Source organism: Acidobacteriota bacterium, from assembly GCA_016208495.1.
Lineage (GTDB): Bacteria > Acidobacteriota > Blastocatellia > Chloracidobacteriales > Chloracidobacteriaceae > JACQXX01.
Genome location: JACQXX010000047.1, coordinates 1 through 57671, shown reverse-complemented (window position 1 = coordinate 57671; position 57671 = coordinate 1). Strand labels below are relative to the sequence as shown.

At 51.0% G+C, this 57671-nt stretch carries 36 protein-coding genes and 1 pseudogene; 22 read left to right on the top strand and 15 right to left on the bottom strand.

The window, feature by feature from the left end; genetic code table 11:
* Positions 1-109 precede the first annotated feature (109 nt).
* Positions 110-967, top strand: a complete 858-nt coding sequence (locus HY774_08090; protein ID MBI4748436.1) for a cobalamin-binding protein — start codon at positions 110-112, stop codon at positions 965-967.
* A gap of 388 nt (positions 968-1355) precedes the next feature.
* On the opposite strand, the gene HY774_08085 is transcribed toward HY774_08090, so the two are convergent.
* Positions 1356-1556, bottom strand: a complete 201-nt coding sequence (locus tag HY774_08085; protein MBI4748435.1) for a hypothetical protein — start codon at positions 1554-1556, stop codon at positions 1356-1358.
* A gap of 685 nt (positions 1557-2241) precedes the next feature.
* Here HY774_08085 and HY774_08080 point away from each other — a divergent pair.
* Positions 2242-2964 carry an OmpA family protein gene (locus HY774_08080; GenBank protein ID MBI4748434.1) on the top strand — a complete coding sequence of 241 codons (723 nt, stop codon included), beginning with the start codon at positions 2242-2244 and terminating at the stop codon, positions 2962-2964.
* Positions 2965-3054: 90 nt separating this feature from the next.
* On the opposite strand, the gene HY774_08075 is transcribed toward HY774_08080, so the two are convergent.
* Entirely contained in the window at positions 3055-3300 is a 246-nt protein-coding gene (locus HY774_08075; GenBank protein ID MBI4748433.1) for a hypothetical protein, read from the bottom strand.
* A gap of 206 nt (positions 3301-3506) precedes the next feature.
* Between HY774_08075 and HY774_08070 the strand changes: the two genes are divergently transcribed.
* From HY774_08070 to HY774_08055, 4 genes are all read left to right on the top strand, one after another.
* Entirely contained in the window at positions 3507-5276 is a 1770-nt protein-coding gene (locus tag HY774_08070) for an SUMF1/EgtB/PvdO family nonheme iron enzyme (protein ID MBI4748432.1), read from the top strand.
* Entirely contained in the window at positions 5273-7165 is a 1893-nt protein-coding gene (locus tag HY774_08065) for a hypothetical protein (protein MBI4748431.1), read from the top strand. Before HY774_08070 ends, HY774_08065 begins: the two co-directional genes overlap by 4 nt.
* 344 nt (positions 7166-7509) lie before the next feature.
* On the top strand, positions 7510-8088 hold the full coding sequence (locus tag HY774_08060) for a DUF1990 domain-containing protein (protein ID MBI4748430.1): 579 nt from the start codon (positions 7510-7512) through the stop codon (positions 8086-8088).
* An 88-nt stretch (positions 8089-8176) separates the two neighbouring features.
* Complete coding sequence (locus tag HY774_08055) at positions 8177-9550, top strand: M28 family peptidase (protein ID MBI4748429.1); 1374 nt, start codon at positions 8177-8179, stop codon at positions 9548-9550.
* Between the two features lie 52 nt (positions 9551-9602).
* Here HY774_08055 and HY774_08050 read toward each other — a convergent pair whose 3' ends face one another.
* On the bottom strand, positions 9603-11180 hold the full coding sequence (locus HY774_08050; GenBank protein ID MBI4748428.1) for a HAMP domain-containing histidine kinase: 1578 nt from the start codon (positions 11178-11180) through the stop codon (positions 9603-9605).
* Positions 11181-11473: 293 nt separating this feature from the next.
* Here HY774_08050 and HY774_08045 point away from each other — a divergent pair, with 293 nt between their 5' ends.
* Positions 11474-13504 (top strand): sigma 54-interacting transcriptional regulator, encoded by a 2031-nt coding sequence (locus HY774_08045; protein MBI4748427.1) that lies wholly within the window; start codon positions 11474-11476, stop codon positions 13502-13504.
* A gap of 282 nt (positions 13505-13786) precedes the next feature.
* On the opposite strand, the gene HY774_08040 is transcribed toward HY774_08045, so the two are convergent.
* The 6 genes and pseudogenes from HY774_08040 to HY774_08015 form a co-directional block, all read right to left on the bottom strand.
* Positions 13787-14506, bottom strand: coding sequence for a hypothetical protein (locus tag HY774_08040; GenBank protein ID MBI4748426.1), 720 nt, complete (start codon positions 14504-14506; stop codon positions 13787-13789).
* Entirely contained in the window at positions 14503-15579 is a 1077-nt protein-coding gene (locus HY774_08035; GenBank protein MBI4748425.1) for a hypothetical protein, read from the bottom strand. The genes HY774_08040 and HY774_08035 overlap by 4 nt, the downstream gene beginning before the upstream one ends.
* A complete protein-coding gene (locus HY774_08030) occupies positions 15576-16586 on the bottom strand; it encodes a phosphoribosyltransferase domain-containing protein (GenBank protein MBI4748424.1) in 1011 nt (336 codons plus the stop codon). The genes HY774_08035 and HY774_08030 overlap by 4 nt, the downstream gene beginning before the upstream one ends.
* 499 nt (positions 16587-17085) lie before the next feature.
* A pseudogene (locus HY774_08025) lies at positions 17086-17361 on the bottom strand (hypothetical protein).
* 181 nt (positions 17362-17542) lie between these two features.
* The gene (locus HY774_08020) at positions 17543-20035 is read right to left on the bottom strand and encodes a response regulator (GenBank protein ID MBI4748423.1); all 2493 of its coding nucleotides are present in this window, start codon (positions 20033-20035) and stop codon (positions 17543-17545) included.
* Positions 20032-21309 (bottom strand): RRXRR domain-containing protein, encoded by a 1278-nt coding sequence (locus tag HY774_08015; GenBank protein ID MBI4748422.1) that lies wholly within the window; start codon positions 21307-21309, stop codon positions 20032-20034. The genes HY774_08020 and HY774_08015 overlap by 4 nt, the downstream gene beginning before the upstream one ends.
* Before the next feature lie 643 nt (positions 21310-21952).
* On the opposite strand from HY774_08015, the gene HY774_08010 reads away from it, so the two are divergent.
* The 6 genes from HY774_08010 to HY774_07985 all read left to right on the top strand — a co-directional run bounded on the left by HY774_08010 (position 21953) and on the right by HY774_07985 (position 32630).
* Entirely contained in the window at positions 21953-23281 is a 1329-nt protein-coding gene (locus HY774_08010; protein MBI4748421.1) for a hypothetical protein, read from the top strand.
* Between the two features lie 137 nt (positions 23282-23418).
* Entirely contained in the window at positions 23419-23868 is a 450-nt protein-coding gene (locus tag HY774_08005; GenBank protein MBI4748420.1) for a YbjQ family protein, read from the top strand.
* 691 nt (positions 23869-24559) lie between these two features.
* The gene (locus HY774_08000) at positions 24560-25420 is read left to right on the top strand and encodes a hypothetical protein (protein ID MBI4748419.1); all 861 of its coding nucleotides are present in this window, start codon (positions 24560-24562) and stop codon (positions 25418-25420) included.
* A 209-nt stretch (positions 25421-25629) separates the two neighbouring features.
* Entirely contained in the window at positions 25630-27186 is a 1557-nt protein-coding gene (locus HY774_07995) for an Ig-like domain-containing protein (protein ID MBI4748418.1), read from the top strand.
* A gap of 174 nt (positions 27187-27360) precedes the next feature.
* Positions 27361-31677 (top strand): hypothetical protein, encoded by a 4317-nt coding sequence (locus HY774_07990; protein ID MBI4748417.1) that lies wholly within the window; start codon positions 27361-27363, stop codon positions 31675-31677.
* A 47-nt stretch (positions 31678-31724) separates the two neighbouring features.
* Positions 31725-32630 carry an FAD-dependent oxidoreductase gene (locus HY774_07985; protein MBI4748416.1) on the top strand — a complete coding sequence of 302 codons (906 nt, stop codon included), beginning with the start codon at positions 31725-31727 and terminating at the stop codon, positions 32628-32630.
* Between the two features lie 137 nt (positions 32631-32767).
* On the opposite strand, the gene HY774_07980 is transcribed toward HY774_07985, so the two are convergent.
* Positions 32768-33262, bottom strand: a complete 495-nt coding sequence (locus HY774_07980; protein ID MBI4748415.1) for a hypothetical protein — start codon at positions 33260-33262, stop codon at positions 32768-32770.
* Positions 33263-33951: 689 nt separating this feature from the next.
* Between HY774_07980 and HY774_07975 the strand changes: the two genes are divergently transcribed.
* The 8 genes from HY774_07975 to HY774_07940 all read left to right on the top strand — a co-directional run bounded on the left by HY774_07975 (position 33952) and on the right by HY774_07940 (position 48639).
* Positions 33952-34530, top strand: coding sequence for a hypothetical protein (locus tag HY774_07975; GenBank protein MBI4748414.1), 579 nt, complete (start codon positions 33952-33954; stop codon positions 34528-34530).
* A 196-nt stretch (positions 34531-34726) separates the two neighbouring features.
* Positions 34727-36475 (top strand): hypothetical protein, encoded by a 1749-nt coding sequence (locus HY774_07970; GenBank protein MBI4748413.1) that lies wholly within the window; start codon positions 34727-34729, stop codon positions 36473-36475.
* The gene (locus HY774_07965) at positions 36472-36924 is read left to right on the top strand and encodes a nucleic acid-binding protein (protein MBI4748412.1); all 453 of its coding nucleotides are present in this window, start codon (positions 36472-36474) and stop codon (positions 36922-36924) included. The genes HY774_07970 and HY774_07965 overlap by 4 nt, the downstream gene beginning before the upstream one ends.
* Positions 36925-36977: 53 nt before the next feature.
* Positions 36978-37985, top strand: coding sequence for a hypothetical protein (locus HY774_07960; protein MBI4748411.1), 1008 nt, complete (start codon positions 36978-36980; stop codon positions 37983-37985).
* Positions 37986-38518: 533 nt separating this feature from the next.
* Positions 38519-41272 (top strand): hypothetical protein, encoded by a 2754-nt coding sequence (locus tag HY774_07955; protein ID MBI4748410.1) that lies wholly within the window; start codon positions 38519-38521, stop codon positions 41270-41272.
* Between the two features lie 70 nt (positions 41273-41342).
* Complete coding sequence (locus HY774_07950; protein MBI4748409.1) at positions 41343-41591, top strand: hypothetical protein; 249 nt, start codon at positions 41343-41345, stop codon at positions 41589-41591.
* Positions 41592-41673: 82 nt separating this feature from the next.
* Entirely contained in the window at positions 41674-42615 is a 942-nt protein-coding gene (locus tag HY774_07945) for a hypothetical protein (GenBank protein ID MBI4748408.1), read from the top strand.
* Between the two features lie 39 nt (positions 42616-42654).
* Entirely contained in the window at positions 42655-48639 is a 5985-nt protein-coding gene (locus HY774_07940; protein ID MBI4748407.1) for a hypothetical protein, read from the top strand.
* 191 nt (positions 48640-48830) lie between these two features.
* Here the strand turns inward: HY774_07940 and HY774_07935 are convergent, their stop codons facing one another.
* The 4 genes from HY774_07935 to HY774_07920 form a co-directional block, all read right to left on the bottom strand.
* Entirely contained in the window at positions 48831-49229 is a 399-nt protein-coding gene (locus HY774_07935; protein ID MBI4748406.1) for a hypothetical protein, read from the bottom strand.
* A gap of 71 nt (positions 49230-49300) precedes the next feature.
* Positions 49301-49672: a hypothetical protein gene (locus HY774_07930; protein ID MBI4748405.1), complete on the bottom strand. Its 372-nt coding sequence runs from the start codon at positions 49670-49672 to the stop codon at positions 49301-49303.
* A gap of 38 nt (positions 49673-49710) precedes the next feature.
* A complete protein-coding gene (locus HY774_07925; GenBank protein ID MBI4748404.1) occupies positions 49711-50076 on the bottom strand; it encodes a hypothetical protein in 366 nt (121 codons plus the stop codon).
* An 881-nt stretch (positions 50077-50957) separates the two neighbouring features.
* On the bottom strand, positions 50958-51131 hold the full coding sequence (locus tag HY774_07920; GenBank protein ID MBI4748403.1) for a hypothetical protein: 174 nt from the start codon (positions 51129-51131) through the stop codon (positions 50958-50960).
* 234 nt (positions 51132-51365) lie between these two features.
* Between HY774_07920 and HY774_07915 the strand changes: the two genes are divergently transcribed.
* Positions 51366-57317, top strand: a complete 5952-nt coding sequence (locus HY774_07915; protein ID MBI4748402.1) for a hypothetical protein — start codon at positions 51366-51368, stop codon at positions 57315-57317.
* Positions 57318-57550: 233 nt separating this feature from the next.
* Here the strand turns inward: HY774_07915 and HY774_07910 are convergent.
* A partial coding sequence (locus HY774_07910; protein ID MBI4748401.1) for an IS982 family transposase occupies positions 57551-57671 on the bottom strand: 121 nt, incomplete at its 5' end.

Genomic DNA, 57671 nt, shown 5'->3' with positions numbered 1-57671 from the left:
CAACGCAGGCATGGACGAATTTTGGTCAGCGAACTATAGTGTGCGGGCTATCTGATACCTGAGATTTGAAAACCCGGAACCCGAAACCCGGAACCCGAAACCCTATACTATGATTGAATCTTTCCCGCGCCGAATTATCTGTCTGACCGAAGAAACCACGGAAACCCTGTATTTACTTGGCCAACAAGATCGAATCGTGGGCATTTCCGGCTACACCGTCCGCCCGCCCGAAGCCCGAAAAAAACCCAAAGTGTCAGCCTATATCCACGCGAAATTCGACAAAATCCTGGCGTTGAACCCAGATCTGGTGTTTGCCTTTTCAGATTTGCAGGCCGATATTGTCCGGGAATTGATCCAGCGGGGCGTGACCGTATTTACTTTTAATCAGCGGAGTGTCCCAGAGATTTTGGAAATGATTCTGACGGTTGGCAGAATCGTCGGATGCACTGAAAAAGCCTCGGCCCTCATTCAAACCTATCAGGCGGAACTGGAAGCCATCCGCCAATCTGCGACCAGATTTCCCTACCGGCCACGAGTGTTGTTTGAAGAATGGTACGAACCGTTGATTTCCGGCATTCGATGGGTCGAGGAATTGATCGAGATTGCTGGAGGCGACCCGATTTTTCCACACCTGCGGGAATGCAAAGCCGGCAAAGACCGAATATTGTCGCCGGAAACGGTTATCCCGCTTGATCCCCAGGTGATTATCGGGTCCTGGTGTGGTCGGTCGCTCAAGAAAAACTGGATTCGAAATCGCACCGGATGGGACTCAATCAGTGCCGTGCGTGAAAAACACATCTATGAAATAAAATCGGCCTACATCCTGCAACCGGGCCCGGCGGCGTTGACCGAAGGGCTCCGGCAACTGCACCTGATTCTGGCCCATTCTGTTGGAATCACGGTCCCCCGTGAACTCCTCCCGCAAGAGCCAGTTGATAAAGATCTTATAGCAGTCAGTAGTCAGTAGTCAGTAGTTCACTAACTCTACTTGATTGAATTACTTGACCGTTTCCTCATACGAGAGGTTCATAGCAAATTGGTAGAATACTATTTTGGAATAAATTGCTTGTGTTAGCGAATGGTTAATACCATTTTGGGCTGAGGGTATCGGGCTAAGGGCTGAGGGAAATACAGTTTTATCAATAATTTAGCCTTTTGCTAATACGATGGGATCATTGCAAAATGGTATAAGTAATTCAAAGAACTAGGATTAGTAAACTACTGACTACTGACTACTGACTACTGACTACAAACTGGTATAACAAAAAAATGGTGGGCAAGTGACAGGAGTCTTGCCCACCGGAATTGCTCGCACAGGAAGAGGAAGTACACGTACGCATTCAAAGAGGAATTACCTACCGTTTGTCCTTCGAAGTGGCATTTTTAATCTGTTTCTTGTGATGGTGCGTGTGGTGCTTTTTCACAACTCCAGCTTTTCCGCCAGTGACCGCTTTCGAAGTGGCTGTTTTCGATTGATTTGGGGTTGCAGCCAGTGTTGCCCCACCCATTCCCAGAACTGACGCCAAAACAAGTCCAAGGACCACTTTACTTTTCATAGTCAAAAAAACTCCTTACACAACCAAATTCAAAACTGAGAAACCTTCAATGAATTCAAAGGTTTGTGACTGATTAACAACCAGGCTGAATCAAGTGTGCTCGCTATGATTCAGCCTTCGATTCCAATAGGTGCAAGCCTGGGACCACAAACTGCCTGATTTGATTCAAAGAAAAAAACCAGAGGCCGCCCCAAACCTAAAATAATTATAACCGGTTGTAATACAACAAATTACAAAATGATTTTTTTTGCGAATAAAGGAATTCCGGCTCGATTTCCATGACAATCGGCAAGCAGGTTGATCAATAGCTCAGGTATGGCCGTGTCAGTTCTGCCCGAGAAACCAAATTGCCACAGTCAATCGGTCCTGGCGGACGGTTTTTCATCTCAGGTCGGCGGCCTGGAAATGAGGTTTCCAAAAAATTAAATTTTTTCCAGAAAAATCTTCAGGTATCTGTAATCGGCCTTTTTCCAGCTTCATAGAACAAGCATCTCTCCTATCGTACAGCGCATTGTGAATTGGTCTTTGATGGAGTTGAGTGCGCCAGTCCTGTCAGGCGTCGGTTGACCCGTGGTCATTTCGGCACTGGTCAGCCGACAACTGGCACGTGGTACTCGATTCGGCTCAATGGCAAACCCGATGCGATCTGTACTGACCAATCCACAACTGAAAGGAGCCTTAGGCTATGACGCACCGAATAGTAGCTATTGTCGGAATAGCCGTTTTAGCAGCGGTTTTTGGACAGGGATGTGCCACCAAGAAATTTGTCCGTAAGACAATTGACGAACGAGTGACCCCGCTCGAAGGCCGAACGGCTGAACTTGAAGAGTCTGTCCGTCGCACAACCACTGAAATTGCCGAACTCGATAAACGACTTTCAGACCGAATCACAACTGTTGACGTCAAAGTTGAAAAAACCACCCAACTGGCCAATCAGGCTGACCAAAAAGCCAGTCAGGCGATTACCAAATCAACGCAAGTTGCTGCAGATTTGAACCAGGTCAGAACGAACCTGGATGATTTTCAACTCCTTAGAACCGCATCCGTCTATTTTAAAACCAATCAATATAATCTATCACCTGAATCAAAAGCCGAACTGGATGCTATTGCGTCCTTAGCCAAACAAAAGAAAGGCGTTCGGATTGAAATCGCTGGATTTGCCGACAAACGCGGATCCATCAACCATAACAACCAGCTCACCAACCGTCGAGCCGACGAAGTCAAACGCTATCTGTTTAATGTTCACAACATTGAACTGTGGCGCATCCAGCAGGTCGGGGCGGGAGAAATTAACGAAGGCGACTATACCCGCGAAGCCCTGCAGCAAAACCGCCGGGTTGATGTACGGGTAATTGAAAACATGGTGGTCTCAAAAGCCCTCAACGGCTCGGAGACGGCAAGCAAGTAGTGATACCAGTTTGTTAGTCAGCAGTCAGTAGTCAGTAGTTCGCTAAGTTTATTTGATTGAATTACTTGACTGCTTACTAATACCAGAATTTCATTGCAAATTGGTATGAATCTGCTTGTATCCAAACTCGATTGATTTTGATTGTTCTTCTGTTTCTCCTCTATTGATTGGATCTTCAATCCATTCAAATGTGTACATCTTGCGGGATGCAAGGGGCAGTGAAAAAACAGCGACTGGGAAGCGATGATCGGGATGTTGTTTTGGATCTGCCCGTTTTTTTTTTGGGAAATAGCCGGAGAATGAAGAATGAAGAATTGAGAATGAGTTTGTTATCATTCTGTCATCCTGTCACCTTGTCACCCTGTCACCCTGTCTCCCTGTCACCCTGTCACCCTGTCTCCCTGTCTCCCTGTCTCCCTGTCACCCTGTCACCCTGTCATCTGGAAGCGCGGAACCCGGATTGCCCTTGATTCATTGCCCACCAACCCTCTACCCTTTTGCTTCCAGTACCCCCAATCAACTCTCAATCGGAAGCAATCTTGATGGCGTCCACGTCGCGAACTTCGGAAACCAGGCGAATGATCGGTCGAACGGTTGGTGATGCCTACATCATCAGCGAGTGGCTCGGCAGCGGCGCGTTTGGCAACGTCTATAAAGTCAAATGTGGAAACACCGTCTTTGCCCTTAAAATCGCTGATCAACGGGCTAACCAAAAGCTGGTGTTTAAAGAAGCCAATCACGCCGCCACGGTTGGGATTGACCGGCGCGGGATGTCTCGTCGCCATTTGTGCCAGATCGAACGCGTCTTAAAAATTAAGGAAAGTGAAATCAGCGATAACGGCATTACCGATACGTTTCGGGTCGGACTGGTCTTTGAATTTGTCGGCGGAGGAACGCTACGGGAACAAATTTTAACCTCCAAACCGATTGAAACCGCCCTTCGGTTATGGCTTCAAATCCTGGAAGGGCTTGATCAAATTCATTCCGAAGGGGTCATGCACCTCGATTTAAAACCGGAAAATGTGCTCCTGACCAGTCGGGATGCCGAAGCAGCCGAAGTCAAAATCACGGATTATGGTCTGGCCGAACTGGTCGGGATTATCCGCCAAACTGGGGGAACTCCGGCCTATATGTCGCCAGAGTCGCTTTCCCAAACCCAACCTTCGATTCTTTCCGATCTATGGGCCGTAGCGGTCATCGGGTATGAATTGCTCACCGGAACCGTTCCGTTTTCGGTTCGATCCGCCAAATTGACGGTTTCGGAACTGGAAGCAGCCTTTTTTAAAGCCGAGGTTTGGCTTCCTGAAGAATTGAGCCCCTTTCGCGCTTTTTTTGATCGGGCATTTCATCGCTCCGTCTATGATCGGTTTCAATCCGCGGCGGAAATGGTGAACCAGATTGAGTTGATTCGATCTGAGTTTGCGGGTCCCGCGCTTCAAGTGCCTGTGATGCCGGATCGCGGGTCATTTCCGGGCCGGATTTTATCATCGGCGTTGTTTTCACGACTGAGACGACACCCCCACGGTCATCCTATTTCAACCGCTGCTTCAACGTGGAAGATGTTTGATCCGGCCTCCCGGTCGAAAATGGTCGCGACCCTGGCCGTTTCCGGGGCGCTGCTGGTTGGAGGTGCCTGGATTGGCTGGAAAGTGTTTTCATCACAATTTTTGACTCCGCCGCCCATCTCAGGCCCAACAACTCCGACGGCACCGGTGGGAATGATCTACCTCACTCCGGGAAACGGCAAAGCTGCATTTTTTCTGGATCGCTATGAAGTCACCAATGGCGACTATGACGCCTTTCTCGGCAGTGACGCCGCCAGACGGCAGGATGGATATGAAGACCGTCGCATCCGCTGGGAGTTGCATAAACAACTCCTCCTGACCTGGCAGGCTACCAACCCAAACGATAACTGGCAGCGCTATCCGGTGACGAATGTGACCTGGTTTGATGCCATGGCCTTTGCTCAGGCCCGTGGGCGACGGTTACCCACGAGTGAAGAGCTGGAATCCGCATCCCTCGGGGTAAAAACCAACGATACGCTGGGCCAAAGCGGTCCGCTGCACGTTGACCACCGTTGTTCCGCCTCGAATCCCTTTGGAATCATCGGCCTTTCTTGTAATGTTTCAGAGTGGACTAGCACGAGTTATTCTGATCAAGCTTCATCCGATCAAAAATTGATTATTGGTGGAAACTGGCAAAACGAGACGACGCTCATGTATGCCCCTCCGACTCGACAGGAAGGCTACATTGGGTTTCGCTGTGCCGCCGACCCTCCACCACCTGGGCAGAAAGGTTCTGAACAGCGATGAGATCATTGTGGTTGGTTATGGGGTGCGTGGTGTGGCTGTGGTCGCTCCCGTGTCTGGCTCAAAATCCAATTCCCGCCCCTGTTTCCAAGGAAATCAAAACAGTCACCAAAACAGTTGTCATTCGCAAGAATGTCATATTTAAAAGCCTGGATGTCGTTGCCGACCGGAAGGATTTTCTGGTTGAAATTGACGGCAAACCGCGTGAATTGCAGGAAAAGAGTTTTCGCTGGCAAACCTCTGATTTGTTTAAAGTTGGCACTCAGGTTAATGTTCGGGCCGAACTCCCCGGCGAATTGCGCGACGTCAAAACCATTCGGATTGACCAGGATGACACCTCCACCGTGTATTATGGGTGGGCCGATGCGCAACTGACGGTGGTTACCGACCGGCCTGGGGTTGAAATCGAACTCGAACAGGATGAATTGAGCAAAGCCATCAGTGGCGACAAAGGGTATCCCATCAGCACCGATGACAAGAAAAAGATCGAGTATGGCTACTTGACACCAGGGCTGATCAAGATCAAAGCCAAATTCCCATCGTTGCCGGATTTGGTGAAAGTGGTCGAATTAAAATCGGATATTCCATCAACGGTTGAAGTCGGCTGGAACGACAGTGAAGTTCGCATCCTGGGGGTGGAAAAAATCTATCCACGCCTTTCATTTCTGGTTAATGGCCAGCCGATGAAGGGCGAATATAATGAAACCCGAAAGTGTATGGTAATCCGGGGATTGCCCGCCGGGCACCAGGTGGTTGTGGCTCGAATCAACCAGGAACTGCCGCCCGTCCCGGTTGTCTGGGAGCTGGATACCCGCCCTTCGGCCACCTCGGAAGTTCGCTGGCCGGATTATGGAACACTGGTCATCACCTCAGATCGGGATAATGTTGAGGCCACGTTAATGACCTCCGGGCAGGCGCTGCTTGCTTCATACAAGTTGAATATGGGGGATCGGGTGGTGCTCAACCAGTTGCCGGTGGGAGGGCGATTAACCCTTGATGCCCGCTGGCGCAAACCTGACGGTTCATTTTTGCCGTTTACCGAACGCCCCCTCCCCGTCGAAATCAGCAATGCGGTCAAAACCATCAATGTGGCCTGGCTCAATGTGAATCTCGAAGTCAACACCGACCGTGAAGCCTTTGTGAAAATCATCAATAAAGCTGGTGAGGAAATCGGTAATGGCCAGACCGAAAACCGGGTAGTCCGCTTTTCAAACCTGCAACCTGGGCTGGTTCGTGTCATCGCCACGGCTGATGATCGAACACAAGAGCAATTGATCGAACTGGTGCCGGAAAAGATCAACTACGCCGATTTGGAATGGGAAGAATATTGCGATCTTACGCTGCGCTCAGACCGCGCCAATGTCGAAATGAAAGTTGATGGAAATTCCGAATTCGTTTCGACCTTTTCCGGGGAAACCTTAAAAATTAAACATTACCCGCTCAAAGCGACCAAACCCGTCGAAGTCACCGCGACCTGGAAAGGCGGGCAATACCCGGTTGAACTCAAACAAATTGGCAATTCGGAAAAAGTTGCTGATTTTCGGCTTCGGGATTCCCTTCTCACCGTGAAATTTAACCGCAAGGGCATTCGGGTTCGCGTCCAGGATGAGGTCACCGGCGGGAAAGAACAGTCCTATACCGCGATTCGGGATGGAGAAAGCTATCGCTTTGAAGTAGCCTCGGGCAAAGTTACCCTCATTGGCGAGTACACCCAGGGTCTTGGGGACGGCGCATCTCCGACACAATTCCAAATTGATTTAAAACTCCAGGATAAGAAAACCGTCAATGTCAAACTTGAAGGCGTGCTCCAGCAGGTTCGGGGTTTTCGAAAAAAACATACTTCACAGAGCCAGCACTGTTCTTTCGCCTTTTCCGTCCTTTTTGTCCTCTAGTCTTTTCCGGAACCCGGAACCTGGAACTTTCACGTGTAGGTTTTTTGATTTCATCCCGCAGGGATGGCCCAAGGTGAGCCGGTGGTCAGCGTGGCTTTGAACGCGCCACCACCGGATCTTGATCACCCTCAATGTTTCCCGCCCGGCCCGCGCCCCAACGGGGCGCGGGCCGGGCGGGGGAGAACGAGGAAAACACCTGTTTCCGGTGGTAGCTCCCTGCAGCCGAGCAACCAACCGGCTAAACTTGCTCCATCCTTTCAGGATGAGAACCAATGGGCTCGATCCAGTCGAGCCCAAACAAAAAACCTACACGTGAAAAGGAACCCGGAACCCGGATTGGAACTATGTTCTACCTGACCAGACCTACCTCTGATCAAATCAAAAAACTGATTGATGAACAGCGTGAAAAACCCTTCACTTATGAAGCAATCGGTGCAACTCAAACAGTTGCCCCGGCTGGATTTACGGTTGATCATAATCGGGTTCAAATTGGCGCCGGGTACGAAGCCTTCCAGCGGGCCAAACTTGCCATTCAACGGTGGGAAATGTTTCGGCTCGGCTGGGTTGAACTCTGCTGGCCGAACACTCCAATCCAGGAGGCGGAAGTCGTTGGGGTCGTGGTGCACCACCTTGGGTTTTGGTCAGTCAACCCGGCCCGGATTGTATATACCCTGGATGATTCAACCGACGAGTTTGAGCGATACGGATTTGCGTACGGCACGCTCCCGGCTCACGGCGAGTGCGGTGAAGAACGATTTCTGGTCGAATGGAGCAAACACGACGGCAGTGTCTGGTATGATTTGTTTGCCTTTTCGAAACCCAACCATTTTCTTGCCCGGGTTGGGTATCCCGTGACTCGAAAATTTCAACGCCGATTTGCTCAGGATTCACAAAGAGCCATGGCTGAATTTGTCACACTGTAGCTTGCACGTGCTGGCAAGCTGGTTTCTTTGCCACCTGGAGAACCTCACCATGCCCCGAAACTTCATTATCTTATGGCTTGTACTTGGAATGAATTCCTGGTCCGTTCTGGCTACAATTCCGAATACTCCTCAAAAATCCAAACCGGCAGCCACTGCGAAACCCAACCCTGCGATTCAGCGCATTGTCCGGGAGATTTCAGCCAAAAACATCGAAGCCACGATCCGAAAACTGGTGAGTTTTCACACCCGGCATACGCTTTCCGATACCGAAAGCAATGACCGTGGAATTGGGGCAGCCCGGCGCTGGATCAAGTCTGAATTTGAACGCTATCGCCAGGCGTCTGGTGGGCGATTGCAGGTGGCCTTTGATGAGTTTGTCCAGCCTGCCGGGGTTCGGCTGCCAGTTGATGCCAAAATTGTGAACGTGGTCGCGACCTTACCTGGAACTCAACCCGAATCCAAAGATCGAATTTATGTCGTGAGCGGACATTATGATTCACGGGCCTCAAACCCAATGGATGCCACCAGCGCGGCCCCAGGCGCCAATGATGATGCGTCCGGTACCGCCGCCGTGATGGAGATGGCCCGGGTGATGTCACAGTATACATTTGATGCCACGCTGGTGTTTATGACCGTGGCCGCCGAAGAACAGGGGCTCTATGGCGCCGCCCATTGGGCCGAAGTCGCCAAACAGGAAAAGAAAAACATCGCCGGGATGTTTACCAATGACATCATCGGCAGTTCAAAAAGTTCCACTGGCCAGATTGACCGTAAAACGGTTCGTCTTTTTGCCGAAGGCATTTCCCTGCCATCGCTCCAGGAAGCCTCACCCGACATGCGAACGCTGGTTCAAACCGGTGGCGAAAACGACACGCCAACCCGGCAACTGGCCCGCTCCATTAAAGAAATCGGGGAACGGTATGTCACGGGAATGTCGGTGAAAGTGATTTACCGCCGCGACCGCTACCTTCGCGGCGGCGACCATCTTCCCTTTCTGGATCGCGGGTTTCCAGCCGTTCGCTTTACTGAACCCAGCGAAAATTATGATCACCAGCACCAGGATATCCGAGTCGAAAAAGGCGTCCAATTCGGAGATTTGCCGGAATTCGTTGATTTTGAATATGTTGCCCAGGTGGCGCGGATCAATGCCGCTTCACTGGCGAGCCTTTCCCTGGCACCAGCAGCTCCACAGAATGTCGAACTCGAAACCGTTCAACTTGAAAATGATTCAACGCTTCGCTGGCAAGCCAGTCCCGAGCCAGACATCGCCGGGTACCGGATTGTGTATCGGGAAACCACGGCTCCGTTTTGGCAGCACACAATTGAAGTCGGCAATGTCACCCGCTTCACGGTCAAAGGGATTTCGAAAGATGATTATTTGTTTGGCCTCCAGGCGGTTGATAAGGATGGAAATATCAGCGTCGCCAGTTATCCCAAACCCTATCGCGGCGGCGTGAAGTGAAGTCAGTACCACCGGCGTGACCGGGTGGGCCGGGTTCTTTTCTGCCACCCGGTCACGCCGGTGGTACTGACTTTTCTTGTTTGAGCGGCAGGATAACGTGAAAACTACTGCCGTGGCCTCTGCCCTGGCTTTCAGCCCAGATTTTTCCGTTGTGGGCCTCGACATAGCTTTTGGCAATTGATAACCCCAGCCCCGTCCCGCGTGCCATAAACTGAAATTTTCCTGACGTGTGATAAGACGGGTCGTCATTGATATAAAACTTCTCAAAAATCTTCTCAATTTCAGTGGATTCAATCCCGATTCCGTTGTCACGGATAATGATGCGGACGTTTGGCGACTCCAACTGGACCACAACCGTAATTTCACCGCCATCTGGAGTGAACTTGATCGCATTTTGGAGCAAGTTGAGCAGGACCAAATGAATTTTTTCTTGATCAGCTTGAAATTCAACCCGGTCAATGGTTTCAAAGGAAAGATGCTGATGGCGTTTTTCCAGAAACGGGACGAAATCCTGGCTCACCTGATGAACCAGTTCGATGAGTTCGAAGGTTCGCAATTTTAAAGCAATGTGGCCCTCATTGATTTTCAGCATTTCCAGGATGTCTTCGAGTGTCATCGTCAGTCGGTCAACCACGTGCTGGCAGGCTTCAAGCGATTTTTTCTGAGCATCGGAGAGCGAGCCAAAGAATTGATTCAGCAAGGCTTCGTTGTACCCTTTGATGACGGTCAGGGGTGTTCGCATTTCGTGCGAAGTCACAATTAGAAAATTGGTCTTCATTTGATTGAGCTCGGTCAAGGTCCGTGTGACTTCCTGTTCGCGCAGATACAGCTTTTCCAGACTGGCCCGTGCCTGTTCCAGTTCTTCGGTTTGGTGTCGCATTTCCTGGATAAACCCGCGTGCCATGCGGATGGCCCCCGTGACACTGGCTCGCAACCGCTCTGACATTCGGGCAATCATCACGGAATTAAAACTCGCCGCAACCATAAACAGGGCTTTGGTAAACTCTCCGGGCCAGTTCACATCACGATGCTCAACCAGTTCCAGGTACCCCATCAACGCCAGGTACCCCAATAACCCTCCACCGGCAAAAATTGTTGCCCGTTTCAAGGTTGTGACATTTTGATCCCCGGCGCGAATCATCATAATCATAAACAACCAGCTTTTATCACCGCCTGAACAGTAAATACTGAGTCCGAAGATGACAAAATCCAGCCAGAGGAACAAATCTCCTAAATGAATGAGTTTTGACCGACTGAAAAACAAAAACAGGATGATCCAGGAAACCAAACCGTGCAGAATTGAAATGCCGGTAAACCATAGAGCCGGTTGATCCCCCATTCCTGGAAGCAAAAACCGATTGTGTAAAAAGACCACTCCCGCAACCAGCACATATCCCAGAATCCGCATTGACGGAATGTAAATGACATTCAAAAAATAGGTTCGCTGCAGCTTTCGTTGCTCGGCCTGAAATGAATCAAGCTCAATTCCAAATTGCGAGATGCTCTGTGCGATTAATTGAGCATGAGTTGATTTTTGGGTTTCAGCCATGGCGTAGTCTCCGCGCACGAGTTGGTCCACCTGAAAATCCAGGGAAAAAGTCGAATGAAACCCATAACCGCTGGATTTCAACAGCAATTTTCCGAACAATTCCCAAAAGGCAAATGACGAATCAGGCAGGTCGAATCACAAAATCGAGGCAATTTGATTTGTGAAGTGGATTGAGGATCAGGTCAAAAGGGATCTTTCAGATTTTGAGCTGCTCCGATTATCTTCTTGAACTTCGTCAAAATCAACAAGTTGCGGCTGATTCCAGTTGAGAACTTCCGGTTGCTGAGATTGGTTGAGTTTCTCACCTGGGTTTAGCCACCGCTGGTTGCCTGGAATGAATCGAGCACCCTTGACTCAATCCTCTGGAGGAACGCATGACCAATCAGGAGCAGCATTCAAATCCCCTTTTTACATTACCCGCTGGTGTTCAAACCACTTCCGATTCTGAGTCCGCTCCTGAGCAAGTCTCATTCCTTCAGCCTGAAGACTCAATCCTTCGGGCGTTGGTGGAAGGAACGGCAACTGTGGTTGGCGATGATTTTTTTCGCGCCCTGGTCCAACACTTAGCCCGGATTTTAAATGTCCGCTATGCCTTTGTGGCAGAGTTTGCTGAAGTCAACACCCGCGTCCGAACGCTGGCATTTTATGGGAATCAGGAGTTTTGGCAGAATTTTGAATTCCCGCTTGAAAACACCCCCTGTGAAGATGTGCTGGGTGGACGGGTGTGCCACTATCCAGCCCAGGTTCAACGTTTATTTCCACTCGATATTGAACTGGTTCATTTGGGAGTTGAAAGCTACCTTGGGGTCCCGCTTATTGATTCAAAAGGTGAAATTCTAGGCCACCTCGCCGTTTTCGATGATAAACCAATGCCGAAAGAATCGCGCCTGATGTCTATCTTTCGCCTTTTTGCCTCGCGCGCCACGGCAGAACTTGAACGGAACCGCGCCGATCAAATTCGAATTCAGAGCGAAGAACGGCTGTCGCGGATCCTGGCTTCAGCCATGGATGCCATCATCACCATTGATGAAAACCGTGAGATTACCCTGTTTAACGAAGCGGCTGAAAAAGTTTTTGGCATTCCAGCGACTAATGCCATCGGAAAACCGATTGAACCTTTATTTTCACGGCAATTGTTCACCCTGGTTGATGACTATATTTGCCGGATTCTGAATGGAGAACAAACACCTCCGTCAATCTGGCTGCCGGAAGGATTGACCGCCCGCCGAACTGATGAGGACGAATTTGCCCTCGAAGCCACGGTTTCAACTGCCAAAATCAGCCGAAATCGCCTGTTTACTATTATTTTGCGGGATATTGACGAACGAAAACGCGCTGAAGCCGAACTCAAAACCCTGCGGATGGAAAACCTGTACCTCCGCGAAGAACTCAAAACCGAATATAACTTCGAAGAAATCGTTGGTGCCTCAGGCGTGATGGAGCGCGTGTTTCAGAAAATTTCGCAGGTGGCCGAAACCGATTCCACCGTGCTGATCAACGGGGAAACCGGGACCGGAAAAGAGCTGATTGCCCGTGCCATTCATAACCGAAGCCCCCGGAAAAAACGTCCCTTGATCAAAGTTAATTGCGCCGCCCTGTCTCACGGGCTCATCGAAAGCGAGTTTTTCGGGCACGAAAAAGGCGCCTTCACCGGGGCCATTTCCACCCGAGTTGGACGCTTTGAGCTGGCCAACGGCGGCACGATTTTCCTGGATGAAATCGGGGAGATTTCACTTGAGGTTCAGGCGAAACTCTTGCGGGTGCTCCAGGAACAGGAATTTGAGCGGGTTGGCGGCACCAAAACCATCAAAGTGGACGTGCGAGTCATCACCGCCACCAACCGCGATCTGAAAAAAGCGGTTGACGAAGGCCGTTTCCGGGCTGACCTCTATTATCGCCTCAATGTGTTTCCAATTCTGTTGCCACCACTTCGCGAACGCAAACAGGACATTTCGCTGCTGGTTCGGTATTTTGTCAGCAAACATATGGCCCGGCTTGGAAAACGCATCACTCAAATCAGCCACACGGCCATGAGTCAGCTCACCGCCTACCACTGGCCAGGAAATGTGCGAGAACTTGAAAATGTGGTGGAGCGAGCGGTAATTCTCTCCCAAGGCCCGGTGCTCGAACTGGTTGATGAAATTGCACAATTATTCCCTGCGGCGACTCAAACCCAGGTTGTCGAAAAATCACTCCCACTCACTCCCAAAGTCGTTCCGCCGTCATTTGTTTCACTCGATGATATGGAGCGCGACTATATTCAAAAGGTTCTGGAATCAACCAACTGGGTTATTGAAGGTGCTTCGGGCGCGGCCAAAATCCTGGACATCAACCCCAACACGCTACGCAGCCGAATGCAAAAATTGAACATTCGCCGCCCCAATCGTGGGAAAGAGTCTTCTTAAACCAGTTTGTAGTCAGTAGTCAGTAATGCCAGTGAAGAGTTGAAAAAATGAGCGGATTTGAACCTGCGAAGCGGGTGGCAGGCTTGTAGCCCAGGGTGCAACCCTGGGAAAAGTCGCCTCATCACCCCGCCCGACCATCCGCCGCCGTAGGCGGCAGATGGTCGGGCGGAGGAAAAGATGGGGGAGGGCCGGATTCCCAGGGCTCGAAGACTCGCCCTGGGCTACGAGCCGACGCCCACTTCGTAGGCTGAGAACCAAAACGGCTTCAACTCTTAACTGGCATTACTGACTACTGACTACCGATAACGCCCATTCGAGCAATTCAACTGTGCCGTCATGACCTGGTTGCCGCGAACAAAAACCATTTTTTGAATGAACAATTGATTGAATATCACCAGTGGCATCAACCAGGGTTCCCAACCTGGAACTGGCTTGCATCAACTCCAGGTCATTGGTGTCGTTCCCAAGCGCCATCCAGGGAGAAAAACCTAATTTTTCCAGCCCCTGATGCTTGTTTGGTACATAGGGATACACAAACAGCTTGTGCCGGTCACGATAAATAATCCCAGGTTCACTGGAACTGGCCACGAGTTCAGACAAGATTTCGAAGGCATTCGGTTCCGTTTTAGGAGGAACCAACCCGAGGCAGGCTTCATAGCCAATGAGCCGCCGCCAGTGTGAAAGATGCTGGGCGATATCTTCCCAGGGGGGGAAATGATCAGGGTGTCGTTCCAGGTGTGGTCGCGCAACCAAACCGTTTTCCATTACAAACCCGGCAATTTTGACATCTGGCAACTGTGAAACAAGCTTTGTAACGCTGTATGAGTTCCTGGCGGTCGCAATCACCAGATCAGAAAGCCGGCTTAATTCCTGTAAGCGTTCCAGTGCCGCAGCGCTGAGGAAGCTACTGACCGTCGCGCCGGGAACTTCAATTTGTTCGGGTTGTAAATGCAGCAAGGTGCCATCCAGATCAACGGCCACCACTTTTCGATTGTGGTTCACGGGTCTTTCCTCAACGTACAGGCAACATTGGTTTTCAAGTCGGCCAGGTGATGGCAGTCAAAACGAACCGGCACCCGGCGCTGGTCGGCCAGTTCGAGCAACAGGCTGAATTGTTCACGTGAATCGGCTTTTGACACTCGAAACATCAACACCTCGGGGCTGGCGTTGATGAGTGCCCGGCAGACTTCATTACTATGGATGCGCAATTCCGTGGATTGAAAAAAACGCTCAGGTTGGACAAACGGTCGGTCTGGTTGGATTGGGCAAAAAGCCCGCCATTGATCAATAAGGTGTTTTCGAATGTAGGCTTGCGGAAACGCATAGGCCCCAAACAATTGATCTGGGCCGACAAAGAATGTTCGCGAAAAACCAAGCGTTGACGGCCCGGTAAAACAGGCCGATGGTGAGAACGTATCTTCCGCCGCGCCACTGAAATCTGCCCACCCCCAGGGATCCAAAAGCACCGCCAGTGGCCCCGCATTCCAGCGGGCCAGTTCACGGGCCACGCCTCCGCGACCCGTCCAGCCGTCTACAAAAACGATTCGGCGGTCAGGAAACTGGTGTTTGATCTGAGTCAGGGCAATCTGGTCAAGTCCAAGACCGGAAAAAAGTGAAGCCTGAACCGCGATAGCCCCAGGTAGCAACCGGGTCAACCAGTCGGCAATCGGAACTCCGGCGCGCAGAATGGCCACCAGTACCATTTTTTCCGGGTTTGGCTCCCACTGCAAAAGACTGGCGGCTAAGCGGGCACCGGCTTCCGGCAACCGCCAATCCGTCAACCTTGATCCAAGCCCATTCCAAAATGAATCCGGCAAATCCGGCTCCGGTGATGGGATTTCCCAAAACGTGGTTTGCCCATCGTAGGCTTTCGTTAATGGGCGAAACAACTGCAACTCAGAAAATGGATCAACTTCGCGGTGCAGGTCGGCGCACAGCGGTTGATTCCAGTAATTTGGCCGTCCAGCGCGGCTGAGAGCGTCAAAAGCCATTGGGTTCAGGGGTTCAGCGTTCAGGGGTTTCACAACCACCATCTGCTCAGGCAGATAGTGCTGACGACTTGCGATCTGCCTCACAGGACTTCAGCCCGATACCCGTGGTGGGACATCGTTTCCTGAAGCGAGAGCGCCGATTCATGATCAAACGGGTCACTCAAGATATGCACTGGCCCCTGAAATTCATCCAGGTTATAGACATAGTACTTGCCATTGATGTGGATCCGGTCAAATACATTTTGGTGATCAATTTTCCAGGGGCTCAACGTGACGTGGCGAATGGACAGTTGCGGGTTGCGAATCATAGTTCGCACCGCCATATCCATCGCTTCCCCAATGACCAGTAATGACCCTTCAATCCCATCAAAAGCGTCCAGTGTGGCAGCCGTCTGGACAGACAAGGCCGGGCGGGTTTCAGGCAACATCCAGTGATGAATGGCGTCTTCGGATTGAAAGCTTGGAGCCAGGGTTGATTCTTCAACAAATTTTCGGTCAAAACATTCCATCGTTGGAAAACCGTGAAACTCCAACAGTGAATGGACCGAATGCCGGATGCCGTCCTGCTCAAGTAATTCAGAGAAAACAGTTCGCTGCTCATCGCTACGGGCATCAACGAGGGTGAAAATGCGGACCATTTTGACCGAAGTCAGCGATGAAAGGTGCCGAATGACCTGAAAAATGGTTTGCCCGGTGGTGATCTCATCTTCAATCAGCCAGAGTTCATCCACCGGATTGGCCGGAACGGGCAAAATATGGGCTGGTTGGTGTGAATGGCGTTCAATAAACCGGATGCCTGACGCCGGGCGGCGCGTGGAGCAAATCCACCCGCCAGCAATCCCCAACTGATGCGCTTCTTGATGGAGCAACGCCGAAAGCAAGATTCCTGATTCAGCCAGGCCAACAATCAATGGTTTTCCAACCAGTGGATGCTCATTCAGGGAATGTTCAATAAAATGACGCAGCACTAACCGGCAATCTTCTAAATCAGAAGAAGATACGGTTCCGAGCTTAGCCAGGAAATGAAAGCTAAAGGCATTTTTTCGGGAAGGATTATTGAGCCGCTCAAGATGATAAACCTGTATTGTCATAGCGTGTGAAATAATTCCTTTTGGAAATGGACACAGTTGAAGATGGTCAGCGACTGATAGGCCAAAAATAGTTCCAGTCTGTTAACAAAATCAAAATTGGTTTCAACAACAATTTAAATAAAAGTGGTCATTGAATGAAAAACTGCGGAACAGGTGGTCACGATTCAGAAAGTGAAGTTCACTGAAACGTGGGCTCAGATGTTCCGCAGTTCATTAGGTTTGTTGGAGAAAAAAATTACTGCTTGGAGCCGCAGCCATCTTTTCCGCCACAACTATTTTTATCTTTGCTGCCCTTTGCGTCGGCTTTCTCAGGGGCAGCCGCTTTGGCGTCTTTCTTGTCAGCCGGAGCCGCGGCATCGGTGGCGCATCCGCCTTTGCCTTTGCAGGAATTCTTGCCCTTGCATCCGGCGTCTCCGGTCTTGCAGCCGCCTTGACCTTTGCATTCATTCTTTCCTTTGCAGCTATGTTTACCGGCGGTGTCTCCAGCCGGAGCCGCAGCATCGGTGGCGCATCCACCTTTGCCTTTGCAGGAATTTTTGCCCTTGCAGCCGGCGTCTCCGGTCTTGCAACCACCCTGACCTTTGCATTCATTCTTTCCTTTGCAGCTATGTTTGGCGGCAGTATCAGTCGGGGTGGTGGCTGGTGTGGCTGGCGCCGGGGTTGCGGGTTTGGCGGGAGGTGTGGCTGGCGCGGCGGGTGGCGCTTCCGCGCTACATCCAGTTAACATTCCGGCCACGGCGGCACCCAAAATCATTGAAAACTCTCTCCGATTCATGCAGTTCTCTCCTTAAACTTGAAACAATTTGATAGAAACAATGGTTGCCAAAGCAAGAAGCTTTGTACAGGAATTGCTCGTTGCAAGGTTGACTATCGAATGGGTTATTTTTGAAGCGCGCCTATTTGACAAAAGTGACCGGGAAAAATCAAGTCGAAATGATTGAAAGCCAAACTTTCGCTCATTGAAAATGTTGGTCATGCTGTTCAATCGCGGTGCAAAGGGCATCAATGAGCTCATCAAAGTCATAACTGCGCAGTGATTTGCGTAATTCACCGGCCAGTTCTTCATCAATCGGGGCAATATCCTCAATCAACCGTGCGGCTTCATCCACATCACCCGACTGAACCGAATGGTGCATTTTCACAAGCCACTCTTTTAAAAAGGGTTGAAAGCGGTCTGGCGTCAGGATCTGATTTGAAAATCCAGCGGGAGGAACTAATTGTCCGGTTGTTCGGTTCATCTGGACAAACCGAACTCCAAGGTGCTCGCGCAATTTTTCAAAGATCATTTCGACGTGAAACGGTTTGGGAATAAAATCGTCGCCGCCAAACTCACGAATCCGCGACCGGTCAGCCCCAAAGGCATCAGCGGAGACCGCAATAATTTTGGCTCGATTCAGATCATCCGGGAAAGTCACGTCCACACTGGTGGGTAAAACGTCCCTGCCGGCACCGCTCTCAATCGCCCGGATGATGCGCATGGCTTCATACCCATCCAGCACCGCCATATGCAAGTCCATCATAATCAGGTGGGGACGATGCCGGGCCCAGCCTTCAATCGCTCGTTTGCCGTCAATCGCCTCATAGACCTCAAACCCGGCGGATTTGAGCAACCGGCACAGCAGGGCTCGATTGTCGTCCTGGTCTTCGACCACCAGAATCCGATAGTGGGGTTGCCCTTCTTCCAGGCCGATTACGGAATGTGAGATGGGAACGGTGTATTCGCCGCTTGGAAGACTCGGCAAGGGCAGCCAGAAACTAAAGCTAGTCCCCGTATCAAGGGCACTGCGCACCGTCAAATCTCCCCCCATCAGGCGCACATAATTTCGCGAAATGGTCAGTCCAAGGCCAGTTCCTTCCTGGCTTTTCCGGCCTGGAGAGTTGAGCTGCACGAAAGGTTCAAACAACTGCTCCAGGTCAATTTCGGCAATCCCACACCCCGAATCCTCAACTTCGAAATGGCATAGTTCTTCGTCCAAAGGTTTAACCCGAATCACAACCCGTCCGAATTCGGTAAATTTAAAGGCATTCCCCATTAAATTGATCAACACCTGCCGCAGTTTTCCCTCATCACCACAGACATAATGCGGCAGTTTTGGATCCAGCCGCACATCGAGCCCAACGCCTTTTGATTGCGCCCGAAACTGAAACATTTCAGAAATTCCCCACACCAGAGCCGGAAGGTCAAAGGTGGTATTTTTGAGCGTCAGTTTTCCAGCTTCAATTTTGGAAATTGAAAGCACGTCATTGATCAAACTCAACAGATGTTCCCCGCTGCGCATAATAATGCCCGCAGTTTCTCGGTGTTGTGACGTAAGCGTCAAATCCCGAGCCATCATTTGGGAAAAGCCAATTACGGCATTGAGCGGAGTCCGCAATTCGTGGCTCATATTGGCCAGAAACGTGCTTTTCGCCCGGTTGGCTTCCATGGCTTGTAATTGCGAATGTTTCAACTGGTCCACGGTTTCGGCCAGTTCCTGCATATGTTTGACCACTCGATCCCGTAGCCGCTTTTTCTCTAAACTGGCATTGATTCGCGCCCGCAGCAACACCCGATTGAGCGGAATGGGAAGGTAATCCTCAGCCCCAAGCTGGATGCTCCGGGCGATTAAATCAATGTCACTCAACGCGGAAACCACAATCACAGGAAGAGTTTGGAACCGCTCCAGTTGCCGAATATAGTGCAGGACTTCAAACCCATCCATTTCCGGCATGTTGAGGTCCAGCAGCAACAGATCAACGGGTTGTTGATTGAGCAATTCAACCGCCATTCGACCATGTTCAGCCGTCAACACCCGGTACCCCTGATTTTTGAGAAACCGTGACAGCAGTGACCGGTTCAACAGATTGTCATCCGCCACCAGGATGGTGCCTGGAATCCGGGTTGGTTCCGAATCAGGAACGTCAAAAAATGGAGTCGTCCCGCCCAAATCCGTTAAGACCGGCTCATCTTCGGCAATTTGCGACAAATTGATGATGCTGTTGATCAACAACAGGAGCTCCTGGGCTGCCGCCTGTATTTTTTGCAAATCCGGTATCAAGGCTTTGACACTACGACTCTCGGCATCCTCCAGAAGAAGTTCGGTATCGCCCAGAATCGCGTTCAACAGGGGCCGCAAATCCTGCCGAATGGTCCGGGCAATCGGTTCCAGATCAAAATGATGGGCAGGATCATCAAAAATTGACAGATCGCGCATGGTATCAACCCCGGTCAGCAGGGCTCGCCCAGCCTCCAAAATCTTTTGGAGGTTGGGGAAGAATGCCGTTTCGCCAAAGTGTTCGGCATCTCGAATCAGGATTTCGGCATACCTGATAATTGAGCTGAGCGGGGTTCGGAGTTCATCGCGCATAGTTGTGAAAAAAGCGGCCAATGAAGATTGCCCTGATACAATTTGATCGGGGGTTGGAAGGAACGGGACTGAGTTTGGCGTCTTTTTTCGATGATCGTTCATTCTATCTTCGGCGTGGAAACCCGGCTCTTGCTGGGCCGGGAGGAAACGCCGCTCTTTCTTTGAAGTAAGGTTGTGGTTCGTGCGGTCAACCGGACACAGTTGGTTTTGATGTTGACGCTCTTGGTCAGACGAGTCCCGTCAATCGCCCCCAGAGCGAAATATCCGGTCCGGCGCTTGCCGGTGACAAACCCGGTTCCTTTGATGGTTTGAATCAAATCGAATTTGCGCAACCCAAACAGCTTGCCGGTTGGAATCCGTTTTTGGCTGTGCTGGCCAGTGGTTTGCTGATAGTCACCCTGGTTGACATGGCGTTTGAGGTACACATTTTCCTTCCCGACTGCGACCACTTCGCCGTCCTCGCAACAAATGGCCATCGCATCATTGAGATGCGACTTGGGTAACTTCAGGAACTGCTCGCGCTTGTATTTGGTTTCGGAGCCGAAAGTCGGTTCAAATTCCCAATCCGACTGCTTGAGTTGGGCGGCAATCACACTGACTTCAGTGGCTGGTTTGGTGACATTTCGCTTAGGTTTGATTTCAAACTTTCCGTCGTGCAAATCTGTGTGGCAGGTCAGACACAAGGTCAGGAGATTCCCAGACCGGTTGCCACCCTGGCGGCTTTTGAACTGGACGTGATGGACATTGAGTTTGACGCTGTGCTGGATCTTTTGTCCGCTTTGGCAGCAATGTCCATCACGGTGCAGCACATAGGCTTTGGTGTTGTACCAGTCTTTGAGCGGTCCGGTTTGATATTCGATTCCCACCACCTCCGGATTGACCAGTTTGTGAATATCAAAGGCCGCCAATTCAACTTTCCAACGCGTGACCGGCAGGATTGACTCAAGTTGTCGGCGTTCCCGCAGGTGCGACTCGACTTTGCTCCGGATCGAAGGTGGCAACCGGCCTTTCCGGCGCGATGCACCACGATTGTCAAACCTGGCTGCCCGGTAGCGGATTTTTCGGCTGCGGCGGGTGCGGCGGTACATCTTTCGGTGTTCCATCTTGCGTGAAACATCCGTCCGAAGTGTGACTTCCGCCTGGTAGACCACCTTCCCGTTCGCCACCGCCGCCGTTCCCACCCTGGTGCTTCCGGTATCCATCCCGGCGACAACCGCTTGCTTGTATCCCGATGAACCAAACCGCAGTTTGATCGTGAACGGTGTTTTCCGAACCACTTTCGCTTTCCCGGCTTTGAGCAATACCCTTGCCTTGGCCGGCGAGGTCGGCATCAACGGTTTCCCCTCACAATTCAACACATAGACACAAACGAACATAAGAAAAATGTTCTCTCTTCTCCTTGCGGAGAGGTATGCGTATCAACCAACTGTGACCATTGGTTGAATCCGTCCTCCTCTCGACCGGATATGGGAAGGTTTGACGTGACGCGCACCGGAATTCCCTCCCGTTCCTTTTAACACGTCACCGTAGAGCGGCGGACTGAGGCGGCATCCGCCGGTACCTATGGATTCTTCCCTATCGTTTCCCTGGATTTCGCCAGGGGATCTGGTCAACCGGAGCTTGAATCAGTCTTCCCACACCGGCCATCCGTCAGGATGGCGTCGCGGGGACACGACTCAAGCTCGGCCCTTGAGGACCGAGTCTGTTGACTGATTAACTTGTTTTCAGATAAAAATCAATTTTTTCAAGTAACCGAGCTAAATCAATGGGTTTGGTATCATACTCATCACAACTTGCTTCAAGCGCCCACTCCCGGTCAGTTGACCTGGCGTGGGCTGTCAAGACAATCACGGGAATATGCCGGATGGCAGGGGTGGCTTTGATGAGGGTTTGAAGGTTTTTAGCCCAAAGACAAAACCCTCGTGGTCGTGTTAGAGCGGTTTCCAAAAATAGTGTGACTAAAGTAATTTCTTCAACTATTTGTTTCAATCTAAAATCCTCCCTGACATTCAAATTCCAATGAAGTTCCCTTCAAAACTTCCCAAAAAACCCTTTGAATTGCTCGAACGGTTTGCCCGCCAGTATATCCAGCGGTATGCGGCGCGGTTGAAAATCCACCCAGCGGCTGGACGACGGCTGCCCAAAGAGTTGCGCCCGCAAAACATCTCTGCCCTGGCCCGGCGGTTTTCCAAAGGGCTGAAAGATCCTGGATTTGCCTATCTGCTGGAGCAAATTGATGATGGGCCGATGTATTCGACCCGCTACGTCCAGTTATTTTTTCATGGGGAAGCCGCGTTTCAGTCAGCTATCGAAGCCATCCAGAACGCCACGCACGAAATTTTGGTCCAATCCTACATCCTGCGCGACGATGAAACGGGAAAAGGCTTGTTGGAATTGCTTGAAGCTGCGGCTGATCGAGGGGTCAAGGTCAAAGTCCTGGCCGATGCCATTGGTTCCTGGACCACCAAACAACTGTTTTGGGATAAAATGCAGGCACGTGGTATCGAAGCCCGGCTCTTTCATCCACTGTTCACCCACTTAAAATATTTCAATATCCGTGACCACCGCAAAATTATGGTGGTTGATCGAACGATTGCCTTTACCGGCGGCATGAACATCGGCGATGAATATGGGTCGCTCCTGCGCAAACGGCGCAAGATTCGCACGCTTCGCGACACCCACGCCCGGAGCGAAGGCGAACTGGCCCAGGCCATGGTCGCGGTGTTTGAAGAAAGCTGGCGGCGGGCGGGTGGCAGCCCACTCGACGAACTTCCCTTTTTCCCCGAGATTACCGCCGTGGGCCCGCGAGTGCTGGTGATGGATACCCGGTTTGGGCGAGGACAAATGGAGGCCATTTCCACGCTGGTGGCAATTGCGGCGGCGGCTCGGGAACGACTCTGGATTACCAATGCCTATTTTGCGCCGCGTCCGTTTGGCATTGATATTTTGACCGAAACGGCGCGCCGGGGCGTAGACGTCAGACTGTTATTGCCCGGAGTCAGCGATGTCCCGCTGGTTCGGCACGCTGGCCATGGCTGTTTCCGCGAACTGCTTGAAAACGGCGTCCGGATTTTTGAGTACCAGAAAGCCATCTTGCACGCCAAAACCATTGTGGCCGATGACTTTATTTCGGTGGTTGGGTCGTCGAACCTGGATTCACGGTCGCTGTTTTTCAATGCTGAATGTAGCTGGGCAATTCTGGACCGGACCGTCGCTCAGGCCATGGTGCTGGCTTTTGAAAATGACCTGAAATTTGCTCGTGAAATCAAACTTGACGAATGGAGAGCACGAACGGTGCTCCATAAAACCGGCGATAAACTGGCGCATCAACTCAGCCCGTTTCTATAAGCTGGAGTGCTATAACTTGCCATTGCTTTGGTTTCCAGCGGTTTGTGGCTGAAGAATTGTTTTGACCAAATGGCGACAAGTCGCCACAATTGAAAGCGCCGACAAGTCGGCGCACTCCAAAAAAGGAATTCACTGCCATGAAACGCGAATTGGAACGATTGGAAGACGCCAAACAAGCCATCAGCGGAAAAGCGCCCTATCAGGTTTCGGCGCCATACACACTACCACATCATATGGTGACCACCGCCTTTGAACTCGAAGGCTACCGGGTTGTGCGCAATCTGGGTGTCGTGCGTGGGATTACCGTTCGTTCGCGATCAGTCATTGGCACGATTGCCGCCGGCCTCCAGACCATCGTCGGAGGCAACATCACGGTCTATACCCGGCTGTGCGAAGAGACCCGCGCCGAAGCGTTTGACATCATGGTTTTGCACGCTTCTGAAATTGGAGCGAATGCCATCATCGGCATGCGCTATGATGCGACCGAAATCATGCAGGGCGTGACGGAAGTGCTGGCCTACGGAACAGCGGTTGTCGTCGAATCGCTCCACCGCGAAGAATCAGGCAACAAGGGACTGTTTACATAGGGCTGAGGGCGTGGGGCTGAAGATTCGCAAGCTCATGGCTGAAGAAAACGGGCTTGGGGTCAGAGCTTCTTCACCTGTAGGTTTTTGGTTCTCATCCCGCAGGGGTGGAGCAAAGTTGCAATGAACAATGGCGGGTACGGCAATACCGGGTCTCATCCCGCAGGGATGGAGTAAAGCGAGCCGGTGGTCAGCGTCACTTTGGACGCGCCACCACCGGATTTGGTTACCCTCCAGATTTCCCTCGCACGGCCCGCGCCCCCGTTGGGGCGCGGGCCGTGCGAGGGGGGAGAAGAAATCCAAACCTGTTTCCGGTGGTAGGCCCAGGCTATCCGAACGGCAACCCTTTGCGGTGCAAAACCAAATGCCGACGCCCTTATTGCAAACTGGTAAGTACCTTGCCATAAGTTTCCTGAGATATTGGATTGGGTAAGTGTTTGATTCTTTTCGTGTAGTTCGTGTGTTTCGTGGTTTAAAATGTCTGGAAATTTTCGGTAAGGTACTTATAACTGTGTCCCGGATGATCCTGAGTTTTTATGGATAGATCTATCTTTCACCGGAGGCATTCAGCTTGAAAAAACAAAGTTTAAAACCCTACGTTCCAATTTTGTGCGGAATCGTGGCCGGAATACTCTATGGAACACTGGTTCGATTTGCATTTGGCCGACCTGAATTTCAAAAATTTCTTGGGTTGATGACCTTTGGATTTATTTTTCTGGTGCCCTTTGTACTGGGGGTCCAGGTAGTTTACTTTGCTGAGCTTGAAAGAAAAACGTCCTGGCTCTTTCGGATTTTTATGCCCTGGGTGCCGGGCCTGTTTCTGCTGACGGCGGCCTTTTTGACGGGGTGGGAAGGCTCGATTTGCATTCTCATGGCCTTGCCCATATTTTTGATTTTTTCAAGCATCGGTGGCGGGTTTATGGGGTTAGCCTTTGACACGGACGGCGACTCACACACCAAAGGAGCACCACTGTTGATTGTGTGTGCGGTTTTGCCTCTGGTGTGCAGTTCGATTGAGCAGCAATTCCAATTGCCGCAAACATTGCGAACCGTAGACACCCAAATCACAATCAATGCGCCGCCAGCGGTCATCTGGCACAACATCGAGCGCGTCCCGGCCATTCAACCACAGGAACACAAACCCAGCCTGTTTCACCGGCTCGGGTTTCCCCGCCCGGTCGAAGCCACGCTTTCCCACGAAGGCATCGGAGGCGTCCGCCATGCCACGTTTGAAGGAAAAGTCCTCTTTGTCGAAACCATTACCACCTGGGAACGCGAAAAAAAGCTGGCGTTCACGATCAAGGCTGATACCGCGTCAATTCCTCCGACGACGCTGGACGAACACGTCACCGTTGGCGGGCCATTTTTTGATGTCCTGGATGGCACCTACTGGCTGGAGCCGGTGGGTCACAATCAGGTCATTTTGCACCTGAGCAGCCACCACCGGCTTTCGACACGATTTAATTTCTACGCCGGATGGTGGACCGACGCGATTATGCGGGATATTCAAAACAACATTCTGGGCATTATCAAAAACCGATGTGAGCGGAAATAAATTTTCGGAGTGCGGTCCACTTGACGCCGCTTTGGATTTTCTCAAAAGTGTCAACGCGTTGACAGCCACGTAAATAACTGCATAAACGTGGGTTAAGTGGGGAAACTCAACCGAGCATCCCACAGGGTTGCGATTCGCAGTTCAAACCCAAAATCCACACGTGCACAAGATGCCCTGGGCTACCAAAAAACCAATATGAGGAAATTCACATGCGAGTATTTCGATACGGACTCTGGATTTTGGGTTTTGTGGTTGTGGCTGGGATGTGCGAATGTACCTTGCCTTCGGTTGTACCGTTCGCTTCTCAACCGGAATCAACCAGCCCACAATCCAAAACTGAAGCAGAAATCGGCTTGAAAATCAAAATCCGGGAAGGCCAGCTATCCACGCCTTCAGTTATCACCAGACCCCGGCTGATTCCCTCGCCACTCACTCCGGCACAAACCCAAAGTTTATTGCAGCGACTCCCGCAGATTTCAAACGCTTCCGAACCGCCACAGCCGGCTTTTCAATTTCCCAAAAATCAACTCAAACCTCCCCAGTTCTCAAGTTCAGGAAATCCAGCCTTTCCAGCTTCATCAAAATCAACGACATCAGGACCTGACGTGCCGCTCAAAGTCGAACGCTTTCGCCCCCAGGGAACGGTCGAACTGGCACCAAACCTGAGTGTGACGTTTTCAGAACCAATGGTGGCGCTGACATCGCTGGCCGAACTTTCCAACCAGCCAGTGCCGGTCAAACTGACACCGCAGCCTCCAGGGAAATGGCGTTGGGTCGGCACCAAAACGCTGGTGTTTGAACCTGACGGCGGGCGGTTCCCGATGGCGACTCAGTACAAAGTCACCATTCCGGCGCACATCCGGTCGCTGGCGGGAAAGAAACTGCCCACCACCTCGGAATGGACGTTTTCAACCCCCACACCGAAGCTGGTTTCCTTCTCACCAGACAGCGATTCCGAGCCACTGACCCCGCTCGTGTTTGTCGAATTCAATCAGCGAATGAACCCGGCCATGGTGCTTGAAAAAGTGCGGATCAAAGCTGGAAAACACACCGTTCCGGTCAGACTGGCCACCCAAACTGAAATCGAAGCCAATCCAGATATCAAAGCGCGGGTTGATACAGCTCAAATTGGGGCGTGCCTGGTCTTGAAACCGGTTCAGGCGTTACCGCGTGATTCGCAGGTGACAGTGATCTTTGATACCGGCCTCACATCAACTGAAGGTCCGCTCCACGCCACAGCCCCTCAGTCTTTTTCATTTCACACGTTTTCACCACTGAAAATTGTAAAAACCTGGCAGGATAGCCAGGAAACTCAGTACCAGGATGGATGGTGGTATGAACTGAATAACCCGCTGGATGAAAAATCATTTTCACCCGATCAGGTCGTTGTTTCTCCTCCGTTGAAATACCAGGAAATTTCGGTCAGAGACTGTCGGATTTTCATTGATGGATGGAAGCTGGAACAACCAACCTACACGGTGACTTTTCTACCACAACTCAAGGATGTTTTTGGTCAATCACTTGCCGGAGAAACCCAGGTTTCGATTCAACAAACCAATTTCCCATCTGACTTTCATTTGTCCGGAGGAAGGCTGGTTACAATTGATCCAGCCGGCCCGCCGATTGCCAGAGCCTATGTTCGAAAACATCCAAAAGTTCGAGTGAAACTTTTTAAAGTTACTCCGGATGACTGGCCGGCCTTTGCTCGGATTGACGGCACACCCAGCAAGAACCAGGATCAGGCAACATTGAACTTTCCAGGATAACTTCTGGAAGACAAAGAACTGTCCCTCCCATCCGACCCAATCCAACGCTATGAAGTCAACATTGACCTCAGACCGGCGTTAACTGGTACGGTTGGTCATGCCATCGTTGAACTCTCAACCCAGGGTGAAAACAATCAGGTCCTGCGCAGTTACCAGTGGCTCCAGGTCACCCAGATGGCGGTCGAAGCACTTCAAGACCCGACTCACCTTTTGATCACATCCAGCCAGCTTCAAAATGGAAAACCGATTGGCAATGCGCTGGTGACACTCTTCCCATCACAAATAGGGATCCGAACCGATCACACCGGAGTCGCCTTGATGGAACTTCCTTTGCCGACCCCGGAATCTGGCACGGTTGCCGAGTATCTGGTAGTTCGACATGGAACAGACAGCGCTCTTTTACAGGGACGGTTCTTTTCAGGGATTGAAAAAGATGGCTGGTTTCGAAAGCCGCTGAAGAAAAGGCTCAACTGGTTTGTTTTTGATGACCGTTTGATCTACCGCCCAGGGGAAGAAGTCCACTTCAAAGGCTGGATCCGAGCTATCGAAAGTAAACCTGGCGGAGATATCATCGGGATAAGCACCCAACCCACACCACTCAGCTTTGAAGTGAAAGATTTAATAGGCAATACAGTGGCGACTGGCCATCTGACGACAAACCGGTTTGGCGGATTTGATGGGAAATTCCGGCTTCCAGAATCAACCGTACTGGGTTTGGCACGCATTTATTTTGAAATCGTCTTGCCAGAGGCGCAAGCGAACGTGGGCCGCCAGACTCACTGGCATTCCTTTCAGGTTGAAGAATTCCGCCGGCCTGAATTTCAAGTTTCGATTCAGCCGCCAGCGCCACTTCAGATGGCTGGCAGTTCAGCCGAACTCGTGGCCCAGGCAACGTATTTTTCGGGGAATGGTTTATCTGAGGCCGAGGTTCGGTGGACCATCGCCACCTCGGAAACCTCTTACACGCCACCGAACTGGGATCAATTCACCTTTGGAAAATGGCATCCCTGGTGGGACGTAACCTATCCGGAATTTCAAAACGAACAATCATTTACGGGAAAAACAGATGGGTTGGGCAGGCATCAGCTCCACCTTGATTTCGAGAGTGTCAACCCGCCATTCCCAACCCTGGTCCAGGTTGAAGCCACCGTGGCCGATGTCAACCGCCAGCAAATTTACAATTCAACCCAGTTTCTGGTCCATCCGGCCACACAGTATGTCGGTCTCAACCCAAGACGATCTTTTTCTACCCCAGGCGAACCATTTGAAATTGAAACCATCGTCACAACGATTGACGGCGTGGCACAAATTGCAAGAACCGTTCAGTTTCAGGTTTTCAGAATTCAACGGTCGTACCATTTTGGGCTCTGGCAAGAAACTGAGGAAATCCAGGGAACAGGCCAGATCACAACCGATCAAACACCAGTCATCTGGCGCTTTACCCCAACGGCAGGAGGAGAATATGTCATCAGAGCCCGCGTGGTTGACGATCAGGGCCGTCCGTCTGAAACTGAAGCTTCGGTCTGGGTTTCGCGTGAAAAAAGACACTTTACCAACTGGGTTAACGACCTGGAATTTGAACTCATCCCTGACAAAAAGGAATACCAGCCGGGTGAAACGGCCCACGTTCTGGTGAATTCACCATTTCTCCCAGCCCAGGGTATGATGACCGTCGAACGGGACGGCATCATCACCTATCACTCCATCGAACTCAATGAGTTATCCCAGGTGCTGCACGTTCCACTTGAAGACAACTTCATTCCAGCCATTCGCGTTTCGGTTTACCTGCGTGGCGAAATGGTTCGAGCCGATGAAGATGGCACCGAACTGTTCCAGCTTCCCAAATGCCCAATCTCTGCCACCGGTTGGATTGAGATTCCGGTCTCGTCGCGCTCCCGTACCCTCTCTGTCACCGCCAAACCACTGGTTGACCAGCTTGCACCGGGGTCAGCGACCACCATCAATCTGGAAGTCCGGGACCATACCGGGAAACCAGTTCCGGAGAGTGAATGTGTGGTTGCGGTGGTGGATGAAGCCATACTGGCACTGGTCAACGGTGAAATTCAGGATCCAGTCGAGGTGATGCATCGTGACCAGTTATTCGGAAGTAATTTTCAAACCCTTCGTGATTCAATTCGGCGAGCCTCGGAATCAGAATTAACAACTGATATCACCAGCCTGTTACAGGTCAGGCCCGCGGCTGATCGGTTTCTCCCGATCACGTCGTATGTGCTCAAGCGTCAGGCTCGGATCACAACGGAAGAATCCTCAAGCAAAAATCGTGAAGCGGGACCTCAGTCTGGTCTGGCCCAAGATGCTATCGCCACCCCAAACCAGTCAGCACAACCAATTCCATTGCGGTCCAATTTTGATCCGCTGGCGGTTTTTGCCCCGTCAGTGGTGACCGATGCCGACGGCAAAGCGGTGGTCACCGTCACCATGCCTGACAACCTGACCCGGTATCGAGTAATTGCCCTGGCAACTGACGGCGAAAAATGCTTTGGCAAAGGTGAATCAACCATCACGACGTGGCTTCCGTTGATGGTGCGCCCATCGGCGCCACGATTTCTCAACTTCGGTGATGAGTTTGAACTTCCGGTGACGATCCACAATCAAACCGACCAGGCTCAGCACATCAAAGTGGCCATCCAATCCGGGCAGATGAATTTTCCCCAGGGTGCCGGGCACATGGTTTTGGTTCCAGCTCATGACCGGGTTGAAGTTCGATTTCCAGCTATTCCACAAACCACAGGCGCCGTCTTTTTCCAGGTCGTGGCCAGTTCAGACCTGGCCAGTGATGCTGCCAGCGGATCGTTTCCGGTGAAACCGCCCACGATGACCGAAGCCGTTGCAACCTATGGGGAACTCCAGGGAGGAACGATTCAATTGCCTTTGACAATTCCCACCGATGCTCGACCTGAATTCAGTCAGCTTGAAATGACAACCTCCTCAACCCAACTCCAGACGCTGACGGATGCCGTGTTGTACCTGATGGACTATCCCTATCGCTGTACTGAGCAGATTGCATCTCGAATTCTGGCCATTACAGCCTTGCAAGAAGTATTGACCGAACTTCGCGCACTGGGCCGGCCAACCCCGGAAGCATATCAAACACAGGTCGCGGCTGACCTCGACCAGCTTGAAAAAGTTCACGACCTTCATGGTGGATTTGGGTTCTGGTCTCGGAGTGAAAAACCGCTGCCGTTTCTCAGCATTCACGTGGCCCATGCCCTGATTCGAGCCAAACAAAAAGGGTATACCGTCCCTCATTTTTTGCTGGGAAGTTCCAAAGACTACCTTTCGAAGATCAAAGATCACATCCCAAAAGAATACAGCCCTGAGTCACGCCAAACGTTGCTGGCCTATGCGCTGTATGTTCGGCATTTGACTGGTGATAGCGATGCTGGCGCCGCCAGGGAGCTGGTCAAGGAAACTGGTGCTGACAAACTCCCTATCGAGGCCATTGGCTGGTTGCTCCCTGTGCTGGCTAAAAATCCAGATACAAAGTTGGAACTCAGCGCCCTGCTGCACGTGATGAGCAACCGCATCACCGAAACTGCTGGTGCCGCCAGCTTTGTCGAATCCTATTCCGATGGGGCCGCCGTGCTCTTGCATTCCAACCGCCGCACTGATGCAGTCATCCTCGACGCGCTGCTTTTGGTAAAACCTGACAGCGACCTGATTCCCAAACTCGTCCGGGGACTGCTGGCCCATCGCGTCAACGGTCGCTGGTCAAACACCCAGGAAAATGCTTTTGTCCTGCTCGCGCTCGAACGCTATTTCTCAACCTTTGAAAAACAAACACCTGACTTTCTGGCTCGGGTCTGGCTGCATGACACGTTTGCCGGAGAGCATCGCTTCGCTGGCCGAACTGCCGACCAGCATCAGATTGGAATTCCTTTGAATCAGGTGGGAAAACCTGGCGAAACGAAATCCATCACGCTCGGCAAAAACGGGGTGGGTCGGATGTATTATCGGCTGGGGTTGAGCTACGCACCGAAAGAAGTGATGCTCCCTCCACTGGAAGCCGGATTTACCATTTCGCGTGAGTACAGTGCGGTTGACAATCCAGCCGATGTAAAACGAATTTCTGCCACTGAATGGCAAATCCGGGCTGGAGCGCGGGTCAAAGTCACGGTCAGGATGGTGGCGCCCGCCCGCCGTGCTCACGTCGCGCTCAGTTGTCCGCTCCCGGCTGGATTGGAGATTTTGAATCCGGCGCTGGCCACCACGCCGAGGCTTCCAGATGACGAAGAACCACCCCGGTTGAACTGGTGGCAACGTTCCTGGTTTGACCATCAGAACCTGCGCGACAACCGGGCCGAAGCGTTCACGGCTTTGCTTTCAGAAGGCGTCTACACCTACAGCTTTTTTGCCGTGGCGACCACACCAGGGAAATTCCTGGTACCACCGGCCAAAGCTGAAGAAATGTATTCACCTGAAACCTTTGGCCGAAGCCAGACCGAGATTATTAAAGTGACTGACGAATAGCGGATGGGTTCTGACAACCCCAGTTACTGGAAAGGCAATGGGTAAAAATGAATCTTCAGGTCATCATTTTAGGCAATAACCTAACCGGGATAGCCGCTGCCCAAAAGCTGGCTGAACGAGGTGTTTCGGTGGGAGTCGCGGAGTTGCCCGAAGAACGTTCAATTCCGGGACTGCTCTCAATTGATCCCACGCCTCTCAATTCGACTGAGATGAAAGGCTTCGAATTTTGGTATTTAATGGATCACCTCTATCAACAGCACCAGATAAGCTATTGGGGAGGGTCAAGTAGCTGCTGGATGATTGAATACCAGGGATCTCGTTTTTTACTCAAAAGTGACACATCTCCAATAGAATACACCGCACAAACGCTTATTTATTGTCCATATCTTTGCCCGCCATTTGCTTACCCACCATCGAAAGAAGCAATTGAACGATTGCATGGATATTCAGTGAGTTGGTGTACCTGGTCAGATGCTTATTTCTGCCGCGGAAAAAAGGTCGTAGTGGTTGGAAGCGGAGACTGGGCACTTGAACAGGCATTGATCGTGGCTGATTTCGCTTCCGAAGTCATCATTGTGTGCCCTCAGCCTCGACTGAACCTGAGACGAAGTACCCTGGTGACGCGGCTTCGTCAGAAGTCGAATATTCGCGTTCTGAATGATTCGCAGGTAATGGATCTGATCACTCAAAATCAATATCCAATTTGTGGAATCCGATACATTCAGGAAAATATCAGCCAGGAGCTAAGTTGTGAGTTCTTGTTTCTGGCCACAGAAATTGAAGATGGAAATACGCTCATTGAGCCGTCCAGCACAGTCTCTCCGCAACTCAAAGAACTGGTTTATCAAGCCGGAACCATCACTGGAATTCACTATGCTGAACATGATCTGCTGGTAAAGGACGGCTTTCGTGTTGCTCAGGATGTTTTAAGAAATCTTCATCTTGACGACTAAACCACACTGGGCGCCTTTCTCTCAAAAGTGTCAACGCGTTGACACTCACGTAAATAGTTGAATTAAATTTGGTTAAGTGGGGAAACTCCATGGAGCATCTATGTGCTGAAAATCGCGCATTCATGTTCCACTGCACCCTATCTCAGGTTTGGTTTATCGTCCAAAACCTTCGGGTTCACCCAAACATATCGAACAACAATCCAGAGACCAATTCCACTGACCGCACCGGCGCCAACGCCATCCACGGCCAGCCACAACGCCTGTTGAACAAATTCTGAAAAGACAGCGGCTGGGGTCAGATGGTCAAAATTCCCGGTATTGTTCATATCCACGCCGCCAACCCAGTGGGCTATGGCAAAAACCGCCAGCATTCCGAGCGGTGTCAAAAGCCACCAGATTGCCGGAATGACCGAAATATCCCGTTTGGAAAGCCACCAGCCAGCCAGCCCTGCAATCGGGGGCACAACCAAAGCTCCTACACAAGCCACCCATGCGTAAAATCCCGCCGATGGGGACGACATCATTTTGTACGGGTAACAATTGACCAGTTGGTGAACAATCCACCCAATCTGGACGATGGCTCCGACCAGACCGACCAGGTTTGTAAGAATTTTAGGCCACATTGTGTTCATTCATTTGCTCCTGGCAAAAAACTCTGTGTTGCCTCAAGATCCTGGTCTTTTTGGCCAGACCAGAACCTGATTTCAAACTGCTCATCTCAAGACAATACACTGAACTTTTGGCTGAAAAGCGGTATCAGTCAAATGACACTGGATAGTGGTGTAATTAAAGCTGAAAAACTGAATTAACCTGACAAACCAGATACCATCTTCCAGTTCGTGTATCAGGCCCGGAGTTGAAGGCTTCGAGTCTGGTGAAAGCATATACCTCAACCACTTAGCACAAGTCGTCATAAATGGGGATGGGATTTCGGTTCTTTGATCAAATCAAATCGGTTTTCGCCCGGAGGGCGGTGGAAAGTAGCCGGAGGGCAGCCGGCTTTGCGGCGCACCCTCCGGTCATCGGTCGGCTTCTGCTTCGCGCCCGGATGGGCGCCGGAAAAAGAGGGCCTCGTTTGAACAGAGAAAGCAGGTGGCGCCGCTTTGGGTCCAGCGCCCATCCGGGTGCAAAACCTTTGGGCAAACAGTGTCCGGTGGTAGCGCCCAAAGCTGCGCGACCACCGGCTACTCTCCGTCGCCCTCCGGGCGGTAAGGGTATTAGATTTTTTTTCATTCTTTTCTATGTGGGCTTGTACTTCGCCACAAAATGACCATCTGGTGTCGGTAGCCCAAAAATAACCACCACCTGAGAGGAATCCTTCATGCGGATGTTGAAAAACCAGCTCTGGATACTTGCGTTTTTGGTTGCGGTTGCAACGTGGGAATTTGCTTCACCTTCAGTTGTGCCGTTCGCTTCTCAACCGGAATCAACCAGCCCGCAATCCCAGGCCGGAGAAGAAATCGGCTTGAAAATCAAAATCCGGGAAGGTCAGGTATCCGCGCCTTCAGTTATCACCAGACCCCGGCTGATTCCCTCGCCACTCACTCCGGCACAAACCGAAAGTTTGTTACAGCGACTTCCGCAGCTTTCAAACGCTTCCGAACCGCTACAGCCGGCTTTTCAATTTCCCAAAAACCAGCCCAAACCGCCTCAACCATCAGGTTCAGGGAATCCAGCCTTTCCAGCTTCATCAAAATCAACGGTATCAGGACCTGACGTGCCGTTCACAGTCGAACGCTTTCGCCCTGAAGGCGCCGTCGAACTGGCACCAAACGTGAGTGTGACGTTTTCAGAGCCAATGGTGGCACTGACGTCGCTGGCCGAACTTTCCAACCAGCCAGTGCCGGTCAAGCTGACTCCGCAGCCTCCAGGGAAATGGCGCTGGGAAGGTCGAAAATGATCCTGCTCAAATATCAAGGTACGATTCTCTGGAGGGTGAGGGCTTCTTTTGCTTGCTTGCTTGCTCCAAATTGGGGACAATTCATTTGCCTTTTGAATTGAGTTTCAGCGGTTTGCATTTGTTTTAAACACCTCAACTGGTTCACACTTTTGGGATTTTTATTGTTTTAGTTTTTGAAATTTGATGGAGCATGACTATGTCGGTAATATCTGAGCTTGCTTCGCCTTCTACTCATTCTGTTCTGTCAGCTCCAATATTGGGCTTCGATTTGTCTTCATTCGAAAAAGATCAAACCCCCTTAGCCAATAATCTTGGAGGATATTTCAGAAATCGTTCCACTTCGATTCAGAACCTGAGGGTACTGGAAGGGATCAAATTTTCTGAGGTCCAGCAAGAAAGTGGTTTTCTGAGCTTTGAGCAGTTGCTTAAGATGGTTCCCTTAGCCAGCAACCATCAATTTTTTGGTTTTTTGGAGCTTGAAGGAACAGCAACAAAGTTTCCAGTGAAGGTTGTTTTTGTCCAATCAGCCCACAACAAACAAAAAATAGATATTTTACTTGGGAATGAGTGGCCTCGCCTTGTATTTGAAGTTGATACCACCTTAAAAGTGGAAAATTCTCAATTCCAGATAGTTACTAATGGAAATTCCCCCTTGGCTGGAATTTTATTTACCCGCTTCTTTTGGTTCCTTACTCAATCAAACGGGCTGAAGTTAATAACCAACGAAGGGATTATCATTCTTGAAGGAAGCATTGATCCTGTTCACAACTCAATCAGAGATAAAGTTTTAAGATTAGGACGATTTTTCCGAAAAGCCTTTTTTATTGAAAAAGCTTTAAACACAACCCTCAAACTCCCTAAGTCAATTAACTTAACTCATATTTTGGCCCTTGATACCCTCTTTAGGCTCATCATTAACAAAGTCGTTTTTATTGAAGCGAACACAATTCAGTCAACGGCACAGTTGCCATTGCTGATTGATGTTTCAAAATTTCAAGGGAAAAAAACGGAGAACTTAGCCTTTGAATCTCTCGGGATTTGGTTATTTGACCAGAAGTTATCGAATATTCGAATACTCACTACCGTTTTCTCTGCCCAAATTGAAAACCTAAAAAAATTAAATAAAGCTATCAAAACAAAGAAAAAGAGTTGCCCAATTTGCTTGAGATCAAACCTGGGGTTAGGAATGCAACATTTGCGGGATACTACAGATTTTAAACCAATCCTTGACCAACTTTTTGCAGAACTGCTCGCTGAAGAACCAGAAGAACTGGCACAACTTCTGTTGTCTCCAATGATGGGCAAAATAACTGGGGCTGAGGCAATGGAATCCGCGATGTTTTCTTTATGTGAAAAGATTGATTGCCCGGTTGCGATTCATAAACCTCGGAAACAACAAGCAGATGATGTAGACCTTTGGCTCGTGCCTTACTCGATTAAGGAAGTTCAGGATTGTGGAGGGAAACTTCAACCATCTCTTTGTGTCCGTAGAGACACTGGGCACTTGTATTCCCAGCCAAAGTCTTCAAATTTTGAAACTGAGTTAAGCAAACTTGATTTAGCTACAAAAAAATCTATTGAACGGCTTGAGTGGATACTTAATCGGACCTGGTTGAAAAAGAACCGTTCCGATTACCTGGGTAAATGGGTTGCCATCCAGGAAGGTGAATTAGTTGCAGTTGGGGATTCATTCTCTGCGGTCAAAGAGGAATCGCTTCAAAAAGGTTTCAAACGGTGCTTCATCACTTTGGTTGAGCCGCTACAAGACCCATTTGCCAAAAATGAAGCTGGACTCATACCGCCCAAGAAGGTTGGATACGATAAACTGATTGCAAAAATAAAGGACTGGGAATCTGAAGAAGGAACCGAGCAACAAGAAACGCTGAATTATCTAAAAAGAGAATTAGATCGAGATCGCGCTGAAGGAGAAAAACTGTTTTCATGAACCGTTATGTCCTTTTTGATACCTCTATTTTGAGTGAAGTTACAAACCCAAAACAAACTGATCTCCGAGTGAAAATGAGTGAGTGGGTTCAATCTCTTGTACTAAACCAAATCACGATTGTCGTTCCTGAAATATGCGACTATGAGCTAAGACGTGAACTTATCAGAGGCAATAAAACAAATGGTATCAAGCGATTAGATGAGTTTATTGGTTACCATCTCTATCTTCCCATCAATTCAAAAGTGATGAAAAAGGCTGCTCAGTATTGGGCTGATGCCCGAAAGCAAGGAAAGCAGACAACCGATGATTGTAAACTGGATGCTGACATGATCCTTTGTGCCCAGGCCAATTCACTGGCAGGTCAGGGATACAATGTTGAGGTGGCGACTGAAAATCTTCGCCACTTGACCCTATTTGTTGTTGCAAAAAAATGGGATCAAATTTGCTAATCCACTTTTAAGTCTTTTTCCTCCCCATCGAAGCCATTGGCTGGTTATTGCCTGTGCTGGCCACAAATCCAGCTACAAAGTCGGAACAGAACGCGATCTTTCGGGTTCTAATCAACCGCGTCACTGAAACCGTTGGCGCCGCCAGCTTTGTCGAATCTTATTCCGATGGTGCTGAGGTGCTCTTGCATTCCAGCCGCCGCACCGATGCGGTCATCCTCGATGCACTACTTTCGGTCAAACCAGACAGCGACCTGATTCCCAAACTCGTTCGGGGACTGCTGGCCCATCGCATCAACGGTCGGTGGTCAAACACCCAGGAAAACGCCTTTGTCCTGCTTGCACTCAAACGCTATTTCTCAACCTTTGAACAACAAACCCCTGACTTTCTGGCCCGCGTCTGGCTGGGCGACACCTTTGCCGGAGAACATCGCTTCGCTGGCCGAACTGCCGACCAGCATCAGCTTGGCATTCCTTTGAATCAGGTTGGTGTGCCCGGCGAAACGAAATCTATTCTGCTCAACAAAGACGGCACGGGCCGGATGTATTACCGATTGGGTCTGAGTTACGCACCGAAAGAAATAATGCTCAACCCCGTGGAAGCAGGATTTACCATTTCGCGTGAGTACAGCGCGGTTGACGATCCAGCCGATGTGAAACGAATTTCCGCCACCGAATGGCAAATCCGGGCTGGAGCGCGGGTCAAAGTCACGGTCAGGATGGTGGCGCCCATCCGCCGCGCTCACGTTGCGCTCAGTTGTCCGCTCCCGGCTGGATTGGAGATTTTGAATCCGGCGCTGGCCACCACGCCGAGACTTCCAGATGACGAAGACCCACCCCGATTGAACTGGTGGCAACGTTCCTGGTTTGACCATCAAAACCTGCGCGACAACCGGGCCGAAGCGTTCACAGCTTCGCTTTCAGAAGGCGTCTACACCTACAGCTTTTTTGCCGTGGCGACCACGCCGGGAAAATTCCTGGTGCCACCGGCGAAAGCCGAAGAAATGTATTCACCTGAGACCTTTGGCCGAAGCCAGACCGACCTCGTCGTGGTTCACGACTAACTTTTGGAGTGCTGTGACTTGTCACCGCTTTGTTATGCCTAACTTTTGGAGTGCTGTGACTTGTCACCGCTTTGTTATGCAGCGACTTGTCGCTCATTGATTTCATTCCAACGGTGACAAGTCACCGGAACCAAAGCGCCGACAAGTCGGCGCACTCCAAATTGTGTCAACGCGTTGACACTCACGTAAATAACTGCATAGAAATGGCTTAAGTGGGGAAACTCACTTGAGCGTCCGGCCTCTTTTTGCCTATGAAAAACTCTCTTTTAGCGATGGTGGTTTGCTGGTTGGGAATTGTCTTGGCCAGTTCGGCGTTGGGAGTAGCTCAAATAACTCAACCTCAATCTGAGCCAGGACTGCGGTTCCGGCTGAGCCCCGGATGCCCTCAACCTCCCGAAGATTCATCTTCAATCAGCAGTCAGTCCGGGCAAGATTTGCCCTCATCCCCCCATCCTAAAAAATTGGAATTTCAGACGATTTCGCCCCTCAGGGCTTATGAAAGAATCGAAGAAGAAACCGCCTGGTCAGGATCCTTGAAGAAAATTATCTCCTTTTCCAACCCGCTGGATGAACAGTGTTTTCGACCGGAAATGGTTTGTATTCAACCAGATCTGGAAGGAGAAACCATCGAGCTGAACCAAAGCCAGATTAAAATTGACGGGAAGTTCCTCTACCGAACGACATACACCCTCACACTTTCGCCTGAAATTTGTGACATCCATGGGCAGACGCTTGGTGAGGCCCAAACATTTCACGTCATAATTAGACCGGAAGAAGCGGGTTTCTGGTTTCCCACGGAAGTGTTACTCACCCTCGATCCCTTTGGCCCCCCTGAACTTCCGGTGTTTACCGTGAACATCCCAACCATTGCCATTCAGCTTTATCAGGTAAAACCGTCAGACTGGTATGCGTATCTTGCCTTACACGAGCAACAGGCGAGGTACGAAACCCCTTCTGCACCTCCGGGATGGTTGAAAAGTACGCTGCAACTGGTTCCTCACCCTGACCCGGATCGGCTGGTTGAAACCAGAATTGACCTGAATGCAGTACTTCCAGAAAAAACCGGGCATATCCTGGCAGTGGTTCAGGAGCCTGAGCCTTCTAACCGACCCAAAATTCACTTGTTATGGATACAAGTCACCCATCTGGCAGCAGATGTAACCTGGGAAGTGACTCAATTGAGAATTTGGGCCAATGAACTTACCACTGGAAAACCGGTTTCTCAGGCTCGGGTCACCATGCTCCCAGAAGGGTTTACTTCTCAAACCAACAGCCACGGAGAAACCAGCATCCAGCTTTCAAAGAAATCAGTTGCACGCCGTGGAACGCTTCTGGTTGAAAAAGGTCGGGATAGCGTGCTTGTGATTGAAGTTCAATACCTGGATTTTGAGCCTCAAAACTGGTCAATTTCTACCCCAAACGTCCCGATTCCGCTCTGGTACATCGTTCATGATCGCCGGGGTTATCAGCCAGGAGAAACCGTTACGATCAAAGGCTGGGTTCGGAGTGCTGATTTCCGTTCTAACCAACGACTCAAAAATATTCCCCACTTTGCCAAACGGTTGAAGTTTCGGGCAATTGACTCAAAAGGGAATGAACTGACATCTGGCATTACAACTTTGACCAAACTCGGCGGCTTCCATTGCCAGTTTCCATTGCCGAGAGCCTGCTCCCCTGGGGCTGGGTCGGTTCATTTTGCGCTCGAACTTCAAGTCAAAAAGGGAGAAGATTCCCTGCTCCACACCAGTCATTCATTTCAGATCGAAAGTAGTCCTCCACCAGCCGTTAACGTCTTTGTTGATACGCCACCGAAATCACAGGTGCAGGGAACCCAACGCAAGCTTACGGCTCAAAGTCAGCCATTTTCACCTTCCAACTGGCAAGGATACCAGTTTGGAAGTACCCACGCTGGACAAGCCCAGTTCCTGGTTCATCCGTCAACCCGGTATGTCGGACTACGCAGCACCTGGAATTTTGCAGAACGAGGGCAAGACTACCCGGTTGAACTTATTGTGACTGACCTGGATGGTGTCGCACAGCCAAATCAAAAAATTGAGCTGAACGTGTTTCGACTGGATACCATTTTTGCAGTTCGGGCGTCAGCGTCAGAGAAACTGGTCCATCAGGAAACCCTGTTCTCAGCCGACCATCCGGTTCTCTGGAAGGTGCCAGCCCCTGAAAATGGGCTTTATCGTGTGATCGCCCAGGTTTGGGACGATCAGGGCCGAATCAACAGAAGTGAGATTGTTTTTCTTCAACTGGGTGAATGTACAGCTCAAAACCGATTTATGAAGTACCTGGAACCGGAACGCATCACAGCCATCCCAAACAAACCTGCTTTTCGCCCCGGAGACATTGCGGAAATCAAAATTGAAGCCCCATTTGCTCCGGCAGAAGGACGGTTGACAGTTTCAAACGGCAGGGTTTTGGAGTCCCGTCGTATTTTCCTGAACTCACGGTCAGGAGTCGTTACAATTCCGGTCACCCGAGCCAATGTTCCGACGCTGAACATTGTGCTGGATCTGGTCGGCACGACATCACGACATCAGAGCCAGCCGGAGCCGAAACTCCCACCGCGTCCGGTCTTTGCCACCACACGGCTCACGCTGGATGTTGAACCAGTTCACCAAAAGCTTTCGGTGACAGTGACCCATCAGAACAACCATGTGATCTCTGAAAAATCAGCCGTTGTGGATGTGGAAATCCGTGATGCACAAGGTCGTCCAGTGAATCAGGCCGAATGTGCGTTCCTGGTGATGGATGCTTCCCGTGGAACCACCCCGGATTTTCCGATTTCTCACCCGCTGGAGCATCTGTTCCAGCTCTGGGGTTCAAATTCCTATTTCTTCCATTCACGACAGACGGTGAATCTTTTCCCGTTTGATCAACCAGGCTCATTGCCACCGGGAAACAATGCGAAGTGTGCTCCCTATCAGAACTGGAAGCGGACGCTCTGGAACAAAATGCAGCGTCGTCCAAAAGATTCAGAAGACTGGAATTGTTTTCCTCCACCCTTTATCCCTTACCGTGAACCGCCATCCGAACTTGATCTGATTTTGGACTGGCCAGGGCCATTTATTGCCAGTGAAGCTTCATCCTGGTCACTCCCGGCTGAGTACCTGGAGTTTGACTCGCCACTGGTAGCCTTTTTTCCGACAGTCACCACAAACAAACGTGGTCAATCCCGAATTTCGCTGACCTTGCCAGAAAACGTGACTCGCTACCGCATCATTGTGATTGCCGCCGCTGGAAATGATCAGTTTGGGATTGGAGAGACAAGCTTCTAAATATTTCTTTGGAGTGCTGCAACTTGTTGCAGCTTTGTTACTCAGCGACTTGTCGCTGGAACTTTTGACCATGCACAGATTTGACCACGACACGTCGTGGTATGGGAAAGCGCCGACAAGTCGGCGCACTCCAAATTTTGAAAGGACAGGGTATGTTTCAAAAATGGGTAAAGTACGTGACCTGGATTGGGATTTTGCTTCTATCTCAACCAACATCTGGATTATGGATGCCACCGCCAACAATGTCGAATGCTGTCCAGGCGCAATCACCTGCCACTTCCAAGGCGTGCCCGATGCGGCTGGTTTATTGGAACTGTAACGAAGGAACGTCTTGCGACCCCATGGATTGGTGGATACTTCAGTTCTCAAATAACATTGATCAAAAATCATTTAGACCAGATATGGTTACAATTTCCCCACCAGTTGAAGGAATTACAATTCGCCCGACCAATCATGAAATTATGATTTGTTGTGGTGTTCCCGAACAAACCTCCTATCAGGTAACCATCTCGCCAGAGTTATGCGATGTATATGGCCAGTTTCTGGAACAACCGGCGACAGTAACGTTCCAGGTCGGTCAAAATGAACCCTACCTTTATCTCCCATTTTATGGGCTTGCAACGCTCAACCCAACTCAGAAAGCGCAACTCCCAATCTATTCCTGCGGCCTGGAAGCAGTCCAGGTCCAAATATTTGAGGTCACCCCGTCTGACTGGCCTTCTTTTGAACGGTTTACGTCCAGCATCTGGAACGAATCTATCCCTGATCTTCCATCTCCGCCAGGCAGGTTACTTGAAACTCAGCAGGTAAAGACCCACGGTGGACAGGTCAATGATTTAAAGCAAACGCTGATTCAGCTTGACCGCGCGTTTGCAACTGGATTTGGACACCGGGTCATACTGATACAACCGGCTGGAACTATCCTCACAGAACCCACGGAATTGAAACAGGCCGTTTGGGTCCAGGCAACCCACCTGGCAGGAGAACTCACATTTGAACGATCACAATTTGTAGCTGAGGTTCACTCTCTTCTCGATGGAAAACCTCTGGCAGCTACTCAAGTAACATTTTTCCCAAGAGCAATTTGCCAAAAAACAGATTCGAAAGGGCAGGTTTCTTTTCAATCCCGTAGCCGCAATGATGAAACTCAGTTTTTTGTATTTCAAAAAGGGAGTGATAGCCTGATTCTTTCTCAGAGAACAATTGTCCAGTTAGAGGATCAATCCCAACGTTCCAAATGGTCCTCTCTATCAAACTTGATTGAAATTTCAACTGAGCGAGTGGCCCGGAGTTATGGATACAGTCGCGGTGTAGGGTCACCAGCACCGTGTAATTCATTTTGACCGTTCACGACAATTGGCTCACGTGAATGGTACTGACTGATGCGTTGGATTGAAAAAGTGCTGACAGGTCGGCGCGCTCCAAAATTTCTCATGCAAAAAATACATCGCTTTGGTCTGTCAATTGGGGTTTGGATCGTGATTGGGTGTGGAGCACTATGCTGGCATCTCCAACCAATTCACTCAGAATATTCAAGCCGTGCCAGAACCTCTAAAGAGGAGGAACAGGCACTGGAACTCAAATATCGAGTTCGGGAAATCCAACCGCCGCCACTCCAGGCTGAGCCGGGTTTGCCCCCGGTTGAACAACTTGATCCGGTTCGCACCAGACACCTCCTTGACCGGTTGCCGCCTGAAACTCCACTCGACCCCAAAACAGAAACTGTGTTGGTATCAGAAAAAGCGTTGCCGCTCCCGGTGTCAGCCACCGTCGTCAAGACTGAATTTTCATCTGGAATAACGCTTGAGCGGCCAGACACCACTCCAACTGGACCGCTCGAAGTCGAACGGGTTTCGCCACGCGGGGCGGTTGAATTTTCCCGCTCGCTCACGGTTCATTTTTCCCAGCCGATGGCGGCGCTATCCGGACTGGCTGACATGCAAACTATCCAGTCAGTTGTGAAACTTGAGCCGCAGCCTCCAGGACGCTGGCGGTGGGTTGGCACCCAGACGCTGATCTTTGAACCTGAAGCCGGACGCTTTCCGATGGCCACCCTCTTTCAAGCCACGATTCCGGCGGGAGTTCGTTCGGTGACTGGTCATCAACTGGAACAACCTACCGAATGGACCTTTCAAACACCGCCGCTCCAGGTGAAAACATCGTTTCCGACACAGGCTGCCACGTCATTCCAGCCGGTGGTGTTGCTTGAATTCGACCAACGCATTGATCCTCAGGCGGTGCTTCGCTCCCTGTCGCTCGAAGCTGGAAACCAACCGTTTGCCGTCCAGGTGGTAACACCCGAACAACTGGCTCAGGATGAAGATGTTTCGCAGCGAGTTGAATCAGCCACACCAGGACGCTGGATCGCAGTTCAGCCAGTCAACAGCCTTCCAGTTGATTCAAAAATTACGGTTCGATTGAAACGCGGTGCTCCATCGGCTGAAGGTCCACTGGAAACAACCCGCGATGCCACCTTTTCTTTCAAGACTCCAGGACGATTGCGACTGGTTTCCCATCCCTGTCACGAAGCATCAGACTGCCCGCCCAGTAACTGGCTACCCTTTGAATTCTCAAATGAACTTGACGAGAAGGCATTCACGCCGGATATGGCAACCGTGACGCCAAAACCAGCGAATCTGGAAGTCTCAGTTTCCGGCAGTTCAGTTGTGTTTAACGGCGATTTTCAGGCGAACACGGGCTACACCTTTCGGTTTTCGGCCAATCTGGTTGATCGTTTCGGGCAAACATTGGGCAAGCCACGCAACATCAAACTCAACTTTGGCAACCCTGAGGCTTTTTTGTATTCGCCATATTCAGATTTGGTGGTTCTGGACCCGGCTGGAAAGCGAAGATGTGACATTTCTTCACAGGGAATTCCCAAACTGAGGGCGCGGTTATTTCAGGTTCAACCTGAAGACTGGCCTGATTACAAATGGTATCGCTCCACCCAGTTGGACGAAATTAACGGGTCAAAAACCATCGCACCTCCCGGCAAACTGATTTTTGATCGAACCATACCAATCCACCAGCCGGAGGCTTCTGAAAATACCCTCACCGAAATAGATGTCAACCCAGGGCTGGTCAACGGCATTGGGCACGTCGTTCTGGTCGTTGAGCCAGTCGGCGTCCAACTCACTTCGGACGTCAAACCTGAAATCATCTGGTTTCAAGCCACCAATCTGGCGGTTGATGTGATTGCCGATGAGGATGGCCTGCTCGTGTGGGCCAATTCTCTGATTGATGGCCAACCCATTGCCAGTGCGACCGTGACTCTGTTTCCGCCCCGACGTTCCGGCCTGACTGACCACCAGGGACTGGCCACGATTTCTTATCAAGATCAGAGCCAAACCGAAGATCCGTTTGTGATTCTTCGCCAGGGAGACGACACGGTGCTTCTCTCTGTGCACAGCAACCGGTGGCAATGGGGAGCCACCTACACAGCGTTGGGCAACCGTGAGGAAGGAAGTCGCTGGTTTGTGTTTGATGACCGGGGACTCTATCAACCTGGGGAAGAACTCCATTTCAAAGGCTGGATTCGTCGGTACGACCCTGCAAAAGGTGGAGACATTACCCGTGGACACAATCCTGGAAAGACGGTGGCCTATCAGATTTTTGACGGTCAGCAGCGGATGATTGCCTATGGAACAACCCAACTCAATGTATTTGGTGGGTTTGACGCCGCTGTGACGCTGCCGACTTCTGCCAGCCTTGGGCGGGCGACGATACACTTTCGACGAGGAAGCACCTTTGCAGAAGTGGAACAACCGGAATATCAGCACTCTTTTGAAATTCAACAATTTCGGCGTCCGGAATACGAACTCAAGCTCACGGCTTCCCAAGGTCCACATCTGGTTGGAACTTCTGCCACCGCAACGATTTCAGCCAGCTATTTTGCCGGAGGCCCGCTTAAAAAGGCCGATACCCGCTGGAAGTTTTCAGTGATGGAAGGATCGTATCATCCGCCCAACTGGGGTGAGTTCAGGTTTGGAAAGCAATCATCGTCCTGGTGGAGATCCTCGGCGAACAATCAGACCTGTACTGGCTCGACCGATGTCCAGGGCCGCCATACCGTTCAGATTGATTTTGATGGCATAAACCAGCCGGGGCCAGTTGTGGTCACCGCCGAAGCCACCATCAGCGATGTCAACCGGCAACAGCAATCGGCTTCGACCAGCATCCTGGTTCATCCAGCTTCGCTCGTGGTTGGGCTCAAGCAACGGCAGGGATTTATCTTCCCTGGTGAATCGTTTGCCCTTGAAAGTATGGTGACGGACCTGGATGGCACCCCACAGGCGGGAAAGATCATTCGGCTGGAGATTGTTCGTCAGGAGTGGCGATTTGAGGACGGAGCCTGGACACAACTGGAAGTTGATCCCCAGACCACCACGATTCTTTCAGCCGCCACCCCGGTCACCTGGGAATTTTCACCAATCCAGAGCGGTGAATACCAGCTCACGGCAACCGTAGCTGATGATCAAAACCGACTTCATCAAACGGTTGTTTCAGTGTGGGTTGCGGGTTCAACTCAGGGACGTTTGCCTGAGTTCGAAGAAGAAGACGTTAAACTGATTTCCAATCGCACAGAGTATGCTCCGGGCGAAACGGCGGAACTTTTGCTGCAAGCGCCGTTTTTCCCGGCGGAAGGATTGCTCACCATCCAGCGGTCAGGGGTCATCCATCACGAACGCTTCACGCTCGACCAGCCAGCCCGACTTTTCAAGATTCCAATTGACGAAAGCCAGATTCCAAATATCACGCTTCAGGTCAATCTGGTCGGTGAAGTGTTCCGACGGGATGAAACGGGGGCGGAAGTGACCTCGGTACCCAAACAGCCAGCCTACGCCAGTGGTACAGTTGAACTTGCTGTCTCGACTCAATCGCGTCGCTTAACCGTTACGGCCAAACCAGTGGCAGAACATGTTGCTCCGGGGAGCCAAACTTCAATTGAGATTGATGTGACTGATGCTGCCGGAAAACCAGTTGCCGAAAGTGAATGCGCCGTGGTTGTGGTTGATGAAGCAATCCTGGCACTGATTGCTCGTCGCTTCCCCGTTGACCCGCTGGAGGTGATCTACCAAAAGCGCGAAGCTGGAACCTTCACCCGACGGTCACGAGACTGGTTTCAGTTGGCTTCGTTGGAGGAAGTGACAGGTGCGCCCCGCCAGGCCGTGGCCTTTCGTCCACCGAGTCGTGGCGCTGCCGGAGCTGGTGGCTCGCTGGCTGGAGGTGACGAGGGAGGCTGGCTTTTGAGCGAGGCATTCCCGATAGATGAAAACCCACTTGAAGATTCCCGCTGGGGAAAAACATCGCCAACGGCTTCGCAAAAAAATTCTCAGCCGCCAATTCGACTACGAACTCATTTTTCGCCGCTGGCTGCATTTTCGCCATCGGTTGTGACCAATAATCAGGGCCGGGCAACCGTCGAGATTGAGCTTCCAGACAACCTGACCCGGTATCGAATCCTGGTTTTTGCGGCGGCTGGAGACAATTTGTTTGGAAAAGGCGAATCAGTGCTCACGACGCGGCTGCTGTTGATGGTTCGGCCATCCGCCCCCAGGTTTCTCAATCTCGGAGACCAGTTTCAACTCCCGGTTGTGATCCAAAACCAGGAAGCGGAGCCGCTGGCGGTTGAGGTCGCGGTTCGATCTCAGTACCTGTCTTTTCCCGAAGGTGCCGGGCGACGGGTCATTGTTCCAGCCAATGACCGGCGGGAAGTGCGGATTCCAGCCGCTCCTGCTCGGATTGGACCCGCCATCATTGACGTAGCCGCCAGCGCCGGGAATGAAAGTGACGGCGCCCAGGCGAAATTGAAAATTTATACTTCAGCCACGCTTGAGACGACCGCCGTGTATGGCGAAGTCACCGGTTCGGCGGTTCAACTCCCGGTTTCGCTGCCTGAAGGCACACTTCCAAAGTCTGGAAAGCTCGAACTCACACTTTCGTCAACCCAGCTCCAGTCCTTGACAGATGCGGCGGTGTATCTGGCGAACTATCCGTTTGACTGTTCAGAACAAATTGCCTCACGAATGATCGGGTTGGTGGCGCTCAACGATGTTTTGGGACAATTCAAAGGGATTTCAAATCTTCCACAACCAGCACAGTTTGAAGCCTTTTTCCAGGCTGACCTCAACCGTCTGCGTTCCCGGCAGAATGCGGACGGCGGATTTTCCTTCTGGACAAAGGACGGCAACTCAGACCCATTTTTGAGTGTTCACGTCGCGCATGCGCTGATTCGTGCCAAACAACAAGGGCTCGTCAACCTTTCAGACAATCTCGTGAGGAATGCCGCCGCCTATGTGCAAAACATCGAGCATGCCTTCCCGAATTTCTATCCACCCGACGCCAGGCAGGCAGTCAGAGCCTATGCACTCTATGTCCGTCATTTCAATGGTGACACAAACCCACTGGCCGCCCAACAACTGATTGAGGAGAGAGATTTAAGCGCACTCCGGCTGGAGACAATTGGGTGGGTGTTGCCGGTCCTGGCCGCATCTGACCAGACCCGAGGTGAATGCCAGCGCCTGATTCAACACCTGTCCAATCGGGTGACCGAAACGAATGCTGAAGCCGGCTTTGTCGAATCCATCACTGATGACGAACACCTGCTGCTACATTCCAATCGCCGAACCGATGCAATTGTGCTCGGAGCACTGCTGGTGGTGAAACCGGAAAGTGACCTGATTCCCAAACTGGTGCGCGGGCTGCTGGCACACAAAACCCAGGGTCGCTGGGCCAACACGCAGGAAAACGCGTTTGTGTTGCTGGCGTTGGATCGGTACGTCTCGATGCACGAAACAGTGACACCGGACTTTGTGGCCCGCCTCTGGCTGGGTGAAGACTTTGCCGGAGCGCACTCCTTTCAAGGACGAACCACCGGGCCGCATCAGCTTTCGATCCCATTTGACACGTTGGGAACAGTCAGCCAGTCCAAACCGATTACCCTGAGCAAAACCGGGCCGGGCCGATTGTATTACCGGCTTGGGCTTGAATATGGGCTGGACGCTCTGAAAACCCAGGCCGTAGACGCAGGTTTTGCTATTTCGCGTTTATATCAGGCCGTAGATAACCCGGACGATGTGCAACGTCTCGGACCAAACGAATGGCAGATTCGAGCCGGTGCGCGGGTTCAGGTCACCGTCACGATGGTTGTCCCATCACGGCGGCACCATGTCGCACTGGTAGATCCGCTTCCGGCAGGATTTGAAATCCTCAACCCGGTCTTCAAAACAACGGGAACACTCAACTGGCAGGCCGTCCAAACGATGAAAAACAACACGGGAAGCGACTGGAACTGGTTTGACCATCAGAACTTGCGCGACAATTGTGCCCAGGCTTTTGCATCACAGGTTCAAGAAGGAGTGTACTAACTTTTGGAGTGCTGTGACTTGTCACCGCTTTGTTATGCAGCGACTTGTCGCTCATTGATTTCATTCCAACGGTGACAAGTCACCGGAACCAAAGCGCCGACAAGTCGGCGCACTCCAAATTGTGTCAACGCGTTGACGCTCACGTAAATAGTTGAATCAAAATTGGTTAAGTGGGGAAACTCACTTGAGCGTCAATCTGATTTTTTGTCCTTTGAAATCAGTTTTTGGGTTGAGACAAACCAGGCAATCCCAAGCCCAATCAAAATCAAGACCGAACTCAATACAATCAACAGACAGGTGAAAAACAAAAGAAGGCTCGCCAAATTAAAGGTCCAGGTGAAAAGCGAGAAACTCCAAAAAAGTCCGAGGATGCCAAATGGCAGTCCATACAATGAACCAAGCACCGCATAGCCTTGCCACCTGGAAAGAGCAAACTGTGTTTGATGGAAGGTGGAACCTTCTCCCTGATGATCAAGGACGGCAAAACAACGCGCGCAGTAATTGGTTTCCGGTTCAAAGAAATCAACCTGATGGCAGACCTCGCATCTGACCGGGAGGGTTTCCTGTTTGATTACAAATTCGTCTGACATCTGCCATTCTCAGGCTGGAACTGGTTGAAAACTTTTGATCTCAACAGGATAGACCAAACTTTTTTCCTGACTTACTTTGAATTATTTGGACTACTCGAAACATACACAAAGAGCGCAAAAAACAACAAAAACCCCCAGATCATCAACAGCGGCAGGATAATCAATTTACCGCCTCCGCATGGATTCTTCGATGGAGCGAGATGGTCTACATAATAGAAAATCCCAAAGAGAGCAACGCCAAAGATCGAAAGCAGCCATATCAACCCTCTTTTGGTTGAACTAGCTTGCTGCAAACTTAAAGCCTGCCGTTTGGTCGCAAATCCCCTTGAAATGTGGCCGCATCGTGCGCAGTAATTGGTTTCCGGTTCAAAAAAATCAGCCTGATGGCAGACTTCGCATCTGGCCGGGAGGGTTTCCTGTTTAATTACAAATTCGTCTGACATAAGGCACGCTGGTTTGGAAATTGGGATTTCGTTGAACCTCATTCTGGATGATAGGCTCTCCACACGCCATAGACAATGATCCAAATGGGGATTGAAAGAATCCAGAGTCCAAGCAAGGGAATGAAAATCAGCCCACCATTGCAGGGACCTCCCTGATCATAAGCTTCTCCTAACATCAAAAGCCCGATGAGTAATGCTCCAGGTACGGTGAGCAACCATACCAGATCTTTGGCGCTTGAGGAGTATTGCTTTTTGGTTTCGACGAGCTGCCTGGGGGGAAACCTCTGGAAGTTCTGGTTACATCGTGCGCAGTGATTGGTTTTCGGGTCGAAAAAATCAGCCTGATGGCAGATTTCGCATCTGGCCGGAAAGGTTTCCTGTTTGATTACAAATTCGTCAGGCATTGGCTTTGCTCAATGTGGAAACGGACGGTTATTTCGAACTATTTCGAGGACGCAAAACAATCAGTCCCAGAATAAATATTAGGCACCAGAAACCAAAGATGGGAATGATCAATATCGCACTCCCTGGATTGCAGGGGCCGCCAGTTGGAGAAATCATTTCCACATGCAATACAAACCCAAGGAATGATCCGCCGCCGATGGTAAACACGCGCTTTAACACTTGAAAAATTGAAAGTGCGCTTTTTTTGTTTGAAGTTTGGGATTGGTTCTGAAGCTTCCTGGCAATCTGCCTGCATCGTGCGCAGTGATTGGTTTTCGGATTGAAGAAATCAGCCTGATGGCAAACTTCGCATCTGGCCGGAAGGGTTTCCTGTTTGATTACAAATTCGTCAGGCATTGGCCTTTCTCAACTCGGAAACTGAAAGATTATTTTGGATTTCTATGGGTTTCTGAAACAACTACGAACAATGCCAGGAGAAATAAAACAAACCAGATCACACACAGGACCAGTGCCATAATCAAACCACCTCCGTTGCATGGTCCAGCAGAAAAAGGAACGGTTCCTGCATACAAAAGCAAGCCAAGCACTGTTATCCCACCAATCACACATGTCCAAACGACAACGCTATAATCTGGAGAAACAGGTTTTTTACTTGAAGTCTGAAATTTCCTGGCAATCTGCCGGCATCGTGCGCAGTGATTGTTTTTTGGGTTGAAGAAATCAGCCTGATGGCAAACTTCGCATCGCTTTGGGAAAGATTACTGCTTGACGACAATGAGATTGGGCATAACCTTGGAAAATATGAAACTGATTTATTGGGATTGATTGCCAGGAATAATTGCAAAAGAGTACAGAGTTCAGGCTTTAGCCTGGTTTAGTCTCAATACTGCAACAACTCTGGTTTTTCAACCTCTGTAAACTCCGTTGCGGAAAGGTCGGTTTTCGCCCGGATGGGCGTCGGAAAGTAGCCGGTGGTTTGCCGCTTTGGGCATACCACCGGATCAATGCCCCTTCCGCTCGCGCCCGGATCGGTGCTGGAAGTGTTCGTCGGCAAGGTTTTGGTAAAAGCTCCAAATCCCTGGAGGTTTTAATCCAGCGCCCATCCGGGCGCAAACCATTTGTGGCCTGTGGTCCGGTGGGTGCGCCTCAAAGCAGGCTGCCCACCGGCTACTATCCATCGCCCTGCGGGCGGGGCTTGTCAAGCCCACGTGAACTTTCCGCAACGCAGCTTCATTAAATAAAATCTTTACAAGCTAAAGCTTGAACTCTGAACTACTTACAAGAACTTATGACGCAACCATTGGACCTCAAATATCGGGTTCGGGAAATAGCAACGCCTGCCGTGCCGGTTGACCCTTCGGTGACTCCGGTTGAATTGCTGGATCCGGTTCGGACTGAACAGTTGTTGAATCGGCTGCCGCCGGCAACGCCGATTGCCTCGGCTGAGACAGCCGTGTTTCTCCCTGAAAAATCACTTCCACTCCCCGTTGCCGGCGTGGTGGTCGAAGCACAGTTTCAGCCCGGTGAAGGACCTGAACTCCCTGATGCCCGCCCCGAAAAACCACTGGAAATTCGGCGCGTCTCGCCTGTCGGGGAAGTCGAATATTGCCAGTCACTTGCGGTTCATTTTTCTGAACCGATGGTGGCGCTGGCGGGTTTTCACGAGATGCTGACCAGTCAACAAACGCTGGTGCATCTTGAACCACAGCCTCCAGGACGCTGGCGCTGGGCCGGAACCCACACCCTGATGTTTGAACCCGAAGCCGAACGGTTTCCGATGGCAACGCTCTTTCGGGTGACGATTCCGGCGGGGATTCAGTCGAGTTCAGGCAATACGCTGGCAAAATCAAAGGAACGGACATTCCAGACACTCCCTCCGAGGTTGCAGGCGTCATTTCCAACCAGAGGCACGTATCCGCTCCAGCCGTTGCTCTTTCTTGAATTTGACCAGCAAATTGACCCACTCAAGGTACTTCCCTCTCTTTCGCTCGAAGTCGGCACCCAGCGCTTCCCGGTCAAACTTGCCTCTCCAGATCAGATTGGAGAAACCAACCAGCCGCTTTCCAAACTGGTGAAATATGCCAAAGCCGGACGCTGGATTCTGTTTCAGCCAGTGAACCCGCTGCCAAATGATGCTGACGTCACGGTCCGGCTCAAAAGCGGCACTCCATCAGCGGAAGGTCCCCTGGTGACGACCACAGATGTGACCTTCTCATTTCACACCCTGGGGCCGTTGCGGCTGGTTTCATACCCCTGTATGGACCGCAAGGAATGTTTACCGGACAACTGGCTGTTCTTTACCTTTTCCAATGAATTAAACAAAGAAACCTTTGTGCCTGAGATGGTTACGGTTTGCCCCGAAGTATCTGATTTGAAACTATCGGTGAGCAACACCAACCTGATTCTCATGGGTAAGTTTGCCGAAGATACCACCTACACTGTTCAATTTTCTGGGGAGTTGAGCGATACATCCGGGCAAAAATTGGGCGAACCACGTGAGGTCATACTGAAATTTGGTCATTTCGGTCCGTTTCTGAGCACCGACCGCCGGGAGATGGTCATTCTGGATCCGGCTGGGGAGCGGGTGTTTGAACTCTCGTCATATCGAATTCCCAAACTCCGGGTACAATTGTTTCGGGTACTGCCTGAAGACTGGTCACAGTTTGTCAGTTATCGCTCAACTCACTTCGAACAGAAGAAAAACGCAAAATCGCTGCTTCCACCTGGCCTGCTGGTCAGTGACCAAACCATTGAGATTCCAGAGTCCAATATGGGACGTGTGACAACGACCCGAATTGATCTCAGCCCGGCGCTTACTGATAGGTTGGGACATGTGGTCGTGATGGTTGATCCAATTGGAATTCAACGAACCAGCCGAAATGACACCGAAATTCTCTGGATTCAATCAACCAGTCTGGCGGCTGACATTGTGGCCGATCAAGAGGGCCTGCTGGTTTGGGCCAATGCTTTGACCGACGGCAAACCCATTGCAGATGCTGAAGTAACCCTGTTGCCAACTCAGCTTTCCGGTCAGACTGACCATCAGGGACTGGTGCTTTTTTCCGAATCGAACAAGACCGTTCAAAGCACCTCTTTTCTCGTGGTTCGCAAAGAAGCGGATTCAGTCCTGTTACCCGAAAGTAAATTCTGGTGGAGACGTAATTCAGGATCTTTCACCGAAAAACTGGCAGGTCAACTCAGGTGGTTTGTTTTTGATGACCGAAGGCTCTATCAACCGGGCGAAGTGCTTAAATTCAAAGGCTGGATTCGGCAGCTTGAAACGAAAAAAGGTGGCGATCTGATATCGGGTAAGTGGTTTCGGGAACTTGTGGCCTATCAGGTCACTGATGCGGCTGGACGCTCCCTGGTCAAAGGTGCCCTTCGGCTCAATGTATTTGGTGGGTTTGACGGTTCGATTGTAATTCCCACCAACGCCGAACTGGGACAGGCAAGTATTCACTTCACCTTGAAAGGCTCAATCACGGCAAAGCTCGACAATCTTACGTACCGGCATCCCTTTGACATCCAACAATTTCGACGTCCGGAATATGAACTCAAAGTGACCACCAGCGATGGCCCGCACGTGATTGGAACTTCGGCGCTGGCAACGGTGTTTGCCGGTTATTTTGCCGGAGGGCCGCTCAAAAAAGCTGAAACCCAATGGAATTGTATGGTCAGTGATGGCAAGTATGAGCCGCCAAACTGGGACGGGTTTTCTTTTGGTCATCAAGGGCATAATCGGTGGCGATTTCCCGGCATTCGAATCGGCCAATCCTGTACGGGGACAACCGATGCCGAAGGCCACCACTGCATCCAGTTTGATTTTGATGAAGTGACTCAACCGGCTCCGGTTGTGGTCAATGTTGAAGCCAGTGTCACTGATGTCAATCGCCAGGTTCAGACGGCAAAAACGACCATTCTGGTTCATCCCTCGGAACTGTATGTCGGTCTTAACCCACGTCAAAGGTTTGTCTTCCCTGGTGAAACGCTTGAAATAGACCTGATTGCAACCAATGTGGAAGGCACCCCGCAAGCTGGAAAAACCATTCAGCTTGATCTGGTTCGGATCGAATGGCAGCGTCAGAAACGCAGTTTCGAGATGGTCGAAGTAGACCCACAATCAGAAACAATCGTTTCGGAAGCCAGCCCGGTAACCTGGAAATCAACCCCAACCACGGGTGGCCTGTATCAACTCACGGCAACCGTCAGCGATGATCAAAACCGGCCCAATCAAACGGTAATTTCCCTTTGGGTAGCTGGGGTATCACCTCGACGATCACTTCAGTTTCACGAAGAACATTTCGAATTGATTTCCAACCGCAAAACATTTGCCCCCGGTGAAACGGCTGAAATTCTGCTTCAAGCGCCGTTCTTCCCAACCGAAGGGCTCCTGACCGTTCAACGGTCAGGGGTCATTCATTACGAACGATTCACACTCGACAGGCCAGCCCGCACATTTTTGATTCCGATTACTGACCATCACATTCCCAATATCACGGTTCAGGTCAATCTCATCGGAGAAACCTTCCGCCGGGATGAAAACGCCAACGAGCTGACCGATGCTCCGAAGCAACCGGCCTACGCGAGCAGTATGCTTGAACTTTCGGTTTCGGCCAAACTTCGTCGCCTCACCGTTACCGCAACGCCCAAAGAAGAGAAAGTCTACCCGGCAAGTAAAACTTCGATCACGCTGGCGGTGACTGATGTCAGCGGAACACCGGTTCAAAATACTGAGTGCGTGGTGGTTGTGGTGGATGAAGCCATTCTGGCGCTTTCGATGCGACCTGACGTTGACCCATCGGAGTGGTTCTATCAAAAGCGAAAGGCCGGAACCGTTTTTGATCACACCCGAGACAATCTGGTACTGGCACCACTCTCGGGTAATCTGGAAATGGCTGACCACCCGAATCAATTATTCCGTCGGCAAGGTGGTGCGGCAGCCGGTGCAGCCTACGGTGCGGCGCCCCTCCGGGAAGAAGCGGTCTATGCTTCAATGCCGATTGAACTCAACCCGGCGACGCTCTCAGAAAGCAGATTCGGGCTCTTGCAGCAACTTCTGTCAGCGTCACCAGGGGGCGACCAGGACCCAATCCGATTACGAACCAATTTTTCCCCGCTGGCGGCGTTTGTGCCGTCGGTTGTGACTGACGAACAGGGCCGGGCAACAGTTGACATTGAGCTTCCGGACAACCTGACGCGGTATCGGATTCTGGTGTTTGCCGTTGCCGGAGACAATCTGTTTGGAAAAGGTGAATCGGCGCTCACCGCCCGATTGCCGTTGATGGTTCGGCCTTCTCCACCACGTTTTCTCAATTTCGGCGATGCGTTTGAACTGCCTATCGTGATCCAAAATCAGAATGATGAACTACTGGCCGTGGACGTGGCGGTGCGGTCATCGCATCTGTCCTTTCCCAACGGTGCTGGGCGGCATCTGGTTGTTCCAGCCGGTGACCGCCGGGAGCTTCGAATTCCCGCCAGCCCGACACAACCCGGTCCCGCTATCCTGGATGTCGCGGCCTGTGCCGGAGCTGAAAGCGATGCGGCCCAATCGAAACTGCCCATTTATGAACCGGCAACCACCGAAGCCACGGCGACCTATGGCGAAGTGGCGGATGACCCAATTCAAATTCCGGTTTCAGTTCCGACTGATGTGCTCCAAAACTTTGGCAAGCTGGAAGTGACAACGACTTCAACCCAACTTCAAGCGTTGACGGATGCAGTGCTCTATCTCGCGGAATATCAGTTTGATTGTTCTGAACAAATTGCTTCGCGAATCATGGGCCTGACGGCGCTCAAAGACGTGCTGAGCCAGTTCCCCGAATCGTCGAAACTCCCGTCAAATTGGAAACTGTCTGGGTTTCTTGAGGCAGACTTGAAAGTGTTGAGTTCACGCCAGCACAGCAGCGGCGGGTTTTCATTCTGGAAAAACAAAGAGAAAGCCGACCCGTTTTTGAGTGTTCATGTGGCACATGCTCTGGTTCGAGCCAAAAACAAAGGCGTGATTGAGACTTCAAATCTCCAGTACTCAAGCGTTATCGGCTATCTGCGCAAAATCGAACAGGGTTTTCCAGCAAAGTACCCCGAGGATGCCAAACTGGCAGTGAAAGCCTATGCGCTCTATGTGCGGCATCTCAATCACGACACCAACCCAACATCGGCAAACCTGCTGGTTCAAAACAGAGATCTCACCACGCTTCGGCTTGAAGTCATCGGCTGGGTGTTGCCTGTGCTGGCAGCCTCTGAAAAAACCAGAGGTGAATGCGAGCACCTGATTCAACACCTGTCCAATCGCGTGGTTGAAACCGGCCACGCAGCCAGCTTTATCGAATCACACACCGACGACGAACGCCTGCTGCTGCACTCCAATCGGCGAACCGATGCGGTTTTGCTTGAAGCCTTGCTGTTGGTGAAACCGGACAGTGATCTGATTCCCAAACTGGTGCAAGGACTGCTGGCACATCGCCGGAAAGGCCGCTGGCTCAACACCCAGGAAAACGTGTTTGTATTGCTGGCATTGGAACGGTATTTCACAACCTACGAAACCACGCCACCGGACTTTCTGGCTCGCATCTGGCTGGGCGACGACTTTGCCGGGGAACAGGTCTTCGAAGGTCGAACCACCGTCCAGCATCAGCTTTCCATTTCGATGAAGCACCTTGGAACGGCGGACGAATCGAAACCCGTCACGCTGAGCAAAACCGGCGCAGGCCGAATGTATTACCGGCTTGGACTCACCTACGCCCCAACCACTGTGATGCCAGTGCCGGTGGAAGCCGGGTTTAGCGTCTCACGTGAATACCACGCCGTTGACGACCCCGACGATGTCAAACGTTCTGGATCCAATGAATGGCAGATTCGCGCCGGTGCTCGCGTCAAAATCACGGTCACGCTGGTCGTTCCATCACGCCGGTATCACGTCGCCCTGGTTGACCCGCTTCCTGCCGGACTTGAAATCCTCAATCCGGAATTGAAAACAACCAGATCGGTACAGTTGATCAAGGAAGAAGATTTAGTCAAAGGTCGGGTTTGGGACTGGACCTGGTTTGAACACCAGAACCTGCGCGACCATTGCGCCGAAGCTTTTGCCTCGCGGATGTGGGAGGGCGTCCATACCTATCGCTATTTTGCCATTGCCACCACGCCGGGCAGGTTTATCGCCCTACCACCCAAAGCCGAAGAAATGTATGCCCCCGAGACTTTTGGCTGCGGGCGGGCAGATGTGGTTGTCGTGACAGAATGACAGGGTGACAAATGACAGGGTGACAAGGTGACAGGGTGACAAGGTGACAAGGTGACAAGGTGACAAGGTGACAAGGTGACAAGGTGACAAGGTGACAAGGTGACAAGGTGACAAGGTGACAAGGTGACAAGGTGACAAGGTGACAGGGTGACAGGGTGATATTTTGGGCAAAATTGAGATCATTCGCATTTCTAACCACAAATCCCCATAAATAACGTGAGTTCGACGTAATTTTAGAAGGCAACCGCTGGTAAATTCCCCACCAGATCGGGACGAAGATTGAGAGATGGCTTCTTTTCTTGAAAGGTATAGGCAATCAATCCAGCGATGAGATTGACCATAAAATTGGTTGGG

Coding starts and splice junctions, on each gene's coding strand:
- HY774_08090 (MBI4748436.1), top strand. CDS start 110: ATGATTGAATCTTTCCCGCGCCGAATTATCTGTCTGACCGAAGAAACC.
- HY774_08085 (MBI4748435.1), bottom strand. CDS start 1,556: ATGAAAAGTAAAGTGGTCCTTGGACTTGTTTTGGCGTCAGTTCTGGGA.
- HY774_08080 (MBI4748434.1), top strand. CDS start 2,242: ATGACGCACCGAATAGTAGCTATTGTCGGAATAGCCGTTTTAGCAGCG.
- HY774_08075 (MBI4748433.1), bottom strand. CDS start 3,300: ATGATAACAAACTCATTCTCAATTCTTCATTCTTCATTCTCCGGCTAT.
- HY774_08070 (MBI4748432.1), top strand. CDS start 3,507: ATGGCGTCCACGTCGCGAACTTCGGAAACCAGGCGAATGATCGGTCGA.
- HY774_08065 (MBI4748431.1), top strand. CDS start 5,273: ATGAGATCATTGTGGTTGGTTATGGGGTGCGTGGTGTGGCTGTGGTCG.
- HY774_08060 (MBI4748430.1), top strand. CDS start 7,510: ATGTTCTACCTGACCAGACCTACCTCTGATCAAATCAAAAAACTGATT.
- HY774_08055 (MBI4748429.1), top strand. CDS start 8,177: ATGAATTCCTGGTCCGTTCTGGCTACAATTCCGAATACTCCTCAAAAA.
- HY774_08045 (MBI4748427.1), top strand. CDS start 11,474: ATGACCAATCAGGAGCAGCATTCAAATCCCCTTTTTACATTACCCGCT.
- HY774_08030 (MBI4748424.1), bottom strand. CDS start 16,586: ATGACAATACAGGTTTATCATCTTGAGCGGCTCAATAATCCTTCCCGA.
- HY774_08020 (MBI4748423.1), bottom strand. CDS start 20,035: ATGAACGATCATCGAAAAAAGACGCCAAACTCAGTCCCGTTCCTTCCA.
- HY774_08015 (MBI4748422.1), bottom strand. CDS start 21,309: ATGTTCGTTTGTGTCTATGTGTTGAATTGTGAGGGGAAACCGTTGATG.
- HY774_08010 (MBI4748421.1), top strand. CDS start 21,953: ATGAAGTTCCCTTCAAAACTTCCCAAAAAACCCTTTGAATTGCTCGAA.
- HY774_08005 (MBI4748420.1), top strand. CDS start 23,419: ATGAAACGCGAATTGGAACGATTGGAAGACGCCAAACAAGCCATCAGC.
- HY774_08000 (MBI4748419.1), top strand. CDS start 24,560: ATGACCTTTGGATTTATTTTTCTGGTGCCCTTTGTACTGGGGGTCCAG.
- HY774_07995 (MBI4748418.1), top strand. CDS start 25,630: ATGCGAGTATTTCGATACGGACTCTGGATTTTGGGTTTTGTGGTTGTG.
- HY774_07990 (MBI4748417.1), top strand. CDS start 27,361: ATGGCGGTCGAAGCACTTCAAGACCCGACTCACCTTTTGATCACATCC.
- HY774_07985 (MBI4748416.1), top strand. CDS start 31,725: ATGAATCTTCAGGTCATCATTTTAGGCAATAACCTAACCGGGATAGCC.
- HY774_07980 (MBI4748415.1), bottom strand. CDS start 33,262: ATGAACACAATGTGGCCTAAAATTCTTACAAACCTGGTCGGTCTGGTC.
- HY774_07975 (MBI4748414.1), top strand. CDS start 33,952: ATGCGGATGTTGAAAAACCAGCTCTGGATACTTGCGTTTTTGGTTGCG.
- HY774_07970 (MBI4748413.1), top strand. CDS start 34,727: ATGTCGGTAATATCTGAGCTTGCTTCGCCTTCTACTCATTCTGTTCTG.
- HY774_07965 (MBI4748412.1), top strand. CDS start 36,472: ATGAACCGTTATGTCCTTTTTGATACCTCTATTTTGAGTGAAGTTACA.
- HY774_07950 (MBI4748409.1), top strand. CDS start 41,343: ATGCACAGATTTGACCACGACACGTCGTGGTATGGGAAAGCGCCGACA.
- HY774_07945 (MBI4748408.1), top strand. CDS start 41,674: ATGGTTACAATTTCCCCACCAGTTGAAGGAATTACAATTCGCCCGACC.
- HY774_07940 (MBI4748407.1), top strand. CDS start 42,655: ATGCGTTGGATTGAAAAAGTGCTGACAGGTCGGCGCGCTCCAAAATTT.
- HY774_07935 (MBI4748406.1), bottom strand. CDS start 49,229: ATGTCAGACGAATTTGTAATCAAACAGGAAACCCTCCCGGTCAGATGC.
- HY774_07930 (MBI4748405.1), bottom strand. CDS start 49,672: ATGTCAGACGAATTTGTAATTAAACAGGAAACCCTCCCGGCCAGATGC.
- HY774_07925 (MBI4748404.1), bottom strand. CDS start 50,076: ATGCCTGACGAATTTGTAATCAAACAGGAAACCTTTCCGGCCAGATGC.
- HY774_07915 (MBI4748402.1), top strand. CDS start 51,366: ATGACGCAACCATTGGACCTCAAATATCGGGTTCGGGAAATAGCAACG.